Annotated in this window: 61 protein-coding genes and 3 pseudogenes (1 of these 64 cut by a window edge); 32 read left to right on the top strand and 32 right to left on the bottom strand. The window is 65.6% G+C overall.

The annotated features are described in order from the left end of the window. The 11 genes in view from flgL to flgB are tightly spaced (at most 58 nt apart) and all read right to left on the bottom strand, a layout consistent with a single transcriptional unit that may run on beyond the window. On the bottom strand, positions 1-163 hold the 5' end (the start) of the coding sequence (gene flgL, locus VF617_RS01685) for a flagellar hook-associated protein FlgL (RefSeq protein WP_331013122.1). 734 nt of this gene lie to the left of the window's left edge; only the first 163 of its 897 coding nucleotides appear in the window; the start codon lies at positions 161-163; the stop codon falls past the left edge of the window. 5 nt (positions 164-168) lie between these two features. Further along, positions 169-1500, bottom strand: coding sequence for a flagellar hook-associated protein FlgK (gene flgK / locus VF617_RS01690; protein ID WP_331013123.1), 1332 nt, complete (start codon positions 1498-1500; stop codon positions 169-171). Continuing rightward, on the bottom strand, positions 1497-1835 hold the full coding sequence (locus VF617_RS01695; RefSeq protein ID WP_331013124.1) for a rod-binding protein: 339 nt from the start codon (positions 1833-1835) through the stop codon (positions 1497-1499). Before VF617_RS01695 ends, flgK begins: the two co-directional genes overlap by 4 nt. After that, positions 1832-3022, bottom strand: a complete 1191-nt coding sequence (locus VF617_RS01700) for a flagellar basal body P-ring protein FlgI (protein ID WP_331013125.1) — start codon at positions 3020-3022, stop codon at positions 1832-1834. The genes VF617_RS01695 and VF617_RS01700 overlap by 4 nt, the downstream gene beginning before the upstream one ends. A gap of 11 nt (positions 3023-3033) precedes the next feature. Next, positions 3034-3684 carry a flagellar basal body L-ring protein FlgH gene (locus tag VF617_RS01705; RefSeq protein ID WP_331013183.1) on the bottom strand — a complete coding sequence of 217 codons (651 nt, stop codon included), beginning with the start codon at positions 3682-3684 and terminating at the stop codon, positions 3034-3036. Between the two features lie 58 nt (positions 3685-3742). Next, entirely contained in the window at positions 3743-4531 is a 789-nt protein-coding gene (flgG, locus tag VF617_RS01710) for a flagellar basal-body rod protein FlgG (RefSeq protein ID WP_331013126.1), read from the bottom strand. A 25-nt stretch (positions 4532-4556) separates the two neighbouring features. Next, a complete protein-coding gene (gene flgF / locus VF617_RS01715) occupies positions 4557-5303 on the bottom strand; it encodes a flagellar basal-body rod protein FlgF (protein ID WP_331013127.1) in 747 nt (248 codons plus the stop codon). A gap of 26 nt (positions 5304-5329) precedes the next feature. After that, positions 5330-6640: a flagellar hook protein FlgE gene (locus VF617_RS01720; protein ID WP_331013128.1), complete on the bottom strand. Its 1311-nt coding sequence runs from the start codon at positions 6638-6640 to the stop codon at positions 5330-5332. Positions 6641-6663: 23 nt separating this feature from the next. After that, positions 6664-7350, bottom strand: a complete 687-nt coding sequence (locus VF617_RS01725) for a flagellar hook assembly protein FlgD (protein WP_331013129.1) — start codon at positions 7348-7350, stop codon at positions 6664-6666. A gap of 2 nt (positions 7351-7352) precedes the next feature. Continuing rightward, positions 7353-7763, bottom strand: coding sequence for a flagellar basal body rod protein FlgC (flgC, locus tag VF617_RS01730; RefSeq protein WP_331013130.1), 411 nt, complete (start codon positions 7761-7763; stop codon positions 7353-7355). Positions 7764-7765: 2 nt separating this feature from the next. Continuing rightward, complete coding sequence (gene flgB, locus VF617_RS01735; RefSeq protein ID WP_331013131.1) at positions 7766-8113, bottom strand: flagellar basal body rod protein FlgB; 348 nt, start codon at positions 8111-8113, stop codon at positions 7766-7768. Positions 8114-8325: 212 nt separating this feature from the next. On the opposite strand from flgB, the gene VF617_RS01740 reads away from it, so the two are divergent. From VF617_RS01740 to VF617_RS01785, 10 genes are all read left to right on the top strand, one after another. Next, on the top strand, positions 8326-8997 hold the full coding sequence (locus VF617_RS01740) for a motility protein A (RefSeq protein ID WP_331013132.1): 672 nt from the start codon (positions 8326-8328) through the stop codon (positions 8995-8997). Then, a complete protein-coding gene (locus tag VF617_RS01745; RefSeq protein WP_331013133.1) occupies positions 8994-9491 on the top strand; it encodes a flagellar motor protein MotB in 498 nt (165 codons plus the stop codon). The genes VF617_RS01740 and VF617_RS01745 overlap by 4 nt, the downstream gene beginning before the upstream one ends. Next, positions 9488-10072: a flagella basal body P-ring formation protein FlgA gene (locus VF617_RS01750; protein WP_331013134.1), complete on the top strand. Its 585-nt coding sequence runs from the start codon at positions 9488-9490 to the stop codon at positions 10070-10072. Before VF617_RS01745 ends, VF617_RS01750 begins: the two co-directional genes overlap by 4 nt. Positions 10073-10142: 70 nt before the next feature. Beyond that, a complete protein-coding gene (gene flgM, locus VF617_RS01755; protein WP_331013135.1) occupies positions 10143-10430 on the top strand; it encodes a flagellar biosynthesis anti-sigma factor FlgM in 288 nt (95 codons plus the stop codon). After that, positions 10423-10734, top strand: a complete 312-nt coding sequence (locus VF617_RS01760; RefSeq protein WP_331013136.1) for a flagellar protein FlgN — start codon at positions 10423-10425, stop codon at positions 10732-10734. Before flgM ends, VF617_RS01760 begins: the two co-directional genes overlap by 8 nt. 231 nt (positions 10735-10965) lie before the next feature. Next, positions 10966-11847, top strand: a complete 882-nt coding sequence (locus VF617_RS01765) for a lytic transglycosylase domain-containing protein (protein WP_331013137.1) — start codon at positions 10966-10968, stop codon at positions 11845-11847. 45 nt (positions 11848-11892) lie between these two features. Next, the gene (gene flhA, locus VF617_RS01770; protein ID WP_331013184.1) at positions 11893-13932 is read left to right on the top strand and encodes a flagellar biosynthesis protein FlhA; all 2040 of its coding nucleotides are present in this window, start codon (positions 11893-11895) and stop codon (positions 13930-13932) included. A 289-nt stretch (positions 13933-14221) separates the two neighbouring features. After that, complete coding sequence (locus VF617_RS01775) at positions 14222-14959, top strand: sigma-70 family RNA polymerase sigma factor (protein ID WP_414713936.1); 738 nt, start codon at positions 14222-14224, stop codon at positions 14957-14959. A gap of 85 nt (positions 14960-15044) precedes the next feature. After that, positions 15045-16133, top strand: coding sequence for a sensor histidine kinase (locus VF617_RS01780; RefSeq protein WP_331013139.1), 1089 nt, complete (start codon positions 15045-15047; stop codon positions 16131-16133). Positions 16134-16195: 62 nt separating this feature from the next. Further along, a complete protein-coding gene (locus VF617_RS01785) occupies positions 16196-16546 on the top strand; it encodes a YbaN family protein (protein WP_331013140.1) in 351 nt (116 codons plus the stop codon). 143 nt (positions 16547-16689) lie between these two features. On the opposite strand, the gene VF617_RS01790 is transcribed toward VF617_RS01785, so the two are convergent. Beyond that, positions 16690-17520, bottom strand: coding sequence for a flagellin (locus tag VF617_RS01790; RefSeq protein ID WP_331013141.1), 831 nt, complete (start codon positions 17518-17520; stop codon positions 16690-16692). A 220-nt stretch (positions 17521-17740) separates the two neighbouring features. On the opposite strand from VF617_RS01790, the gene VF617_RS01795 reads away from it, so the two are divergent. The 19 genes from VF617_RS01795 to VF617_RS01885 all read left to right on the top strand — a co-directional run bounded on the left by VF617_RS01795 (position 17741) and on the right by VF617_RS01885 (position 34365). Continuing rightward, entirely contained in the window at positions 17741-19006 is a 1266-nt protein-coding gene (locus tag VF617_RS01795; RefSeq protein ID WP_331013142.1) for a sigma-54 interaction domain-containing protein, read from the top strand. Beyond that, complete coding sequence (fliE, locus tag VF617_RS01800; protein WP_331013143.1) at positions 19003-19374, top strand: flagellar hook-basal body complex protein FliE; 372 nt, start codon at positions 19003-19005, stop codon at positions 19372-19374. Before VF617_RS01795 ends, fliE begins: the two co-directional genes overlap by 4 nt. 3 nt (positions 19375-19377) lie before the next feature. Further along, positions 19378-21045, top strand: coding sequence for a flagellar basal-body MS-ring/collar protein FliF (fliF, locus tag VF617_RS01805; protein ID WP_331013144.1), 1668 nt, complete (start codon positions 19378-19380; stop codon positions 21043-21045). Further along, entirely contained in the window at positions 21042-22070 is a 1029-nt protein-coding gene (fliG, locus tag VF617_RS01810) for a flagellar motor switch protein FliG (protein WP_331013145.1), read from the top strand. The genes fliF and fliG overlap by 4 nt, the downstream gene beginning before the upstream one ends. After that, positions 22063-22776, top strand: a complete 714-nt coding sequence (locus VF617_RS01815) for a FliH/SctL family protein (protein WP_331013146.1) — start codon at positions 22063-22065, stop codon at positions 22774-22776. The genes fliG and VF617_RS01815 overlap by 8 nt, the downstream gene beginning before the upstream one ends. Beyond that, positions 22770-24098, top strand: coding sequence for a FliI/YscN family ATPase (locus VF617_RS01820; RefSeq protein ID WP_331013147.1), 1329 nt, complete (start codon positions 22770-22772; stop codon positions 24096-24098). The genes VF617_RS01815 and VF617_RS01820 overlap by 7 nt, the downstream gene beginning before the upstream one ends. Continuing rightward, positions 24091-24516 carry a hypothetical protein gene (locus VF617_RS01825; RefSeq protein WP_331013148.1) on the top strand — a complete coding sequence of 142 codons (426 nt, stop codon included), beginning with the start codon at positions 24091-24093 and terminating at the stop codon, positions 24514-24516. The genes VF617_RS01820 and VF617_RS01825 overlap by 8 nt, the downstream gene beginning before the upstream one ends. Before the next feature lie 35 nt (positions 24517-24551). After that, positions 24552-26561, top strand: coding sequence for a flagellar hook-length control protein FliK (locus tag VF617_RS01830; protein WP_331013149.1), 2010 nt, complete (start codon positions 24552-24554; stop codon positions 26559-26561). 17 nt (positions 26562-26578) lie between these two features. Beyond that, positions 26579-27193 carry a flagellar basal body-associated FliL family protein gene (locus VF617_RS01835; RefSeq protein WP_331013150.1) on the top strand — a complete coding sequence of 205 codons (615 nt, stop codon included), beginning with the start codon at positions 26579-26581 and terminating at the stop codon, positions 27191-27193. Positions 27194-27196: 3 nt separating this feature from the next. Then, positions 27197-28144 (top strand): flagellar motor switch protein FliM, encoded by a 948-nt coding sequence (locus tag VF617_RS01840; RefSeq protein ID WP_331013151.1) that lies wholly within the window; start codon positions 27197-27199, stop codon positions 28142-28144. Beyond that, a complete protein-coding gene (gene fliN, locus VF617_RS01845) occupies positions 28141-28437 on the top strand; it encodes a flagellar motor switch protein FliN (RefSeq protein ID WP_331013152.1) in 297 nt (98 codons plus the stop codon). The genes VF617_RS01840 and fliN overlap by 4 nt, the downstream gene beginning before the upstream one ends. 4 nt (positions 28438-28441) lie before the next feature. Beyond that, positions 28442-28720, top strand: coding sequence for a flagellar biosynthetic protein FliO (locus VF617_RS01850; RefSeq protein ID WP_331013153.1), 279 nt, complete (start codon positions 28442-28444; stop codon positions 28718-28720). Beyond that, positions 28720-29538, top strand: a complete 819-nt coding sequence (gene fliP, locus VF617_RS01855) for a flagellar type III secretion system pore protein FliP (protein WP_331013154.1) — start codon at positions 28720-28722, stop codon at positions 29536-29538. Before VF617_RS01850 ends, fliP begins: the two co-directional genes overlap by 1 nt. A 7-nt stretch (positions 29539-29545) precedes the next feature. Then, positions 29546-29815, top strand: a complete 270-nt coding sequence (gene fliQ, locus VF617_RS01860; RefSeq protein ID WP_331013155.1) for a flagellar biosynthesis protein FliQ — start codon at positions 29546-29548, stop codon at positions 29813-29815. 190 nt (positions 29816-30005) lie between these two features. Then, positions 30006-30773: a flagellar biosynthetic protein FliR gene (gene fliR / locus VF617_RS01865; protein ID WP_331013156.1), complete on the top strand. Its 768-nt coding sequence runs from the start codon at positions 30006-30008 to the stop codon at positions 30771-30773. After that, positions 30773-31909 (top strand): flagellar type III secretion system protein FlhB, encoded by a 1137-nt coding sequence (locus VF617_RS01870; protein ID WP_331013157.1) that lies wholly within the window; start codon positions 30773-30775, stop codon positions 31907-31909. The genes fliR and VF617_RS01870 overlap by 1 nt, the downstream gene beginning before the upstream one ends. 43 nt (positions 31910-31952) lie before the next feature. Further along, on the top strand, positions 31953-33359 hold the full coding sequence (fliD, locus tag VF617_RS01875) for a flagellar filament capping protein FliD (RefSeq protein WP_331013158.1): 1407 nt from the start codon (positions 31953-31955) through the stop codon (positions 33357-33359). Further along, positions 33341-33760 carry a flagellar protein FliS gene (locus VF617_RS01880; RefSeq protein WP_331013159.1) on the top strand — a complete coding sequence of 140 codons (420 nt, stop codon included), beginning with the start codon at positions 33341-33343 and terminating at the stop codon, positions 33758-33760. Before fliD ends, VF617_RS01880 begins: the two co-directional genes overlap by 19 nt. 89 nt (positions 33761-33849) lie before the next feature. Next, on the top strand, positions 33850-34365 hold the full coding sequence (locus VF617_RS01885; RefSeq protein WP_331013160.1) for a response regulator: 516 nt from the start codon (positions 33850-33852) through the stop codon (positions 34363-34365). Here the strand turns inward: VF617_RS01885 and VF617_RS01890 are convergent. Genes VF617_RS01890 through argH form a run of 5 tightly spaced genes read right to left on the bottom strand, consistent with a single transcriptional unit; the run spans position 34362 to position 38921 of the window. Continuing rightward, complete coding sequence (locus VF617_RS01890) at positions 34362-35312, bottom strand: CorA family divalent cation transporter (RefSeq protein WP_331013161.1); 951 nt, start codon at positions 35310-35312, stop codon at positions 34362-34364. The genes VF617_RS01885 and VF617_RS01890 overlap by 4 nt on opposite strands. Beyond that, positions 35309-36043, bottom strand: a complete 735-nt coding sequence (locus VF617_RS01895) for a precorrin-2 dehydrogenase/sirohydrochlorin ferrochelatase family protein (protein ID WP_331013162.1) — start codon at positions 36041-36043, stop codon at positions 35309-35311. The genes VF617_RS01890 and VF617_RS01895 overlap by 4 nt, the downstream gene beginning before the upstream one ends. Then, the gene (lysA, locus tag VF617_RS01900) at positions 36040-37302 is read right to left on the bottom strand and encodes a diaminopimelate decarboxylase (protein ID WP_331013163.1); all 1263 of its coding nucleotides are present in this window, start codon (positions 37300-37302) and stop codon (positions 36040-36042) included. Before lysA ends, VF617_RS01895 begins: the two co-directional genes overlap by 4 nt. A gap of 9 nt (positions 37303-37311) precedes the next feature. Continuing rightward, entirely contained in the window at positions 37312-37545 is a 234-nt protein-coding gene (locus VF617_RS01905) for a hypothetical protein (protein ID WP_331013164.1), read from the bottom strand. Continuing rightward, entirely contained in the window at positions 37545-38921 is a 1377-nt protein-coding gene (argH, locus tag VF617_RS01910) for an argininosuccinate lyase (RefSeq protein WP_331013165.1), read from the bottom strand. Before argH ends, VF617_RS01905 begins: the two co-directional genes overlap by 1 nt. A gap of 16 nt (positions 38922-38937) precedes the next feature. On the opposite strand from argH, the gene VF617_RS01915 reads away from it, so the two are divergent. From VF617_RS01915 to VF617_RS01925, 3 genes are all read left to right on the top strand, one after another. Further along, on the top strand, positions 38938-39513 hold the full coding sequence (locus VF617_RS01915) for a TlpA disulfide reductase family protein (RefSeq protein ID WP_331013166.1): 576 nt from the start codon (positions 38938-38940) through the stop codon (positions 39511-39513). Positions 39514-39518: 5 nt separating this feature from the next. Further along, positions 39519-40796, top strand: a complete 1278-nt coding sequence (locus tag VF617_RS01920) for a rhamnogalacturonan acetylesterase (RefSeq protein ID WP_331013185.1) — start codon at positions 39519-39521, stop codon at positions 40794-40796. 115 nt (positions 40797-40911) lie between these two features. Further along, positions 40912-41622: a hypothetical protein gene (locus VF617_RS01925; RefSeq protein WP_331013167.1), complete on the top strand. Its 711-nt coding sequence runs from the start codon at positions 40912-40914 to the stop codon at positions 41620-41622. A 209-nt stretch (positions 41623-41831) separates the two neighbouring features. On the opposite strand, the pseudogene VF617_RS01930 reads toward VF617_RS01925, so the two are convergent. From VF617_RS01930 to VF617_RS02000, 15 genes and pseudogenes are all read right to left on the bottom strand, one after another. Further along, positions 41832-42622 (bottom strand): annotated as a pseudogene (locus tag VF617_RS01930) (IS1595 family transposase); the annotation flags it as partial. After that, the gene (locus VF617_RS01935) at positions 42601-42798 is read right to left on the bottom strand and encodes a hypothetical protein (RefSeq protein ID WP_331013168.1); all 198 of its coding nucleotides are present in this window, start codon (positions 42796-42798) and stop codon (positions 42601-42603) included. The pseudogene VF617_RS01930 and the gene VF617_RS01935, both read right to left, overlap by 22 nt. A gap of 182 nt (positions 42799-42980) precedes the next feature. Continuing rightward, complete coding sequence (locus tag VF617_RS01940) at positions 42981-43241, bottom strand: helix-turn-helix transcriptional regulator (RefSeq protein ID WP_331013169.1); 261 nt, start codon at positions 43239-43241, stop codon at positions 42981-42983. 289 nt (positions 43242-43530) lie between these two features. Further along, positions 43531-44220 carry a DNA methyltransferase gene (locus tag VF617_RS01945; protein WP_331013170.1) on the bottom strand — a complete coding sequence of 230 codons (690 nt, stop codon included), beginning with the start codon at positions 44218-44220 and terminating at the stop codon, positions 43531-43533. Beyond that, on the bottom strand, positions 44217-45353 hold the full coding sequence (locus VF617_RS01950) for a phosphoadenosine phosphosulfate reductase family protein (RefSeq protein ID WP_331013171.1): 1137 nt from the start codon (positions 45351-45353) through the stop codon (positions 44217-44219). Before VF617_RS01950 ends, VF617_RS01945 begins: the two co-directional genes overlap by 4 nt. Next, on the bottom strand, positions 45350-47743 hold the full coding sequence (locus VF617_RS01955; protein WP_331013172.1) for a DNA cytosine methyltransferase: 2394 nt from the start codon (positions 47741-47743) through the stop codon (positions 45350-45352). The genes VF617_RS01950 and VF617_RS01955 overlap by 4 nt, the downstream gene beginning before the upstream one ends. Next, a complete protein-coding gene (locus VF617_RS01960; protein ID WP_331013173.1) occupies positions 47740-48381 on the bottom strand; it encodes a J domain-containing protein in 642 nt (213 codons plus the stop codon). Before VF617_RS01960 ends, VF617_RS01955 begins: the two co-directional genes overlap by 4 nt. Positions 48382-48529: 148 nt before the next feature. Further along, complete coding sequence (locus tag VF617_RS01965) at positions 48530-48730, bottom strand: hypothetical protein (RefSeq protein ID WP_331013174.1); 201 nt, start codon at positions 48728-48730, stop codon at positions 48530-48532. Further along, positions 48727-49050 carry a hypothetical protein gene (locus tag VF617_RS01970; protein ID WP_331013175.1) on the bottom strand — a complete coding sequence of 108 codons (324 nt, stop codon included), beginning with the start codon at positions 49048-49050 and terminating at the stop codon, positions 48727-48729. The genes VF617_RS01965 and VF617_RS01970 overlap by 4 nt, the downstream gene beginning before the upstream one ends. After that, a pseudogene (locus tag VF617_RS16490) lies at positions 49050-49235 on the bottom strand (DNA translocase FtsK); the annotation flags it as partial. The gene VF617_RS01970 and the pseudogene VF617_RS16490, both read right to left, overlap by 1 nt. Before the next feature lie 144 nt (positions 49236-49379). Continuing rightward, positions 49380-49613, bottom strand: a pseudogene (locus VF617_RS01980) (DUF2312 domain-containing protein); the annotation flags it as partial. Between the two features lie 270 nt (positions 49614-49883). Beyond that, on the bottom strand, positions 49884-50312 hold the full coding sequence (locus VF617_RS01985) for a hypothetical protein (protein WP_331013176.1): 429 nt from the start codon (positions 50310-50312) through the stop codon (positions 49884-49886). 108 nt (positions 50313-50420) lie between these two features. Next, on the bottom strand, positions 50421-50735 hold the full coding sequence (locus VF617_RS01990; RefSeq protein WP_331013177.1) for an ogr/Delta-like zinc finger family protein: 315 nt from the start codon (positions 50733-50735) through the stop codon (positions 50421-50423). Then, positions 50732-51226 (bottom strand): hypothetical protein, encoded by a 495-nt coding sequence (locus VF617_RS01995; RefSeq protein ID WP_331013178.1) that lies wholly within the window; start codon positions 51224-51226, stop codon positions 50732-50734. Before VF617_RS01995 ends, VF617_RS01990 begins: the two co-directional genes overlap by 4 nt. Beyond that, the coding region (locus VF617_RS02000; RefSeq protein WP_331013179.1) for a hypothetical protein at positions 51223-51525 on the bottom strand (303 nt) is incomplete at its 5' end. The genes VF617_RS02000 and VF617_RS01995, both read right to left, overlap by 4 nt.

Below are 51525 nucleotides of genomic sequence, written 5' to 3' on the forward strand. Positions count from 1 at the left end.
CGCGCTTGATTCCGGCAAGCTGGCGATAGGCGCCGGGATCGTCGGATGGCGCCATGACCTTCTTGCCCGAGGCGATCTGCGACTGCTGCAAATCGGCCTTTGCCGAGAGGTTCGACATCAGCGACAAGGAGCGCTGATAGGTTTGTGAAGTGGAGACGCGCATCTTTGCTACCTGATTTCGAAGATTGTCTGCAGCACGTCGCGCGCCACCTGGATGACACGGCCCGACGCCTGATAGGCTTGCTGGAAGCGGATCAGATCGACCGCTTCCTCGTCGATATTGACGCCCGTGACGGCGTCGCGCGCCGAGACGGCGTTGTCGCGGATCGCGCTCTGGGCATCGACCACCGAGTTGCGCGCATTGAGCGCGCCCCCGTTCGCCGTGATCAAGCTGGTCAGCGCCTGCTCCGCGCCATTGGCGCCGCGGATCGAATCGAGCGCGATCAGGTTTGCGTTGTCGCGCTGCCCTTTGCCCCGCGCCGCGGCCGCAACCCCACGCGGATCGGTGAGCGACAGAGTCAGTTCCGATGCCGGATCGCCGATGGCGAACATCGCCGCGCCCGCCGTGCCACCCAGATTGTCCCCGGCGGCCTGGACCGCGTTGACCCCTTCGGCGAAGCTGCGCGCGATGGTGTTCAGGTTGGTGCGCGCGCTCGCGATTGCCGCCGCCCCTTCGACGAGCCCCGCCATCACGCCGCCCGAAGGGGTCATCGCCTGCATGCCGCCGGCGATGAACGCGGCATAGGAAATCGCGCCTTCGCTGTTGCGGACTGAAGTGATCGTGGCCGAATCCACGCCCTGGACCAGCAATGCGCCCGAAGCGCTGCCCTGGCGGACGACGACGCGGCCGATATGATCGAGCGAGACATTGATGTCGGTCAGCGCGCTCATCTGTTCGAGCAACTGGTCGCGCTGGTCGAGCAGCGACGCGGCGTTGCTGGTGTTGGGCGAGACATTGCCGAGCGCGAAGTTCACGCGGGCAAGCGTGGCGTTCAGGCCGTTGAACTGGCCCACCGCCGCGTCCGCAGTGGCGTCGAGGTCGGCGGCTGCGGCGTCGAGCGAATTGCCGGTGGAAGTGAAGCCAGCAGCGACGCTGGACGCCGCTTCGAGCATTGCCTGGCGTGAGCCAAGCGCGGAGGGGTCCGCCGCGGCAGTGCGCGCGGCGCCGAAGAACGTAGTGAGCTGCTCGCTCAGCCGATTGCCGGTGAGCGCGCCCTGGATCCGGTCGAGCCAGGTCGATGCCGTTTCGCTCCGCGCCAGATCGGTGGTGGCGAGGCGCACTTCGCCGGCGCGGTAGACGTCGGTCTGGCGCGAGATTCCCGCCGCGACGACACCCATGCCGTTGATGTTGGTGGCGCCGGTCGAATTGACTTCGCGGACGTTGGACGTGCGGCGGACATAGCCCGCCGTGCCCGCATTCGCGATGTTCTCGGAGGTGGTGGTCAGCGCGGTCTGATAGGCGCGAAGCCCCGATGCCGCGATAGACAGCATGTCGCTCATGGCGTCATGCTCCCGGGCTTGGCTGCGCTGTCTTCGCTGGCGGCGGAGGCGCGCGCGAGGAACTCGGTCATTGCCTTGCCGATGCCGATCGGGGCGTGCGCGGCCATGGATTGGGCGAGTTTGTCGTCCTGCATGTCGCGGAACTGCTCCTGCGCCTTGCTGTCGAACAGCCCCTCGCCGAGTTTCGCAGCCCGCATCGATTTGAGCATCATGCCGACGAAGATCGCCTCGAAGCGCTTGCCTGCGGCTTCGAGGTTCTCCTTCGACGCCAGCCGCGACGTGTCGGTCGACACGCCGCCGCCGGGGCTTCCGATGGGGCCGGGAATGCCGGTCACAGGATGATCAGCTCCGCCTTGAGCGCGCCGGCTTCCTTGAGCGCCTCCAGGATCGCGACGAGATCGGCCGGCGACGCCCCTATGGCGTTCACCGCCTTGACGACATCGGCCAGCTTGGGGCCGGGCTGGAGCAGGAACATCGGGTGCTTCTCCTCTTCGACGCCGACGGTGCTGTGCTGCTCCGTCCTGGTCTCCCCCTTGCTGAATGCGTTGGGCTGCGAGACCTGCTGGGCTTCATCAATACGAACGGTTAGTTTACCATGTGTTACCGCCGCCGGGCTCACCCTAACGGCCGAGTTGATCACCACGGTGCCGGTGCGCGCGTTAACGATAACCTTGGCGGGGGCTTCGGCCGCCTCGACCGTGAGGTTTTCGATTTCACTCATCAGTTCTGCGCGCACGTCGCGGCCCTCCGGGGCTTGGATCGCGATCGAGACGCCGTCGATCGCGCGGGCACGGACACCCCCGAAGCGGCTGTTGATCGCGTCCTGCACGCGCTGCGCAGTCGTGAAGTCTGCCCGCTGGAGATTGAAGGTGAGGAACGGCGACCGGTCGAAGCCGGTGTCGACGGTCCGCTCGACCGTAGCACCTTCGGGAATGCGGCCGCTCGAAGGGATGTTGACCACCACCGACGAGCCGTCCCTGCCTTCGGCGCCCAGGCCAGAGACGGCGAGGTTGCCCTGCGCCATTGCATAGATCTGGCCGTCCGCGCCCTGGAGTGGCGTCATGATCAGCGTGCCGCCGCGAAGCGACTTGGCCTTGCCCATCGACGAGACGGTGATGTCGAGCTTTTGCCCCGGTTTGGCGAAAGGCGGCAGCTCGGCGGTGATCATCACCACCGCAGCGTTCTTGAGGCCAGGCGCGACACCGGCGGGCAGATTGAGCCCGAAGCGCGAGGTGACGCCCTTCATCGACTGGACGGTATATTCGAGATTGTCGTCCCCGGTGCCCGGAAGGCCAACCACCACGCCATAGCCGGTCAGCTGGTTGGTGCGGATGCCCTGGAAGCCGCCCAGATCCTTGACGCGCTGCGCCGCGGCCGGTTGAGCGGCAAAGACAAGGGCAAGAAAAGCGAGGATCAATCCCAACGCCGCTCGTGCTGAGCTTGTCGAAGCACCGCCGGTTATCCAGCGTGGCGAGGGGCCCTTCGACAGGCTCAGGGTGAGCGGGAGGGAAAAGCGGAACATGCTGCGCATCCTCAAAAGGGGCTGATCACGGAGAAGAAGCGGCTGAGCCAGCCCTGGCGGCTGGCACGGGCGACATCGCCCTTGCCGGTATAGGCGATGCGGGCATCGGCGACGCGCGTGCTCGCCACGCGATTGTCGGCGGTGATGTCGGCCACGCGAACGATGCCCTTGATCTGGACGAACTCGTCGCCGCGATTGAGCGTCACGCGCTTCTGTCCCTGCACCAGCATCGTGCCGTTGGGATAGACCGCGGCCACCGTTACGCTGACTTCGCCCGAAAGCGCATTGGCCTGGTCGGCGGTGCCGGCCCCGTTGAAATTGCGCCCGCCGCTGATCGAGGCATCCGTCGTCTTGAACAACGACAGCGCACCCGTGCTGGGCGGGGTGATCGAGAAGCCCCCGGCGGAATCGAGCTTCGAACTCGCCGACTTGGAGGCGCTCGTCCGCTCGACGAGCACGATCGTCAGCGGATCGCCGACACGGCGCGCGCGCTGCCCTTCGTAGAGCGCGGCATAGCCTTCGCCCGCTTGGAAGATGCCGCCGTTCGCCGGCGCGATCGCGACCGGCAGTTGCGACGGCAGAGTCACCGAATAGTCTTCCTTGGGCTTCTTCTTGCCGAGCCCCAGGAACTGCGCCTTTGCGGGCGTCGCGGTGAAGGCCATGGCGGCGGCGATCAGCGATCCCGCGGCAAGGCCGGTAAGAAACTTCACGAGCCGCCCCTTAAATGTTCTGGTTGACATATTTGAGCATCTCGTCGGTCGCCGAGATCATCTTGGAATTGACCTCATAAGCGCGCTGGGTCTCGATCATATCGACGAGCTCCTCGACGACATTGACGTTCGAGCCTTCCAGCATGCCCTGGCGCAGGCGGCCACGGCCTTCCTCGCCGGCTATTCCCATGCTGACCGCGCCGGAAGCACTGGTCTCGATCAGGTAATTATCGCCGGTGGCCTGAAGGCCCGCCGGATTGGCGAAGTTCGCGATCTGGATCTGGCCGAGCTGGCTTGCTTCGGACTGGCCCTGGAGCGAAGCAGAGACTGTGCCGTCCGTGCCGACGGTGATCGACGTGGCGCCCTCGGGGATCGTGATCCCCGGCATCACCTGATAGCCTTCCGAGGTGATCAGCATGCCTTCGGGCGAGCGGCTGAAATTGCCGGCGCGCGTATAGCCGAGCTGGCCGCCCGGCATCTGCACCTGAAAATAGCCATTGCCGTCCAGCGCCATGTCGAGCCCGTTGCCCGTGGTCTGGAGCGAGCCCTGGGTCTCGATCCGGCTGGTGCCCTGGATGCGGACGCCGGTGCCCATGTTGAGCCCGGTCGCATATTTGGTCTCGGCGGTCGAAGCCGCGCCGGGCGCGGTCACCACCTGATACGCCAGCGTCTGGAACGAGGCGCGGTCGCGCTTGAACCCCGTGGTGTTCACGTTGGCGAGATTGTTCGAGATGACCCGCATGCGCGTATCCTGAGCGTCGAGCCCGGTACGCGCGATGTGCATTGCCGATGAACCCATCTGTCTTGCTCCTTAAACGGAAATCTTAGGCGGGCATCCGCATCAGCGATGCGGCGCTCTCGTCCATGTTCTTGGCTTCCTTCAGAAGGTTCGCCTGCACTTCGTAGCTGCGCTGGTTCTCGATCATGTCGACCAGCGCCTGAGTGAGATTGACGTTCGACTGCTCGAGCGATCCCGACTGGCACTTGGCGTCGAGATCCTCCGGCAGCACGCCGCCACCCTTTACGTGGAGCAGATTGTCCAGCCCCTTGGCGGTCTGGCTGCCCGTCGCGTCTGCCAGCTTGATCCGGTCGATCACCTGCGGCTGGCTCGCATCGCCGCCGGGGGCGACGATAGAGATCGTGCCGTCCGCCGCGATGGCGATCGACTGATGGGGTGGCACGGTGATGGGGCCCCCCGACCCCATCACCGGGAAACCGTCGCCGGTTTCCAACACGCCCGAGGACGCGACCGACAGGTCCCCGCGCCTCGTATAGGCTTCGCTGCCGTCTGTGGCCTGGACCGCGATCCAGGAATCGGTAGTTACCGCCAGGTCCAGCGGCTTGCCGGTCTGGATGATCGTGCCCGCTCGGCGATCGAAATCGTTGACTTCCTCCGCCGCCATCGCGCGCGCATTCATTGCGCCTTGCTGCTGCAGCACCATCCGATCGAAGCTGACGCGGTCGGCGCGGTAGCCGATGGTCGATGCGTTCGCGATGTTGTTCGCGATCGTCGATTGCGCCGACATCTGGCTCTTGAGGCCGGAGAGTGCGGTGTAGACGAGACGGTCCATGACCTAAGCTTTCCTAAGCAGCTGCGTTAGCTGCGGATGTTGAAGATGGTCTGGGAAATCTGGCTGGCGGTATCGAGCGCCTTGGCGTTTGCCTGGAAATTGCGCTGTGCGGCGATCAGGCCCACCAGTTCCTCGGTGATATCGACGTTCGATCGCTCGACCGCGCCCGCCATCAGCGAGCCGAAGCCATTGGCGCCGGGTTCGCCCAGGCGCGCTTCGCCGGACAGGCCCGTGGACGCCCAGGTCGAATTGCCGAGCTGGCGCAGGCCCGAGGGGTTGGTGAAATTGGCGAGCACGACCTTGCCGAGCGGCTGCGTGTCGCCATTGGAGAAGCTCGCGCGGACGATCCCGTCGTCGCCCACGGTGACACCCTCGAACTGGCCGACTGCTGCGCCGTCCTGGCTGCGGGCATTGACGCTGAACGGTGATCCGACCTGCGTCGTCGCGTTCCCGAAGTCGAGATCCACGACCTGCTCCGACGTAGCGCCGGGGGCGAGGAAGCCGCTGAACGTGACCGGCGCGCTAGGCGCAGTAAGCTTCCCGGTCGAATCGAAGGTCAGCGTGATCGGCGTCGCGCTAGCTCCGGTCGTGCCGCCGCCGGCGCTCAACTGCTGGTCGCCGACGAACGAATAAACCTGCCAGCTGCTTTCGGTGGCGCCGCTCGTCGGCGCGGTGTCACGGACGAAATAGTTGGTCAGCGTCAGCGCGTTTCCGTTCGCGTCGTAGATCGTGGTCTGGGCGGATTGGTTATAGGTGCCCGGATCGAAGCGATTGAACGAATAAGGGTTGTCGGTGTCGAAGCGCGCGGCATCCTTGGGGATTGTCGAATTCGCCGAAAGGTTGAGCGACAGCCCGACATTCTCGGTCGCCTGCGGCGTTCCGCTCGTCTGCGGCATGCGCAGACCCACGGTCGAATCGATACCGGTCGCGACGACCGAACCCGATCCGTCGACCGGATAGACCTGGAGCTTGTTGCCCTGTGCGTCAGTAACATAGCGGTCGCTGTCGATCGAGAAGCTGCCGTTGCGCGTGAAGTTTACGCCCTTGCCAGCGTCACCCTTGACCGCGAAGAAGCCATCGCCGGAAATAGCGAGGTCGAGCGCCGAGCTTGACTGCGTATAGCCGCCCTGGCTGAACTGCTGGCGAACCGACTTCACCACCGTGCCCGATCCGACCATCTGAGTCGGGTTGGAATTGGCGGTCGAGGCGATCACGTCGGCGAACTGGGTCGTCGAACGCTTGAAGCCGTTGGTGCCGACATTCGCAAGGTTGTGCGAAATGGTCGACATGTCGGTCTGCGCGGCCTGAAGCCCGCTCAAGGAAGTGAAGAAAGACATTATATTGCTCCTTTTCGTGGGGTTCAGCCGACCTTGCGGACGGCGGAGACGGGGATTTGGCCGAGGCCGGGCAGCGTAAGGATGGGGGCGCCGTCGGCGCCGAGCGAAACCGAAGTTACCGGCGCCCAGACGAGCGGCGCGGCGGCAACCGCCTTGCCCTCGGCATTCTGCGCGCCGACGCGTATCGTGAAGGGGCCGTTGCCGGCCGGCTCGCCGGAATCGGTCGTGCCGTCCCATTCGAAGTCGATGGCGCCCTTTGCCTGCGCCCCGAGTTCCACGGTGCGCAGCATCGCGCCGTTGGGCCCTTCGATCGTCACGGTGACGTTGCTCGCGTCCGCGCCGAGCTCAATCGTGCCGCCCAGGCTTCCGTCGGTTCGCGGATAGGCGGTCGAGCCCTCGGTCAGCACGTTCCGGCCGATCCACGCCATCGCGTCGCCGGTCGAAGTGCCGTTCAGCCGCTCGGCGATCGCCTTGAGCGTCGTGTTCATTTCGCTGATGCCGGCGAGCGAGGAGAATTGCGCCATCTGGGCGACCATCTGGCTGTTATCCACCGGATCGAACGGGTCCTGGTTCTTGAGCTGCGCAGTCATCAGTGTCAGGAAATCGCCCTGGTCCATCGCCGGGTTGCCGAGATTGGCATTGGCCGTCGATGCCGTGGACGGGCCGGTGCGGCCGATGCCCAGGCTGGCGAGAGTGGAATCGAAGCTCATGATCAGCGGCCCAGCTTGAGAGTCTCGGAGATCAGCTGCTTGGCAGTCTGCATCACCTCGACATTGTTTTGGTAGGAGCGGGCGGTCTCGAGCATATCGACCAGCTCGCGCGTCTCATCGACTGCGGATTCCCAGACATTGCCGTCCTTGTCGGCCATCGGGTTGCCTGGGTCGTAGCGCTTGGTCGGCTCGGCGCCGGCAGTGACGATTTGCTCGACATCTACCGTGGACATGCCGCTCGCTTCGTCGAAGGCGGTGCGGAACACCGGCTTGATCGTGCGATAGGCGGCCTCCGCGCTCGAAGCGACGGTGCCGGCATTTGCCAGGTTAGATGCGGTGGCGTTCATCCGCACGAGCTGCGCGCTCATCGCGCGGCCGGAGACCTGGAAGATCGAGAGCGGCCTGTCGCCCATGCTTATTCTCCCCTCAGCGCGCGCGTGATGGTGCTGATGCGTCCATTCAGGAATGCGAGCGTGGTTTGATAGGCGAGGGCATTCTCGGCGAACGCGGTCTGTTCGGTGGCGAGCTCGACGGTGTTGCCGTCGGCCGAAGGCTGAAGCGGCACGCGGTAAAGCGTCGCGCCGTCGATGGCATTGTCGAGCGCTCCGCCCTGCGCCCCTGCCAAGGCGGCCTGGAAATCGATGTCCTTGGCCTTGTAGCCAGGCGTGGATGCGTTCGCGATGTTCGACGCCAGCACGCCCATGCGCTGCGAACGCACCGCAAGCGCTTGGCCATGTACGCCGAAAAGGCTGTCATTGGGCATCGACGGGTCTCCCGCACAAAAGTTCGCGGGTGTACCTGCAATGGGCGTGCCAGTTTTTTGGCGGCAGGGGGAAGGAGGGAAGAAGGTCGCCAGCGGCGGCAAGGGCGGCAAGGTTTTGCCGATCGCGGCGGCAATGCGGTGCCGTGGCCACCGGATTGCCATGCACGGCAAGAGAGGCCTGCATTTGGCCCGCCACTTGCAACCGCGAGCACATGGACCTGTCATCCTTCCCCGGCCTCGCGCCGTTTCTCGATCCCGTCGCGATCGCCATCGTCGGCGGCGGAACTGCGCTTGCCGTTGTGCTGCGAACCCCGCTCGGGGACCTGGCACGGAGCGTTTCCGCGCTCCGCGTGCTGGGGCGCAGGCGCTTCGACGCCGAGGCCCTGCTAGCCCAGATCACGGCACTGACGCGGATCGCGCGGCGGCACGGGCTGATCGCGCTCGATCGCTCGATCATCTCGGATACGGATGTCGCTGCCGCGGTCGAAGCCGCGGTAGACGGCGCCTCCGAAGCCAAAATCGTCGCCTTGCTCCAGCACCGCCGCGCGGCGCGCTTCGAGCGCCACCGCGCCGCTTCCGATGTCTGGACCGGCATGGCCGAAATCGCCCCGGCAATGGGAATGATCGGCACGCTGATCGGGCTCGTCGGCATGTTCGTCGCGATGAAGGACCCCGCGACGATCGGCGGCGCGATGGCGGTCGCCCTGCTCACTACGCTCTACGGCGCGATCCTGGCCAGCCTCGTCGCGCTGCCCGTCGCCGCGCGCCTCAAGCGGCAGGCGCGGCACGAGGCGCAGGAGCGAGCACGCCTTGAAATCCCGCTCGCCGCGCTCGCCGGGATCGAGCCAGCGGTTCGTGGCGGCCTGCGCGAGATTGCGGCATGATCGCCCCGTTCGAAGAGGAAGCGCCGGCCCGCCCGATATGGCTGATGACGCTCGCCGATCTGGCGCTGCTGCTTGTGGGCTTCTTCGTGTTTCTCCAGGCCAACCAGATGGACGGCAGGGCGCTTGCGGCCAGCCTGCGGGCCGGGTTCGGCGCCGATACCGCGCCCGCCATGCCGGTCGAGATGGCTGTGGTCGGCGGCTTTGCGCCCGGCTCGGCCGTGCCGCATGACCTGCGCGCCGCGCTTGGCTGGGCGCGCGAGGCCGCGCGCGATCCGCGCACTCGGCTGAAAGTCACTGGTGAATTCGACGGCTCGGCGCAGGACGTTGACCAGCTCAGCGGCAGCGGCGCGATCCTCGCCGCAGACCGCGCGCGCGCAGTCGCCGCCTTGCTCGGAGCTTCGGGCGCAGTGCCGCCCGACCGCATCCAGATCGCCACGGCCAGGGGCAAGCGCCGCACCTTGCTGACGCTCGGCTTTGAAGGGGACCGGAAATGATCGGCCGCCCGATACGAAATCCCAAGGAGAAGACCATGTTGTTCGCAGCCCTTGCCCCGATTCTGGCAATCGCAGCGCCCGTTGGCGCGAGCGAATTCCAGTCCACAGCGATGCTCGACGTGATCGTCGCTCAATTCACCGGCAAGGCGGTTGGCGAAGAAGGCGGCGCGCGCACCAAGGTCGATAACCGGCTTAAGCTTGCGGCATGCACCGCGCCGCAGCTCGAATGGCGCAATGCCGCGAAGGACGCCGTCGTGGTGCGCTGCATGGAGCCGGGCTGGCGGATCTTCGTTCCGGTCAATGCCGCGCCCCAGCCCAAGGCCGCACCCGCGGTGACGGTTGCCGCGCCCATCGCAGTGAAGCCCGCGCCGGCGGCCAGGGCCGAGCCGGTCATCCGCCGCGGTGATGCCGTGACGGTCGAGGCCGGCGCCGCCGGCTTCTCGATCGCACGCGAAGGCGTCGCGATGAGCGACGCTCCCGCGGGCGGGCGGCTCACGGTCAAGGTCGATGAAAAGAAGCCGCCGATTCAAGCCGTTGCGGTCGAGCCCGGGCGCGCCAAATTGCCGGGATGGGGCGACTGAATTTTTTTTGTTAAAGCTTCCCGGCAAACGGCCGTTCTACCCGTTGCAAGCATAGCTAGGGATAGCGAGCATGGTGGATCCAATCGGCATAAAGACTGGCGCGGTCGTCGCTCGGCCCGTGTCGTCTGTGAACGCCCTGAGCAAGGTCGCGGAAGCGCGCCCGGTCCAGCCCGCCGCGCCTGTGGTCCAGACTGCGGCCAGCGAGCTGACCGCCAGCCTTGCCGCCAAGCCGCCGGTGGACGTCGAGCGCGTCGCCAAGATCAAGAAGGCGATCGAGGACGGCAATTTCCCGCTCGTCCCTTCGACCATCGCGGATCGGCTGCTGGCGCTGAAGATGCAGTGGAAACCAAATGACTAGGCGTGATGCTTTGATTGGGGTGATCGAAGCGCTGCATGCCGAGATCGCGGCGCTCAAGGCGAACGACGCCGCCGCGCTCGACAAGGCGACTCGCGACAAGCTCGCCGGCATCGACACCGTCGCGCTCTATGACGGCGAGGCGCCTTCCGCCGAGGTCAAGCAACTCGCGGCCGAAGCGCACCGCCTCAACGAGACCTGCCGCATCTATGTGAATTTGATGGCGGCAAATGTTCGCCGCCGGCTGCAAGTTCTTTCCGGCCAGGCGGCGCCCGCCTACGGCCCGGTGGGGTATGCGCTGGCTTGAAACTCCCTCTCCCGCGGGGAGAGGGTTGCGCAGACTTAGTCTCGCTTCTTCGCGAGGCTTAGTCGAAGCTGGGTGAGGGGATCACCCTATCGATAGCTCCAATCCCCTCATCCAACCTCCGCTAGGCAGCAAGCTGCCAAGCTGCGGTATCCTTCTCCCTCTGGAGCAGGTTTGAGTTGGCACGCTCCTTGCTGATTATGCCCGCACCTAGGGCAATCGGATCAGCCATCCATGAGCGTAGCTTCGGTCAATAACAGGGCAGGCATCCAGACGGCGATTGCCGCCGCGAGCCGCAAGACCGGCGTGGACTTCAATTATCTGCTGGGTCAGGCGCAAGTCGAGAGCGGCATGCGCGCCGATGCGCGCGCCGGCACCTCCTCGGCTACGGGCCTTTATCAGTTCATCGAGCAGAGCTGGCTCGGCGTGGTCAAGGATCATGGCGGGAAACACGGCCTGGGCTGGGCCGCCGACAGCATCAAGCAGACGTCTAGTGGCCGCTATGTCGTCAGCGATCCAGGCGTGCGCCAGGCGATTCTCCATTTGCGGAGCGATCCGCAGGCCGCGGCGATCATGGCTGCCGAGCATGCATCGGACAATAAGGCCGCGCTCGAAGACCGGCTGGGCCGCCCAACTACCGGCACCGACCTGTATATGGCGCATTTCCTCGGCCTGGGCGGCGCGGGCAAGTTTCTCGACACCATGGCGGAGAGCCCCGGCCGAACCGGCGCGAGCATGTTTCCCGCCGCGGCGCGCGCCAATCGCAACATCTTCTACGCCTCGAACGGCCAGCCGCGCACGCTGAGCCAGATCTATTCGCGTTTCGCCGGCAAGCTCGATTCGGGCGCGGCGGCGGGTGGGGCCACCGGTTTAGCTTCGACGCAGCTCGATCCGCTGGGCGATTTCAACGAAGGCGAGGTCGTGCTCGGCAATGGCGCAGTCGATAGCGACCGCCACTGGGTCGAGACCACGCTGGCGCAATTGAACACCGGCAAGAGCGGCAACGACCGGTTCGCTTCGCAACGCGCGACACTGGAACGCAATCTGGATCCGCTGCGCCCGACCCCGGAGACTGCCCGGCTCGCCTATCTCATGCTCGCAAATCTCGGAGCGTAAATCCACGTGAATGGTCTGACGCTGCCCCAGGGCTTTGCACCGGCGATGAAAAGCTTCGCGCTCCCCGGCGCGATGCTGTTGCTCATCGCATTGATGGTCGTGCCGATCCCGGCCTTCCTGCTCGATGCCTTCTTCATAATGAACATCATGATCAGCCTCGCGGTGCTGATGGTCGCGCTCAATGCGCAAAAGCCGCTCGATTTCTCGGCTTTCCCGACCGTGTTGCTCTTCGCCACCCTGTTCCGCCTGGGCCTCAACGTCGCCTCCACCCGCGTCGTGCTGGTGCACGGGCATGAGGGAGAGGCCGCGGCCGGCCATGTCATCGAGGCATTCGGCAAATTTCTGATCGGCGGCGACTATGTCGTCGGTCTCGTCGTCTTCGCGGTCATCGTGATCATCAACATGATCGTGGTGACGAAAGGCGCGGGCCGCGTCTCCGAAGTATCGGCGCGCTTTACCCTCGATGCCTTGCCCGGCAAGCAGATGGCGATCGACGCGGACCTCAACGCCGGTCTGCTCACCCCGGACGAAGCCCGCGCACGCCGCGTCGAAGTGGGCACCGAAGCTGATTTCTATGGCTCGATGGACGGTTCGTCCAAGTTCGTGAAGGGCGATGCGATCGCCGGCCTGCTGATCCTCTTCATCAACATCGTCGGCGGGCTCATCCTAGGCGTCGTCAGTCACCAGATGGCCGTGGGCGACGCCGCGCAGCATTACATCATGCTCGCGATCGGCGACGCATTGGTCGCGCAGATCCCCGCGCTGATGCTCTCGATCGCCGCCGCCGCGATCGTCACGCGGGTTACCTCCTCGCAGGATCTGGCGGGTCAGATCGGCAGCCAGTTCGGCAGCTACAAGACCTGGATGCCGGTCGCGGTGATCCTCGGGCTGCTCGGGGTTATGCCCGGCATGCCGCATTTCGTAATTTTGCCGGCCGCCGCGGTCGCGGGCTTCGCCGCGTGGCGCCTGAAGAAAATCGCCAATCTGCCGCCCCCGCCCGAACCTTTGCCGGAGCCGGTCGACCAGTCGCGGATCGGCTGGGACGAAGTCACCGACAACATGCAGGTGATGCTCGATATCGGCTATGGCCTGGTGCCGCTGGTCGACGAGCGGCGTGGCGGGCCGCTAATGGGCCGCATCACCGGCGTGCGCCGCCAGCTTTCGAAGGAGCTTGGTTTCGTCGTGCCGCATGTTCGCGTGCGCGACGATATCAATCTGGCGCCCTTCACCTATCGCATCTCGATCGGCGGCGTCGTGATGGCCGAGGACAATGTCTCGCCCGACGAGATGCTCGCGCTCGATACCGGCCAGGCGGTCGGCACGCTTCAGGGCAAGCGCGTCAAGGATCCGACCTTCGGGCTGGATGCGGTGTGGATCGCGCAGGCCGAGGCGGACGCCGCGACCGGGGCGGGCTATCTAGTGGTCGATCCCGGCACCGTCGTCGCGACGCATCTCAATCAGGCGCTCGCATCGAGCGCCGCCGACCTGCTCGGCCCCGACGAAGTCCAGTCGCTGCTCGACGGGTTGAAGGAGCGCGCCGCATCGCTGGTCGCCTCGCTCTCGCCCAACCCTGTGCCGCTCACTACGCTCACCACGGTGCTGCGCGGGTTGCTCGCGGAGAATATTTCGCTGAAGGAATTCCGCCGCATCGCCGCCGCGATCGCCGTCGCTGCGCAGAAGACCCTCGATCCCGAGGAGATACTCGAGTTGATCCGTCCCGAACTGGGGCCGCTGATCATCCAGAAGCTGTGCGGCGTGCGCGAGCCGTTGCGCGTGATGACGCTCGAAGGGCAGCTCGAAGCGTTGCTGGGGCAGGCAGTCCGCTCGGATCCGTCACGCCGCCACACGATCGAGCCCGATCTCGGCCGCCGCATCGCCGATGCGCTGCAGCGCGCGGCGCAGCCGCTGGTCAACGAGGCCAAACCATTCGCTCTGGTCGTCCAGCCCGCCATCCGCATCGCGATCCGCAAGCTGGTCAAGACCGTGCTGCCCGATACGCCGGTGATGAGCTTCTTCGAAGTGCCCGAGGACAAGGCGGTCGAAGTCGTGGCCGTGATCGGCGCGCCCGAAGCGCTGCCCGCATGAACGCTCTAGGGTCTGCACCCAGCTACCGCAGCAGCCGTGATCGCCCAGAGACGGGCGCTGGCAAGGAAGCTCACGCAGCGCGGGCTGGTGGCCCGTGCAAGGGAGCTGACGCAGTCCAGCGTTCGTCTCCGGGCGACCGCGAAGCGGCGGGCGCCTTTTGGCGCTGGGCGGCGTCATTCGTCGGTCCTGATGGCACCGCATCACTCCCTCCTCATTTCTTGCCCAACGCCAAAATGCGCTCCGTCCCGGCTGCTGCGGTAGCTGGGTGCAGACCCTCCCCCCCAGGAAGATGATCGACATGGCCTCAGCCGCGCCGCTTACCTATTCCCCCGTGCCGCTGCCCAAGCGCAACGCCGAGGCGCTGGTGCGCAAGCATCTGCCGCTCGTGCGCCGCATCGCCTGGCACATCCACGGATCGATGAGCTCGATCGTCGAAGTCGAGGATTTGATCCAGATTGGCATGGTTGCGCTGATCGAGGCCGTGAGCGGCTTCGAGGACCGTGGGGCCGTCACTTTCGAGCAATATCTCTCGACGCGGCTGCGCGGCTCGATGATCGACGAATTGCGCCGCCAGGCGACGCTGACTCGGGGCGCGATGCGCCGCCGGCGGGCTTATCAGGATATGATCAAGGCGCTGTCGAGCGAACTTGGCCGCCCGCCTTCCGACGCCGAAGTCGCCGAGCGGATCGGTGTGACGCCCGAGAAGTTGCGCGCGGAATATGCCAGCGCCGAGGCGGTGCGCTTCGATTCGATCGACGACGCCTATTCGGACGAGAGCCCCTGGTTCATGTCCGACGAGCCGAGCCCGTTCGACCAGCTCGCGGATTCCGACCAGCGCCAGGCGCTGATCGAGGCAATCGCCGAACTGCCCGAAAAGGAGCAGATGGTCATCCAGCTTTATTATGTCGAGGAACTCAATCTCGAGGAGATCGGCGAAGTGATCGGCGTGGGCGCCGCGCGCATCTGCCAGATCAAGAAAAGCGCGCACGACCGGCTCAAGAAGGGCCTGCAGCGAAGGTTGGGGTGAACCGCAGGGCAATTTCCCAGTTCTCCCGATCGGATGGATCGCGTACCATCGGCCTCACCACCTTCTGAGGCATGGAGCGTTCAAGATGGCCGATGCGTCGATTATCCCGGCGACCGAGACCGAGCGCATGTCTGCGGTGCGGCGTTACGATATCCTGGATACGCCGCCCGACGGCGCTTTCGATCGCATTACTGCGCTTGCCGCGCGCCGCTTTGGCGTGCCGATCTCGATCATCAGCATCGTCGATGAAGACCGAATTTGGTTCAAGTCGCACCATGGCGTCCCCGTGAATCAGATTGGCCGCGATCCGGGGCTATGTGCGTCAGCGATCCTTTCGTCCGATCCATACATCCTTGCCGATGCCAGCGTCGATCCGCGATCACTTGCAAACCCCCTGGTCGCGGGCGATTTTGGCCTTCGCTTCTATGCCGGCGTGCCGCTCAGGACGGGCGATGGTCACAATCTCGGTACGCTGTGCATCATCGATAAGGAAGCACGCCCCATCGACCAAGGTCAGATCGACGACTTGAAGGACCTAGCATCGGTAGTGATGGACCAGATGGAAATGCAACTCGCGGCGCGACGTGCGGTTACGCGCGCGGAGCTGATGGCGAAAGAGATCGATCACCGCGTGATGAACAGCCTCCAGTTCGTCTCCGGGCTGCTTGCGATGCAAAGCCGCTCTCTTGAAGGCGATGCAGTGGGCCATTTGCAATTGGCGGCGAACCGCGTTGCGGCGGTTGCCCAGGTCCATCGTCATTTCCTCGCCGAAGGCGACGCGACATCGTGCATCACCTTTTTGCGCAGACTATGTGCCGATCTGGAGACTGTCGTCGGGCGCAGGATCGAAGTGGAGGGCGATGAAGGAGACGTGCCAACCAGATCGATCCAGCCTATCGGGCTGCTGGCCAACGAGCTTGTCACCAACGCGGCGAAGCACGGTACAGGCCTGATCAAAGTGTGCTACGAGATTTCGACCGATGGCCAAACGCTCAGCGTTTGCGACGAGGGGCGCGGCCTGCCCGAGAATTTCGATCCCGCCGCCGACAGCAAAAGCCTGGGCATGCGCGTGGTTCGATCGCTTGCTGCGCAGCTTAACGGCACCCTGTCCGCAAGTCGCCGCCCGGAGGGGGGCTCCTGCTTCGAGGTCTGGTTCCCTCTCGCGCCGAATTGAGGGCGCGGCCCCGCGGAGCTACGTGCTACCGGCGGCCGCTCGACCCATGCTACCTCACAGCGATGGTCCGAATACTCTATTTGGCTGCAGGCTTCGCCTCGCTCGGGCTCGCCGCGATCGGCGCGATCTTGCCGGTGCTGCCGACCACGGTGTTCGTGATCCTCGCGGCCTATTGCTTTGCGCGCAGCAGCCCGGCGTTCGAGGCGCGGCTGCTGAATCATTCGCTATTCGGCCCGCACATCCTCGCCTGGCGTGAGCGCGGAGCGATCAGCCGCAAGGGAAAGTTCGCAGCCAGCGTGGCGTTCGCCCTGAGCATATCGGTGGCGCTGGTCTTCGCGCCCTGGCCCTGGTCGGTGGCCCCAATCCTCGCGGCTTTGCTGATCGGCAGCTGGATCTGGGCGCGGCCGGAATAGGGCGTCCGCGCTTACCAATCACCAGAAAGCGCAGAAAAACCCCGATGATCCGTGGATCATCGGGGTCTCCCATGCGCCCCCTCTTTCGAGAGGTGACCGGCCGCGGTGCCTGTCAGGGGGGTGACACCCCGACCGGCACGCGCTTAACGGAGCAGCGTAAGAACCGTCTGCTGGCTCTGATTGGCCTGTGCGAGCATCGCGGTCGAAGCCTGCGAAAGGATCTGCGCCTTGGCCAGCGCCGCCGTTTCAGCCGAGAAATCGGCGTCTTCGATGCGGCTGCGGGCATCGGTCAGGTTGGTGACGTTGGTCGTCAGGTTGTTGACCACAGATTCGAGCCGGCTCTGCGACGCGCCGAGTGTGGCGCGGGCGGTGTTGACCGAAACCAGCGCCGCGTCGGCATTGGTCAGCGTCGTGCCGGCATTGGCGGCCGTATCGACCTTGAAGTCGGCGGCGGCATAATCGTCGCTGTCGAAGAAGGACTTCACCAGCGCAACCGTGTCGGTGCTGTTGATGCCGGTCTGGATCGTCACGTCGTCCGAAGCCGTGTCCGTCGTCGCATAATCGAACACCGTCACGCCGTTGAACTTCGTGTTGGTGAAGACCGAAGTGATCTGCGTGGTCAGCGCAGCGGCTTCCTTGTCGAGGTTTGCGCGATCGGTCGTGCTGTAGGTGCCCGAAGCCGACTGGACAGCCAGCTCGCGGATACGCTGCAGCATGTTGCTGACTTCTTCCAGAGCGCCATCGGCAGTCTGGGCGAACGAGATGCCGTCATTGGCATTGCGGATCGCCTGACTCATGCCGCGGATCGAAGAGGTCATCGAGGAAGCGATGGCGAGGCCGGCGGCGTCGTCCTTCGCGGTGTTGATGCGCTTGCCGGTCGACAGGCGCTCCATTGCGGTGCCGAGTGCCTTGTTTGCTGCGTTCGAGGCGTTGCCCGCCCGGACCGCTGCGACATTGGTTCCAATAACAGTCATGTTGGTCTCCATGCTAGCCGGCTTTCCCGCGTCCCCCCTGAACGGGAGCCCGGAGCCGCCAAGCAAAGGAACGGCCGCTCGCGAACCGGCTTAAGCGAAAAAATTCGGCCCTCGCGCGCGCGCCTCGCGTGCGCCCGGAGCCAGGAAGCGGGCCGAACACGATGATTTACCGGTCATTAACCAGGAATCGGCCATCAGGGGCTTCTCAGGGGGTAAGTCCATGCAAACGATCGTTCCGTCAGCCGCAATTCTCAGGCAGAAATACGCGCTCGTGTCCGCGCTTCGGGCGCAGGGCCTGGTGATCGCATCGTGCGAAGACGGCAAGCCCGCCCCGGGCGATGTGTACCTTGTGGCGGACGGCGAAACGCCGCCCGCGCCGGCGCGCACGCTGATCCTCGACGAAGGCGAACCCGAAGCCATCCCCTTTCGTGACGGGAACCCGGCGCGCCTCTCGTTCGGGGCTGAAGATTCGGCGATCGGCAACGGCTTCGCGAGCGCGCTGCTCCGCGGCCCGCAAGAGCCCGTCGCCGCCGATCCCGAAAGTCTGGCGCTGCTCGCGCTTGCCGAGCGCGTGGCCGCATCCGATATCACCGTGCTGATCAACGGCCCGACGGGCACGGGCAAGGAAGTTCTGGCCCGCGCGATCCACATGGGATCGAGCCGCCGGGATGGACCCTTCATCGCGATCAATTGCGCCGCTCTGCCCGAGACGATGCTCGAGGCGATGCTGTTCGGCCATCACAAGGGCGCCTTCACCGGCGCATCCTCGGGCGGCCAGGGATTCTTCCGCGCCGCCAACGGAGGCACGCTGCTGCTCGACGAAGTCGCCGAAATGCCGGTCAATCTTCAGGCCAAGCTGCTCCGCGCATTGCAGGAGCGCGAAGTCGTCCCGATCGGCGGCACGCATCCCGAAAAGATCGACGTCCGCGTCATCGCCTGTGCCAATCGCGACCTGCAGGGCGAAGTCATGGCCGGTCGGTTCCGGGCCGATTTATACTATCGCCTCTCGGTATTCCCGCTCGCTACGCGCCCGCTGGCCGAGCGTCCCGGGGATCTGGCAGCGCTCGCCGCCGCCATGGTGGTTCGCCATGCCGGCGATCGGACGCCGCTTTCCTGGATCGCGCCTGACTCACTAGAAATGCTCGCGGATCATGATTGGCCCGGCAATGTCCGAGAGCTCGAGAACGTGATCCAGCGCGCGCTGCTCCTGTGCGGTGGCGGCACGATCCGCCCTGAGCACCTGATCTTCGATCGGCGCGCCGAGACGCGCGTCGAGACCTCTAGCCAAGCGTCGGGCACGCTGAGCAATATCGTCCAGATTCACGAATTCGCGGCAATCCGCGACACGCTGGCCGAATGCAAGGGAAGCCGCACCGAGACCGCGAGGAAGCTCGGCATCTCCGAGCGCACACTCCGCTACCGGCTGGCCAAGGCGCGCGAACAGGGCGAGGACATCACCGTCCGTAACGCGGCGGCTTCGGCATGAGCGGCGTCGGGGGAGTCGGCGCCGTGGGCGGTGGAGCCATGGGCATCGATCGCGTGATGCAGCTCCGCTCGCAGATCCTGGAGCGCAACGCGGCGCTCACCCGGGCCAATCAGGTTCCGGCGGGCGTTCCAGCGGCCGAAAGCAAGCCGGCCAGTTTCGCCGCTACGCTCGAAGACGCTCTCAAATCGGTCAACCAGAGCCAGCAGCAGGCGGGCGACCTGTCGGCCGCGTACGAGCGCGGCGAAACGGTGGACATCGCCAAGGTGATGCTGGCCCGCCAACAGGCCTCGGTCGGCTTCGAAGCGACCCTGCAAGTCCGCAACAAACTCCTGTCCGCATATAAGGACATCATGAGCATGCCGGTGTAATCGATGAGCAACGCACTCACCACCGCAGACGGCGCGGCTACCCCCGCCGGTCTCAATCCGCTAAAGCAGATGAGCGGGCTGCTAGCGCAGCCGGCCGTCCGGCGCGCCATGCCGCTGCTTTTCCTCCTGGGCCTGATAGCCGCGGGCTTCCTCGCCTGGTCGATGGTCGCCAGCTCGCCGCAGCGCATCCTGTTCGCCAATGTGAGTGATTCGGACAAGCAGGCGATCAGCGCCGCGCTGCAGACCGCAAGCATCGAATCGAGCATCGACAATGGCGGCTCGATCACCGTGGCGGAAGACGATTACCACAAGGCGCGGATGCTGCTCGCAAGCCAGGACCTGCCCAAGGCGGCGCCCGGCGGCTATGCGATCCTCGATCAGCTTCCGATGGGTGTCAGCCGCGCGGTCGAGGGCGAACGCCTTCGCCAGGCGCGCGAGACCGAGCTGGCGCGCTCGATCCAGGAGATTGATGCAGTCGCCGAAGCGCGCGTCCACCTCGCGACACCCGAGGCCAGCGCCTTTGTGCGCGACAAGGCCGCGCCTTCGGCATCCGTGATCCTGAAGCTCCAGCCGGGCCGCGCGCTCGCCGAGCCGCAGATTCGCGCGATCGTCAATCTGGTCGCCTCCTCGGTGCCGGGCATGACTCCGCAATCGGTCACGATCGTCGACCAGATGGGCGCCCTGCTCTCCAAATCGGGGGGCAATAATGACGGCAGCTCGGCTGCGGGGGACACGCGCATCGAATTCCAGCGCCGCGTGGAGGACAAATATCGCGAGCAGCTCAACCAGCTGCTGACGCCGATGGTGGGGGCCGGCAATTTCACTGCCGAGGTCCAGGCCGAAGTCGATCTAGACGAGAGCCAGGCGACGCGTGAAAGCTATGACAAGCAGGGCCAGGTGGTCCGCGCCGAGCAGGGCAATTGGACCGGCACATCAAAGGACGGCGCATCGGCTACGCCCGGCGGGATCCCCGGCGCGCTTTCGAACACGCCGCCCCCCGCCAGCACGCTGACCGCTCCCAATGCACAGGCGGGCCAGGCCAATTCGGCGGCAACGGCCCCTGCCGGTGCTGCCCCCGCGCAGGCGCAGCAGAAGCTCAGCGACAGCTTCACGCGCACCTACGAGACCGGCAAGGAAATCTCGGTGACCCGCGCGGCGCCCGGCGGCGTAAAGCGCCTTTCAGTGGCGGTGCTGATCCGCGAAGAGACGGGAAAGCCGCGCGGGCAGATGGAAATCCAGCAGATAACGCAGCTCGTCCAGGCCGCGGTCGGCTATAATCCCACGCGCCAGGATCAGGTCACGGTGGTCAGCCGCAAGTTCAGCGCCGCCGCCGGCGCCGCGACTGCGGGCCCCTCCTGGTATGATGCCGGCTGGGTTCCGCTGGTGGCGCGCAACGTGACCGCGCTCATTATCGCCTTGCTCGTGCTGTTCCTTGGCGTGCGTCCGCTCGCCAAAGCGCTGCTCAAGAAGCGCGACGATGCCGGCGTGCGCCAGGCGCTGGCGATCGGCGCCCCCGGCGGCGCTCCCGGTCCGGCCGTCTCTATCGACATGCTCGAGCGCAACGGCAACAGCTATGACGACCGGGTCGGCCTCGTCCGCGGCTTCACGCGCGACAATCCCGCGCGTGCCGCGCTGGCGGTTCGCGACATGATCAAGGCGGACGGCCAGTGAACGCCCCCCAATATTCGCTCCGGACCTTCAATGGCACCGAGCGCGCCGCCGTGCTGATGATGCTGGTGGGCGAAGAGGAAGCCGCGGCGATCCTCCAGAAGCTGGACCCCGATGAAGTCCGCTCGCTCGGGCGGGCGATGTTCACCGTCGCCGATGTAAGCGAAGCCGAGGTCGAACAGGTTCTGGATGATTTTACGTACAAGGCGCGCGGCCGCTCCAGCGTCCAGTTCGATCCGGGCCCGCGCATTCATGGCATCATGAATCGCGCGCTGGGTCCCGAGCGGGCCGAAGGCGTGCTTGCACGCATCGCCCCGCCGGAATCGGCGGGCGGCCTGGAAATGCTCGCCTGGTTCGAGCCCGACGAGATCGCGCGGATGGTAGAGACCGAGCACCCGCAGATCGCCGCCGTATTGCTGGTCAATCTCGATCCCGATGTGGCCGCGCAGGTCTTCGAGCATCTGCCCGAAGCCATGCAGCCGCAGATCCTGCGCCGCGTCGCAAAGCTAGGCCCGGTGCCGCCCGAGGCAATCGAAACGTTGAAGGCGATGCTGACGACCCGCGCGGCAGGGGGTGGCGCCAAGAAGTCACCCGGCCTCCAGCTGGGCGGCACGCGCGAGGCGGCGAAGATCCTGCAGGGCGCGCGCAAGATCACCGAGCGGCGCGTGATGCCCAAGCTCGCCAAGATCGACAAGGAAGTCGCCAGGGCGATCGAGGAAGCGATGTTCGTCTTCGACAACCTGCTCGAGCTCGACGACAAGAATCTCTCCACGCTTATCCGCAGCATGGACAGCGACATATTGGTCAAGTCGCTCAAGGGCGTCGAGGAAGTGGTTCGCAACCGTTTCCTGGGCTGCATGTCCAGCCGTGCCGCCGATGGCATCCGCGACGAGATGGAAGCGCGCGGACCCATGAAGATGGCCGACGTGCTCGAAGCGCAAAAGGTGATGATCGCCATCGCGCGCGGGCTGGTGAAGGACGGCACGATCCAGATGCCGAGCAAGGGTGGGGACGACGATTATGTCTGATGCCGCGCCCAGCTTTACGCCGGGCTTTGCCGGGCGCATCCACGCCGCCGAAAGCGTGCTCCAGCGCGCCTTTTCCGCGCCGATCGGCTTTGCTCCTGCCCAGGTCGAGCGGATCGGGCGCCGCGACGCGCTCCAGCCCCGTCACTTCGCGCCAGCCGATCCCGATGCCAACCCTACGCAGGGGTGGGATCCGTTCGCTTCGGCCAGCACTGGCTTCGCCGATCCGATCGCCGCCGCGCGCGAGGCCGGGTTCGCCGAGGGCCGTGCCGCCGTGCTGGCGGAACTCGACGCCGCGCAGGGCCGCGAGGCCGCATTGCTCGATCAGGTTTCCATCGCGCTGGCCAAGGCCGCGCATTTCGATCGCGAGCGCATGGCCGGGCATCTGCGCCAGACAGTGCTGCATCTCGTTTCCCGGATGATCGGGGAAGTCGGAGTCGCCCCCGATGTGCTTGGCGCGCGGATCACCGTGGCGGTCGATCTGCTTGCCGACAGCGCCGAATCGGCGCTGCTCCGCGTTCACCCCGATGATGTGCCGCTGCTCGAAGGCAAGCTGCCTGCCAGCGTGTTCCCGGTCGGTGATCCGCATATCCAGCGCGGGGCCTTCGTCATCGAAAGCGCATCGACGATCGTGGAGGATGGCCCCGATCTGTGGCTCGAGCAGCTCGCCGCGGCGATCGATCGCGTGCCGATCCCCCCCCTATGCTGAATCGCTTTACCGAAGATTATATCGAGGGTCTGGGCTGCCGCGATTTCGCCGCCAGGCCCAAGGTCTCGGGCCGGCTCGCCTCCTATGACGGGCTGCTTATGGAGGCCGTTGGCCTGTCGCTGCCGGTCGGCACTGTCTGCGCGATCGGCGACGGCGCGAGCCGGATCGAGGCGGAGGTGATCGGCTTTCGCTCGGGCCGCACGCTGATGATGAATCTGGGCGGCCCCGCCGCCTTGCTCCCAAATGCGCCCGTGCGCCCGATCGGTCCTCCCGGAGAAGCCGAAATAGGCGCGGCGATGCTGGGCCGCGTGGTGGATGGATCGGGCAAGCCGATCGACGGGCTTGGACCCATTCGGGGCGCGGGCAAATGGCCGCTCGCCGGCAAGCTCCAATCGCCGCTGGACCGCGGCCGCGTGCTGAAGCCGATGGATGTCGGCGTACGCGCGATCAACGGGCTGCTCACGATCGGCCAGGGACAGCGCGTAGGCATCATGGCCGGCTCGGGCGTCGGCAAATCGGTTCTGCTGGGGATGATGGTGCGCGCGGCCGAGGCCGATGTGATCGTCATCGGGCTGATCGGCGAGCGCAGCCGCGAAGTGGCCGACTTTCTTGAGACCAAGGTGGCGGGCGCGGCGCGCGCGCGATCGGTGGTCGTGGCGGTGCCCGCCAATCATTCGCCCGTGCTTCGCATCCGCGGTGCGCTTCGCGCCACCGCGATTGCGGAGGCGTTCCGTGCCGAAGGCAAGAAGGTGCTGCTGATCATGGATTCGCTCACGCGCGTGGCGCATGCGGGGCGCGAGATCGGGCTTGCGCTGGGCGAGTCTGCAAGCGCCCGCGGCTATCCGCCATCGGCGATCGCGATGCTCCCCAGCCTGATCGAGCGTGCGGGCACCTGCGTCTCCTCGGGCGGTTCGATCACTGCGATCTACACGGTGCTGGCCGACGGCGACGACGGCAACGATCCCGTGGTCGACTCGGCGCGCTCGATTCTGGACGGCCATATCGTGCTCAGTCGCGCGCTGGCGGAGCGCGGGGTCTATCCCGCCATCGATCTCGGCCCTTCGGTAAGCCGCGTAATGACCGATATCGCCGACAAGGAGCACCTCCACGCCGCGCGCGTGCTGCGCCGGCATCTCGCTACCTATGAGGAGAATCGCGACCTTGTGCTGATGGGCGCATATCGCCCCGGCGCGGATGCGGAGATCGACGCGGCGATCGCCTGTCACCCCGCGGTGATGGAATATATCCGGCAGGGAGCCGATGAGATCGTCACGCTGCCCGACGCCGTAGCGGAACTGACAGGCGTGTTCGGGGATGCCTAGAAGCGCGAAGAAGCTGGCGCGGCTCCACCGTGTCCGCACGCTCCAGCTCGATCAGGTCCGCGCCGAGGAAGTCCGCGCGCATGGCCGCGTCACGCAGGAGGCGCAGCTTCGCGAACGCATCGCCAGCCTTGCCGCAAATGTCGCGCCAGCACCTGCAGGCGAAGGCTTCGCAGCCACGCTCATCGCGGCCGCGCATTATCGGGATCGGCTCCACCAATCGGCGCAGGCTGCCGCACGCCGCGTCGAAATAGCCGAGCAGGGCCTTCAATCGGCGCGCGCCGCCACGCGCGAAGCGCGCCGCGATCAAAGTGCCATCGAGAAACTGATTGCCCGCCAGGAAGCGGATGCGGCACTCGAAGCGTTGCGCGCGCTGGAGGCGCTGCCGCCCTCGGGCCGAAACCGGCACGATCTTTGCTAATTCACGCGTGAAGCAAATTCACCGGGGACTTTCAGTTGATCCAGCTTGCCGCATCGCCCCTTGTCGCTCCCGCAGGCCCGGCGCGTCCGATATTGCTCGCCGCCCAGAGCGGCGCCAGCAATTTCGCGCTAGCGCTGAGCAATTTGCTCATGCCCGCGCCTGCGCTCGAATCTGGCGCCGGCGACGCCAAGCTTGCCGACGCATCGGCGGCGGCGGGGCAATTCACTGCCGAATCCGGCAAGGATTTGCCGCAAATCGATCTGGATTCCACCGCTGAAGAGAATCCGGCCGCGCAGTATGGCGAGGAAAACGCGCCTGAGCGAGACGAACTCGTCTTCGCCTGGCTCGCGCTGCCCGGCACGCCCGCGCCCGATATGGAACCCGCCGAACCGGTCGCGACCATCATCGATCGAACACGGATGGAGCCGCAGCTTGGCTTCGCGGCAGCCAATGCGCCGGTGGGACGAGAAGCCATCGCGACGTCCTCACCTGTTCCCGTGCCCGTTCAACCCGTGGCTGCCGGGGCCGGCCCAGCGGTTTCCGCTAAGATGGACATGCAGCTCCGCTCCACCACAGGCGATGCGCCGCTGGAGCGGGAAGCGGCCCCTGCGCCAGCATCCGTTGGATCGGTCACTGCCCTCACCGTGCAGATAGTCGCACCCACAGGGGACACTCAGCTCCGCTCTACTGCCGCCCCCGCACCGCATCCAGGGCCCGCTGGGCTGGGCGCTGCCACCCTCGGCCGAGCAGTTACCTCCAAGGCGGAAACCCAGCGCTTCAAGGCGGCCGATGTGCCGGTGAGGCAAGAAACCATCGCCGCCGTCGAACATCCACAGATCGGTATCCCAGCGCCTCTCGCCGAAGCCAGCGCCCCTAATCGTCCGGACGCCATCGACCCGCCAGTACCGCAGGCTGCGTTCATCAGGCCGGCCACTGCTGCATTGAAGCCGGCGGCCTTCAAGGCCGCGGCCGCAGCGCCCTTGCCCGAAAGCGGAACGCAATGGGAAATTGAACGGCAGCCAAAGCGCGAAGCCGATATCGGGCGTCCGATGCCGAGCACTGTCGAGCCTCCGCAACCGCTCACGCTTGCCAGGAGCGACGCTCCGCCGCTTTCGCGCACGCCCTTGCGGGCCGCGGCTCCAGAAGCGTCTGTCAGGCCTGCGTCCACATCCGCACCAAGCGCGCCTGGGTCAGCAGCCGTGTCCACAGCTCCCGCATTTATCAGGGCGTCCGCGCCGCCTCACCCAGCACCCGCCGGCTCGCCGGCGCAGCCGGTTGTCGTCGCGGCGTACGCAACCGCCGTGACGCAGCCTTTGCCGGACGCAGTGATTCCCGAGCCCAAGCTGGCGCCTAGCATCGAGGCTCCGGTAGAGTGGAGCGCCCGTCAGCCGGCACGCGAAACCGTAATGCCGCCGAAGGTCGGGTCGAGCCCGATAGCCGAGCGCGCCCGGCAGCCGGCCGCCTCGGCCGCGGTGCCACTGTTCACACCTCCGCCGATCGCGCAGCCGCTGCTCCCGTCCCTGGCGCCGACGGCCTTCTCGCCGCTGCGCCGCGAACTGCGTGAGCCGAACCAGCTGCTGGTGAATGCCGCCGCTGCCGCGAGCCCCACGCCGCTCCAGCAGGTCGCGGCCACGCCTGATGCGCAGCAAGGCGCGCTCGACATGCGCCGCCAGGAATGGATGGGCCAGATGGTCGAGCGCATCGAAGCGCTGCGCGATGCCGCACCGATCCGGGAAACGCGGATCAGCCTGATGCCCGATGCGCTGGGCAAGGTCGAAGTATCGGTGCGCCACGATGGTGATCGCATCCATGTCCATTTCGCCACCGAAACCCAAGCCGCGCGGCAGATCCTGATGGACGCCCAGCCCCGGTTGAACGAGCTCGCCGAAGCCCGCGGGATCCGGCTCGGCCATACCAACGTGGATTCGCAAGGGACCCAGTCCGGCCAGCGCCAGAACGACGCGCCGCGGCAGCAGGCACCCGCCGCGCCCGCCCGCGCCCGCACCGAAGAAGATCGATCCACAACCGATGAGCGCGTCGCCTGAGACGCATGGAGGCCATGATGGAAGACTTGAACGACGATTCGGCGCCTGCCCCCAAGAAGAAAAAGGGCAAGCTGCTCTTGTTCATCGGCGCGCCGCTGCTTTTGGGCGGAGGCGGCGCCGCAGCCTATGGGATGCAGGCCGGCTGGTTCAACGCAGCCGCCGCCGACGGGCATGACGCCAAGGCGGGCGAGCCCAGGCTCCTGCCCAAGAGCGAGCAGAAGCGCGCGGGTTCGGGCGAAGGCGGCGATCACGGCGGCGAGGGCGAAGCATCAGGTGGTGGCCAGGCCACGCCAAAGGGCCAGGGGGGCGATAAATACGCCTCGAGCTATTACCCGCTGGAGAAGGAATTCACTTCCAACCTGCGCGAGAGCGTTCACTTCATCCAGGTCGGGATCGCGGTTTCCACGCCCTATGACGAGACCGTTCTCAACAACATCAAAACGCATGAAATCGCGATTCGCTCGGCCGTGCTGATGGCGCTGGGCGAGACCAGCGAGGACGAGGTGTTCACGGCACAGGGGAAAAAGGGAATCCAGGATCGCCTGGCCAAGGCAATCAACGCGGTTCTGAAGGAAAAGGAAGGTTTTGGCGGGGTTGGTAACGTCTACTTTACCAATTTCATTGTTCAGTGAGACATGGTTAACGCCTCTTCAGAGATTGCAGCCGCCGATCGGCGGGAGCGCCCCAGGGCCAGCGCGGAACACGCGCCGGCATTGGGGACGAGCAATCTCAATCCTTTTGGCGATCTCGTCACGCTGCAGCATCTCAGTGCGCGGCTCGCAAAGGGGCTGAAGCCCGTGTTCGAGGGCATGCTCCGCCAGGATCTGAGGACCTGGGCGGAGCCGCTCGTGGTCCAGCGCTATGCGGATTATAAGGCGGAGCGTGGTGGCGCCCTGGCGGCATGGTCTCCGCTGGCGATGGGAACCGCCCGCCAGCGCGCGCAGATCGTGATCGATGCCAGGTTCGCGCTTCAGATGCTCGATGCGTTCTTCGGGGGTGACGGCGATGCGCCCCACCCGCTCCCCAGTGAATTCACGCCGGCTGCCGAGGCGCTGATCGCGCGTATCGGCGAGACGATCGTGGCTCCCCTAGGCGCCGCGTGGGAACCGCTGGCGCGCATTGCATTCCGCGCCGAGGGCAGCGCCAATTACGCGCAGCCCGCGGATATGGGCGGTGACGACCCCGTGGTGGTCACGCGCTTCGGTATCGCGCTGGGCGATAACAAGCCCGATTTCGTCGATATTCTCTATCCCGTCGCGGCGCTCAAACCACACACCGCTTCGTTGATGGTCAAGGTCCATGACGCGCCGGCGGAAGTCGAGCCGCTATGGCGCTCGGGCCTCACGCGCGCGGTGATGGGCGTGACCCTGCCGGTACGCTCGGTGCTGTGCGAGCCGCACATATCGCTGGCGCGACTGATGGAGCTCAAGCCGGGCGATGTCATACCCGTCGATTTCGGCCCCGAAGTTCCCGTGATGGTGGCTTCGCGGCGCCTGGGCACCGGGCTGGTCGGCACGTCGAACGGTCGCGCCGCCGTCCGCCTTTCTTCGCTTGAACCGATCAATCCAGAGGATTTCCGATGAACGACATGACCGGGGCCTTCCCCATGGATGCGGCGGTGACCACCAATTTCCATTTGCTGCAGGATGTCGATGTCAAGCTGACCGTCGAGATCGGATCGACTCAGCTCACGCTGCGCGAATTGCTGGCGCTGGGCGAGACCAGCGTGATCGAGCTCGATCGCGAAGCCAACGAACTGCTCGACGTGTTCGTCAACGGAACGCTGATCGGCCGGGGCGAAGTCGTCACGGTGGGCGAGAAGTTCGGCGTGCGGATGACCGAGCTCGTCAGCCCCGAGAAGCGCGCGGCCAAATAACATGATGTGGTCGTACATCCTCAAGCTGGTGATCCTGCTCCCGCTCGTGTGCGGGCTGCTGATCGGCTGCCTCTATGCCTGGCGCAAGCTTGAGGCGCGGCTGCCCAAGAACCAGGGCGCGCGGATGGTGCAGGTCACCGAAACGATGATGCTCGCGCCGGGACTTCGCCTCGCAGTGATCGAGTTCGAGGGACAGAAATTGCTCTGCTCGGTCAGCCGCACCGGCGTGACGCTGGTGGACAAGAAGGTCCCGTCAATGGTCGTGGACAAGAAAGCCTCGTGATGCGCGCGGTAATTTCTGTTCCCCGCACCGTGGGTGGACGCGCCGCCCTCTTCATCGGCGTGCTCGCCTTCTTCGTGCTGTTCGCGTTCCCCGCGTTTGCGCAGGGGGCCGCGTCGGTGCCCGCCGCGCCCCCAGGCGTGGGCGGCGCAATGGACCGCGCGCTTGGCGATCTGGGCGGCGGCGATGCCCCGCTGAGCCTGTCGCTGCAGGTGCTGATCATCATGGGGCTCCTCACGGTGCTCCCCGGCATCCTCTTGATGATGACCAGCTTCACGCGGATCATCATCGTGCTGTCGCTGCTCCGCCAGGCGCTTGGCCTCCAGCAGACTCCGCCCAATCAGGTGCTGATCGGCCTGTCGCTGTTCCTCAGCTTCTTCGTGATGGCCCCGACGATCAGTCAGATGAACACGACCGCAATCCAGCCCTATGCCGCGGGTCAGATCGGCGCGAGCCAGATGATCTCGACGGCGGGCGATGCGCTCCACGGATTCATGATCAAGCAGACGCGCAACAAGGACGTGAAGATGTTCGCGGACATGGCCAAGGCCCCGCCCTTCGCCAGCCCCCAGGACGTTCCTTTCTCTGTGCTGCTGCCTGCATTCATCACGAGCGAGCTCAAGACCGCGTTTCAGATCGGCTTCCTGATCTTTTTGCCCTTCATCGTCATCGATCTCGTGGTCGCCACCGTGCTCATGTCGCTCGGCATGATGATGATGTCGCCAACGATCATCTCGCTGCCCTTCAAGCTGCTGCTGTTCGTCCTCGTCGACGGCTGGGCGCTGACCATGGGGTCGCTTGCCACCAGTTTTGCGAGTTAGCTTAGCGATGGACGCAGATTATTTCATGACCGTCGCGCGCGAGGCGATCTGGGTGCTGGCGCTTGCCTCGGCCCCGATTCTCATCCCGGCCCTGCTCTCGGGGTTGATCCTCGGCATGGTCCAGGCGGCCACCTCGATCCAGGAACAGACACTCACCTTCGTGCCCAAGCTGATGGTGGTGGCGGTGAGCATGGTGATCTTCGGCGGCATGATCCTTGGGCTGCTCGGCGACTTCACGACCAGCATTTTCGAGCGCATTCCGGATCTGGTGAAGTGAACTCCCTCTCCCTTTGGGAGAGGAGTTTCGGGTCGTCCATGCCCCCGGCATGGACTGAACAGCGCGGGGCGCTGTTCACCCGAAACTGGGCCCGCCGCGAAGCGGTGGGAAGGGTGAGAGCAGGTCCCCCTACCCTCACCCTTCCGCAGCTCCGCTGCTCCCTCCCTCTCCCGAAGGGAGAGGGAATTTGATGGGCTTCGGCCTCTCGATCGAGCCGCAGCTCTGGGCGCTCTTGTTTGCGATGGTGCGCGTCGGCGCTGCATTCGTGGCCGCGCCGGTATTCAGCGCGGTCGCCGTTCCGCTGCCCGCGCGCATCGCGCTCACCGGCGCGATCGGGGTGCTCGTACTCGGCACGACCAACATCACGCCCCCGGAACAGATATTCGCGCTGTCCACCTTCGTGGCGATCGGTGCGGAGGCGCTGATCGGCCTCGCCATCGGCTTCGTCCTCCAGATCGCATTTTCCGCGCCCCTGATCGCCAGCGAAGTGATCGGCATGTCGATGGGGCTGGGCTTCGCCAATGCAGTCGATCCGTCCAGCGGCACTTCGACGCCCGCGCTCGGCCAGTTCATGTCGCTCCTGCTGACCTTGCTGTTTCTCGCGGTGGACGGGCATCTCGTCCTCGTCGATCTGATCGTGCGCAGCTATGAGGCGATGCCGCCCGGTGCGTGGATCGCACCGGACAAGCTGCTCGGCATCGCGTTATTCGGGGGATACGCCTTCCTCGCCGGGCTGCTGCTCGCATTGCCTGTCGGCTTCCTGCTGCTCTGCCTCAATATCGTCGTCGGCATGCTGAGCCGCGCCGCGCCCGCGCTGAACCTGTTCGCAGTCGGCTTGCCCGCCAGCCTGGCGATGGGAGTGGTCGCCATCCTGCTCGCGCTTCCCGCGATGGGTGAATATCTGCTGGTCATCATCCGTACCGCGCTCGATTCCGCGCCCGGCCTGGTGTTCGGCTGATGGCGGAGAGCTTTGGCGAAAAAACGGAAGCCCCAACACCCAAGCGCAAGCGCAAGGCGGTAGAGGAAGGCCAGCTTCTGAAATCCAAGGATTTCGGCACTGCGCTGGTCGTGTTGCTCGGCTGCGCCTGGATGGCGTTTTTCGGCGAGGGGATGATCGCCGCGTGCAAGGGTGTGATGACCGCCAGCTTTTCCTTCGGACGCGGCGATGTCGAGCATTTCGAGCCTTGGCGCCCGCTTGCCGCCGCGGGCTGGCAGCTCCTCCTCCCGCTCGGCAGCCTGTTCGTCATCACCATGGCGGGCGCGATACTCAGCCAGGCGAGCCTCGGCTCATTCGGCTGGAACAACAAATTGCTGATGCCCAAGGCTTCGCGCGTCAATCCGGGCGCGGGGCTCAAGCGCATGTTCGGGGCGAGCGGCTGGATAGAACTCGGCAAATCGCTGCTCAAGGTGCTGCTGCTGGGCAGCATGGGCGGGTGGATGCTGTGGTCGCTGACCAGCAGCTCGCTCGGCTTGGTGGCGATGGATTTGAACGGCGCGGTGGGTGCGCTCGGCAGCCAGTTCGTCACCCTGATGTTCGTCATGGCGGCGGGGCTGCTGATCATCGCGGGCGTCGATCTGCCGATCCAGATGATCCGCCATTTCCGGGCGCTTCGCATGAGCAAGCAGGAAGTGAAGGAAGAGCATAAGGAAAGCGAAGGCTCACCCGAACTCAAGGGCGCGCAGCGCCAGCGCCAGCGCGAGATATTGAAGGGCGGCTTCCGCAAGACCGTCGCCACCGCGCACGTCGTGCTTACCAACCCGACGCACTTCGCGGTGGCGCTACGTTACGATTCGGGCAAGGATCAGGTCCCGGTGGTCGTCGCAAAGGGCCGGGGCCAGACCGCGCTGGCGATCCGGGAGCTCGCCACCGAGATGCAAGTGCCGATGCTCGAATATCCGAGCCTGGCGCGCGCGGTCTATTTCACCAGCCGCGAGGGCCAGGAGGTCCGCGACGACCTCTATCAGGCGATCGCGATCGTCCTCGCCTTCGTGTTCGGGGTCAACAAGGCCGCTGGCGGAGGCCAGCCGCCGATCGACGTGCCCACCACGGCACTTTTCGACGAGCACGGTCAGAAAATGGCGCTTTCACGCTAAAATCCCGGCGGTTTCCGCCGTTTATCGGGACAAGGGGATTTCCATGGCCATCGAGTCGATTGCAAAGACGCTGGGAACAGGCTCCGGTATCGACATCGGCGCGCTCGTCTCGTCGCTGGTCGATGCGCAGTTCGCAATGAAGAACGAAGCGCTGACCAAGAAGAGCGAGACGCTCACCAGCCAGATCTCGGCCACCGCGGAACTCAAGAGCGGGATCGCCGATTTCGCGACCGCGCTGACGACGCTCACCAACGGCACGACGCTGAGCACGCAGCCGACCAGCTCGAATGCCAATATCCTCAACGTGTCCGCCCTCGCCGGCGCCAAACTGCATGGCCTCAGCGCTTCGGTGGAGGTTCGCCAGCTGGCCCAGGCCCAGGTCGCGAGCACCAACGCGTTCGCCGCGGGTTCGTCCTATGTCGCAGGGACCGGCACGCTGACGCTGACCTTCGGCACCGCCACGGTTTCCAACGGCTCGATGACTGCGTTCACTGCCGGTGCGGCGGCTTCGATCGACATCACGATCGACGCGGCGCATTCCACCCTTGCCGGCGTCGTGGATGCAATCAACGCGGCCAACGCAGGCGTCACGGCCTCCATCATGAGCGACAGCTCGGGCGCGCGCCTCGTGGTCAAGAGCACCACCGGCGCTTCGCAGGCGTTCGAGCTCAAGGGCTCCACCCAGCTTCGCGAACTCGATATCGGCCGCAACGAGACCGGCTCGTCGATCAACGCCGCTGCCCAGGATGCGATCGTCGCATTGGACGGAGTACAGACGACGCGCACCACCAATTCGATCTACGGGCTGGTCGATGGCGTGAAGATCGACCTGGTCTCCGCCGCGGTCGGCACAAAGGTCATGATCGGAATCAAGGCGCCGACCGAGGCAGTCAAGCAGACCGTCACCAACTTCGTGGACACCTACAACGAAGTCTACAAGATGCTGAAGGCCGCAGTCGACCCCTCGACAGGTCCCCTGCGCGGCGATGCCGCGGCCAAGGACCTGCTTCGCTCGCTCAAGTCCATCACGATGACCAATCTCGTCACCGGCGCAGCGGCCGGCGCACCCGTTTCGCTTTCGGGCATCGGCGTCGCCACCCAGCGCGACGGCACGCTGACGGTGGATGGCGCGCGGCTCTCGACCGCGCTCACCTCGTTCCCCGCTGAAGTCGAGGCCATGTTTGCGGCCGGCGTGGGGCTGACCAAGACGATGAACGACATCGCGGCGCGTGCGGTCAACAAGGTGACCGGGCTGGGCGCCAGCGAGGCGACCTACACCAAGAAGCAATCCGACCTGGCCGACGACAAGCAGGAGGCGGCCGCCGACGCCGAAAAACTGCGCACCCGCATGACGCGCCAGTTCGCCGCGATGGATTCGCGGGTGGCCGCGTACAAATCGACGCAGAGCTTCCTGACCAATCAGATCGCCGCATGGAACAGGGATTCGTGATGCGCTACGCGACTGCCCTCGCGCGCGATCCCGCATCCACGTATCGCCAGATCGATGTGGCGGGGCGCACCAGCGGCCAGGATTCGCATGCGCTCGTCGATCTGCTCTACCATGAGGGCGTCGGAGCGCTCCGCGCCGCCGCCTGGGCGCTCGATAAGGGACAAACCACGGTCAAGAGCGAGCGAATCGCCCGTGCCACAGCCGTGCTGTTCGCGCTCGAAGCCGGCCTCGATTTCGATCGCGGCGGCGAAGTTTCGCGCACGCTGGCGGCTTTCTATCACGGGCTGCGCCAGCAAGTGGTTCAAGCGAGCCTCGGCGGCGACCCCGCACCCTTTCGCGCCGCGGCGGATTCGCTCGAGGAAATCGCCACTGCCTGGTCGAGCGTGCGCGCGGCTTCCTGAACGCGATTCCGCCCGCATTTACCTTTTCGTGACGGCAGCGTTCTAATCTCCATTGCATGGACCAGGCATCGGCTAAGACAGGCATCGCCATGCGCCGCCGCGCGACGCGGACGATCCTTGTCGTGGATGACAGCCGCATTAATCTCGGTCTGCTTTCGCGCCAGTTCGGCAGTCTAGGCTATCTGGTCGTGCTTGCCGACAGCGGCAGCCAGGCGCTCGAACTGATTTCAGCGCGCGGGTTCGATCTCGTGCTGCTCGACAGGGGCGTCTCCGAACATTCGGGGCTGCACGTTCTCCAGGAGATCCGGAGCGCGCGCGACACCGCCGACCTGCCCCTGATCGTCCTGGCGGGGCAGAGCGACCCGCTGGGACCTGTCGCGGCCTTCTCCGCGGGGGCCGACGATTATCTTTCGCGTCCGTTCGATTTCGAAGTGCTGGCGGCGCGGGTCGAGCGCGTGCTTGCGCGTGCGGACCGGATCGACGAGCTCAAGCGATCGAACCTGGCGCTCGACGCACGCATCGCCGCGCGCGCCATCGAGCTCGGCGAAGCCCGCGCCGAGCTGGCGGCCGCCAAAGCAGAGCGTGTACGGCTCGCCGCGGCCTAACGCTCAAACCAGTGACGGCCGAGGAAATAGGCGGTCACGCCTATGGCAATTACCATGCAGACCCCGAATACCGCCCAGAACACCCAGGGCGCATCGGGAAAGGGCAGGGGCACGTTCATGCCCAGCAGCCCGGTGAAAAACGTCAGCGGCAGGAAGACCAGAGCGGCGACGGCGATGATCAGTGATCGCTCGTCGATCTGTTCGGCGCGCAGATCGGTGAGCGTCTCGTGGATCAGCGCGGCGCGCTCGCGGATGCTTTCCAGTTCCTCGGCCATGCGCGCGGCTCGGTCGGCGGCGGCAGTCAAGTGGAGCCGGTCGTCGTCGCCGAGCCAATCGGCGGGCAGATTGGCCAGTTTTTCGAGCGCGCTGCGCTGGGGGACGAGGAAGCGGCGATAGCCGATCGCCTGGACGCGCGCCTGGTTGACTCGCTGCCGGAGCGCGAAGGCGCTCTGGGCCGCGATGCGCTCCTCGCAATCGTCGATCGAATCGCCGAGTTCGGCGACTACGGGGTCGAGTTCCTCGGTGATCGCCTGGGCGAGCGCCGCAATCAGGTCGCCCGGATCGAGAATCGCGCCAGCTCCGACTTGCGCGCGCGCGCGATCGAGTGCGTTGAGCGGCTTGCGCGTGACCGAAAAGACGCGGCCGCCAAGCGCATAGAGCCGGATCGACGCCAGTGGGTCCGATGCGGCCAGTTCTTCCGACGAAAGCCCGCGCAGGTTGATCACCGCGCCGGGGTTCGCCGCGTCGCAGCGTGGGCGCGTTTCGGCTGCCGTCAGCGCTTCGGTAACATAAGGCGGAAGGCCGGCCTGTTCGGCAAGCCAGGTCTTGGCTTGCTCGCCATTGGTGATCAGGTGAATCCAGTTGAGCTCGCCGTCCTCACCCAGCGCTTGCTCGATGGAGATTTCCCCGGCCTTTCCGCCGCGAACCACATAAGCGAAACCCTTCATTTCGCCATCTCCAGATAAAGGGACAGGCCAGGCTCCTGACTATCGGGGGCGCAATCGCAGCGAATGCGCGCGGCATCGGCCCGCGCCCGATCGAGGATCGCGGCAGGGACATCGGCACGGTGATAGACGCGGTCGGCGCCGCCGAGCGCACGCGCCTGGCGCAGCGTCAAATCGTCGGGATCGGATGAGGCGAGCGTGAAGCGAAGCAACGATGTCTCCGCCGCCGCCCCGTCCAGCACGCGCGCGACGACATCGCCGTCCAGCATATCGAGCGCCGCGCCGATCGCCCGGCGACGGCTGGCCATATCGGGCCAGCGCGCGCGGATCGCGGGTCGCGCGGCGTAGAGCTCGCGCGCGGTCCTGCCCAGCGTCGCGGGCAACATCGTTTCAAGCTTCTGTCGGACCGCCGCCGCCAGGCCGGCGGAGGCACCCCCGGTGCCGATCGCCACCAGCACCGGATCGCGATCCACGATCGCGGGAAGCATGAAGTCGCAAAGGTCGGGGCGATCGACGGTGTTGACCAGAATGCCGCGTCCGCGAAGCTCGGTCGCCATGGCCTCGGGGTCGTCGAGCGCAACGATCGCCAGCGCAGCTTGTTGCGACGGATCGACGATGACCGCGCCTGCGCGCTCGAGCAGCCTGCGCTTGGCGTCCGCCGCTTCGCCTTCGCCCGCAAGGATCACTGCCCGCCCGTCCAGCCGCACATAGATCGGCAGGGCGGCCAGGCTCATTCCAGCCAATCCGGAACTTGCTCTTCGCCCATGATCGCCTCGGCCGAAACCCGCCGGGCGACGATCTCGAACCGGTCGCCCGAGACGAGGACTTCAGGCACCAGCGCGCGGCTGTTGTACATGCTCGCCATCGTCGCGCAGTAGGCCCCGGCCGAGTGCAGCACCGCAAGGTCGCCCGCTTCGATCAGGTCGATCTCGCGATTCTTGGCGAATACGTCACTGCTTTCGCAGACCGGCCCGGCGACATTCGCGGTGAAGGTCTTGCCGCTTGGGCGCACCGCGGAGAATTCATGGTGCGCATCGTATAGCGCGACGCGGGGGAGATCGTTCATCGCCGCGTCCACGATCACCCAGGGATTGGTGACGCCCGGCTTTACCCACAGCACTTCGGTCACCAGCATGCCCGCATTCGCCACGATTGCGCGGCCGGGCTCGAATTGCAGCTCGACGTCCCAGTCGCGGGTAACGCGCGCCACCATGGCGCCCAGTTCTTCGGGGTTTGGGATGGTCTCTCCGGCCCGATAGGGCACGCCCAGTCCACCACCGAGATCGACATGCGTGATAAGGTGGCCCGCCGCACGCAGGTCCGCGACCAGCTTGCCGAGCCGCGTATACGCTGCCTCCAGCGGCGCCAGGCTGCTGAGCTGGCTGCCGATGTGCACTGCGATGCCGCGCAGGTTGATGCCCTCCAGCGGTGCCAGCCGGTCGAATATCGCCGGGGCCTGGTCGATCGGCAGCCCGAACTTGTTTTCGGCCTTGCCGGTGGAAATCTTGTCGTGGGTGCCGGCGTCGACATCCGGATTGACGCGCAGCACTGCCGGCGCGCGCAGCCCGCGGGCCGCGGCCATCTGCGCCAGCACTACGCCTTCTTCCTCGAGCTCCAGGTTGAACTGGCCAATTCCGGCATCCAGCCCCTGCGCCAGTTCGGCGCGCGTCTTGCCGACACCCGAGAAGACGATGTCCCGGGCAGCGATGCCAGCCGCCATCGCGCGCGCCATCTCGCCGCCCGAGACCACGTCGGCGCCGAAGCCTTCGTTAGCCAGGACGCGCAGCACGGCAAGATTGGGATTGGCCTTTACCGCGAAAGCGACATGCGTGCGCGGGCCCGCCAATGCGACCGCCGCCTTATAGACCCGAGCATGCCGCTGGAGCGTCGCGGTGGAATAGACATAGACCGGCGTGCCCACTGCTCGAGCGACGGACGTAAGCGGCACCTGCTCGGCGTGCATCTCGCCGCCGATCAACTCGAAATGGTTCATGGTGTCGCGTCAGGAAGGCGGGAGATCATATTCGTCGCTGCGGCGCTTGTCCGAGCTTTCGATCAGATCGTCGCTGCGCGCCGGACGGGTCTGGACCGGGGGCTTGAGCAAGTCACCGGGCGTAGGCGTCGCCTCGGCGCCATAGGGCGCGACAGGCAGCGGCGCGTTTTGCGCGGGCTTGAGCTCTTCGCGCGCGCCGCATCCAGCCACAAGGAGGCCCGCCGCCACCACCAATCGCTTCATCACGCTTCCTCCTCGCGCGCCCTTCGCGCCGCCTTCACGCTTTCGCGCACGCGCGCCGGGGCGGTGCCGCCAAAGCTGGTCCGGCTCGATACCGACGCATCGACACTGAGAACGCCATAGACGCCGCCATCGATCCTGTCGTCAATTTCCTGCAAAGCAGCCAGATCGAGTTGATCGAGCCGCAGCCCCGCTGCGTCGGCCCTGGCCACCGCCCGTCCCGTGATGTGATGCGCCTCGCGAAACGGCACGCCCGCCTCGCGCACCAGCCAGTCCGCCAGATCGGTCGCGGTCGAGAAGCCGGTCTCGGCGGCGGCGCGCATCCTTGTCCGCCGGAAGGTCGCGCTCTCGACCATCCCGGTCATGGCGGCGATGCTCAGGCCCAGCAGGTCGTGCGCTTCGAACACCGGCGGCTTGTCGTCCTGCATGTCCTTCGAATAGGCCAGCGGGAGCCCCTTCATCGTGATCATCAGGCTCACGAGCGCGCCCGTGATCCGGCCCGAATGCCCGCGCACTAGCTCGGCGGCGTCGGGATTGCGCTTTTGCGGCATGATCGACGAGCCGGTGGACCATTGATCCGATAGGCTCACAAAGCCGAAGGGCTGGCTCGCCCAGATCACGAATTCCTCCGCCAGTCTGCTGAGGTGCAAAGCGGTCTGCGCGGCGCAAGTGAGATATTCGATCGCAAAGTCGCGGTCGGAGACGCTGTCCAGCGAGTTGCGCGTCGGTCCGTCGAAGCCGAGCGCCGCCGCGGTGGCATCGCGGTCGATCGCGAAGCCAGTGCCCGCCAGCGCCGCCGATCCGAGCGGGCACAGGTTCATCCGCGCCCGCGCATCGCGCAGCCGCGAGCGATCGCGCGCGAACATCTCGAAATAGGCCATCAGGTGATGCCCGAGCGTGACCGGCTGCGCGACCTGGAGGTGCGTGAACCCCGGCATCACGCTCTCTGCATGCTCCTCGGCCCGGGCCAGCAGCGCGTCCTGCAGCGCGCCGAGCGCCGCCTCCGCCTGATCCACCGCGTCGCGCACCCACAAGCGGAAGTCGGTCGCGACCTGATCGTTGCGTGAGCGCGCTGTGTGCAGCCGCCCCGCCGCCGGCCCGATCATCTCGGCCAGCCGATGCTCCGCCGCCATGTGGATGTCCTCGAGCGCGAGGTTTTCGGGGACTCCCTGCTCGTCATATTCCGAAGCCAGCGCGTCCAGCCCGAACCCGATCGCCTTCGCATCGTCGGCGGTGATTATGCCCTGCGCGCCCAGCATTTCGGCATGCGCCCGCGAGCCCGCCAGGTCCTGCCGCCACATCCGCTTGTCGAAGGGGATCGACGCGTTTATCTCGCGCATGACTGCAGAGGGCCCTTCGGCGAAGCGCCCACCCCACATCGTATTGGAGCTGTCCTTGCGCTCGACTATCGCGCTTCTCCTATTGGCCGCACTCGCAACCGGCGGCTGCGATAGGCAATCCTCGGCCCCGCGACAAGCGGAGGAAAAAGCCCCCGCCGCCAACGCCGCCGCAAGCGCGGATAGCGCCCAGATCGACCGAAGCCACAAAAGCGAAGCCGCTCCGGCGATTCCCTTCGCCGATCCCGCCGGCAAGCGCGTGATCCTTGCCGATTTCGCGGGCAGGCCGGTGCTGGTCAATCTCTGGGCGACCTGGTGCGCGCCGTGCGTGAAGGAAATGCCGACGCTCGATGCGCTGGCCCTGGCGAAGGGCGATGCGCTCCAGGTGCTGACGATCAGCCAGGACCTCAAGGGCAAGGAAGTCGTCGCGCCCTTTTTCGAAAAGGCCAAGTTCAAGAAGCTCCAGCCCTGGCTCGATACCGACATCGCGTGGAGCATGACGCTCGGCGCCAATCTGCCGATGACGATCCTCTACGATGCAGCGGGAAGGGAGGTCTGGCGCGTGTCGGGCGAGATGGACTGGATGGGCGCGAAGGCGGCGGCGCTGGTCGCCGAAGCCGGAGGAGGGAAGTGAGCGCCATGATGGTTCGCATCGCCGGCCTGGCCGTGGCCCTGATGCTGGCGTGCGCCCCGGCACAGGCGCAGCGCGTACTGTTCGGTGGCAAAGCGAATTCCGGCGAGATCGCGCGTGCCGCCCAGGGGAGCGAGGCGGCGCGCTTCGGCTTCGACGGTCCCACGCCATTGCCCCATGCGCGCGGCGTTCAGGGCAAGGAGCCGTTTTATTTCTGGCTCGATCTGGCCCCTGGCAATTACCGGGTGACGGTCACGCTGGGCGGCCCCGCCGCTTCCCGCACCACCGTGAAGGCCGAATTGCGCCGGCTGATGCTCTCCGCGGTGGCAGTGCCGGCCGGGGGCACGCGCCGACTGAGTTTCATCGTCAATGTCCGCACGCCGACGATCGCGGGCGGCGGAACGGTGCGGCTCAAGGCTCCGCGCGAAACGACGCAGGAAGCCGCGGCCTGGGATCCCCGCCTGACGCTGGAGTTCAACGGGCTGCGGCCCGCGGTGCGCAGCGTCCAGGTAGAGCCGCTCCGCGTGCCCACCATCTATCTGCTGGGCGATTCGACGGTCACCGATCAGTCGGGCGAGCCCTATGCGAGCTGGGGGCAGATGCTCACCGCGATGTTCCGCCCGACGATCGCCATCGCCAATCACGGCGAATCGGGAGAATCGGTGGCGGCGTCGAACGATCGCGGCCGCTTCGCCAAGATCATTGGCGAAATCCAGCCTGGCGATCTGTTCGTCGTCCAGTTCGGGCATAACGACATGAAGGACAAGCAGCGCGACCCGCAGGCTCCGGCGAAGTATCGCGATGGGCTGATCGCATGGGCGCGCGCCGTCCAGGACAAGGGCGCCACTGCCGTGATCGTCACGCCGATGAACCGGCATCGTTTCGTGGAGGGGCGCGTTATCAACACGCTCGAGGAATATCCGCAGATGGCGCGCGACGCGGCGCAAGCGAGCGGAGCCCGGCTGATCGACCTCAATGCGCTGTCCAAGACGCTGTACGAAGCCTTTGGCGAGCAGGCTTCGCTCGAGCTGTTCAAGCACGAAGCCGGTGGCACGAACCGCGACGCCACGCACCACAGCCCCTTCGGCGCCTGGGAACTGGCCCGCGTGATAGCGGCCGAGCTGGCGCGGGTGGACGTGATCGCGGCCAGAGCGGTCAAGCCGGAATTCCGGCGCTTCGATCCATCCAAGCCCGATCGGTTCGCCGATTTCCACGTGCCGCCCAGCCCGACTCTGCTGACCATGCGGCCATTGGGCGACGATGCGTATAAGCCGGTTAAGAATTAGAAGCGCTGCGGTATTCGGTAGCAAACGCACCAACGCTGTGCGGCGGCTATAGGGCGCGACGCAAAGCCTTCCTTCGAGGACCGACAAGGTTCATAGTCGCTCAATGCGAGCTACGATGAATCTGGACCCGCAGGATGGCGACTTGGACTTCCTCCAAGACATTGAGCGGACGTTCGAGCTTCGGCTGGCGCAAGAGCATGTCGGCCACTGGAAGACGCTTGGTGACATTCACCAGACCATCACGGGCCTCTTGCAAACGTCGGCTGCTGTAGGGGCGTGTCCGACATCGATGACGTTTTATCGTCTGCGGCGGGCATTTCTGGAACGTGGGGCTTCGCGGGGGACCGTCGTCCCATCGACGCGCCTTGATGTCTTCCAGGCAGACAGGCCCGCTAGGCTCCTGCGGATTTTGAGCAAAGCCACGGGGCTCACGATGCCGAGCGCACGCTTAGGATTGCTGGGCACCATTGGAGCATATTTGTTCGCCATCGCGCTCGTTGGCGCAATCGTCGCTCTGCTTACGGGGCATTGGCTGGCGGCGATCGGCATCGCGGTTATCTTGCCGCTCAGCTTTGGCCTAATCCACCTCGACGCCGGCCACTTCCCGGCCGGCATTGAAACCATTGCAGACTTGGCCCGACGTAGCGCCGCTCTGAGCCGCCAAAAACTTGTAGCGGACGGTGCGCGAGACATGCCGGGTCAAACGTGGGACGTGATAGCGGCGCTTGCCGCCGAGCATTCTGGCCTCGATGCCAACGAGCTAAGCCAAAAGACTTACTTGTTCCGACATGTCTTGGAAGCCGACATGAAGGCAGCGGCAGCTTGACCGACACTATCCAGCTTCGATGACACACTGGATGCGGGCGGTCGCGATCAACACGCCCGCAAGGACGCCATCATCGTCAGGCTCCGTCATCCTGCCCTCAACGAAACGCTGTCGGGAGACGATTTCGTTAAGTTCGCCGATCGTCCCGGCTGCGATCTCCAGCACCACTGGCTGCGCGGCTCCGATTAGGTGGAAGCGAAATAAGCCCATCACGCGGCAACCCGCCGCCGCTGCCAGTAGCCCTTCCACTGACGCGACACGGGGCTGTGGAGTCCAGCCGCCGTGAGTTCAGAAACTGCTCACCGTTGGACCGACGGCGATTGTCCTCGCGCCACGACATCTCATTGGCATAGCCTTCGAGGTGAACCGCGATTCGATGATAGACACCCCGCTCAGCGCGACGCAGGCGCGAGAAAAATGACTCGGCCTGATTGGTGTTTATATCGCCCTCGGCGTAGCTCTTCGAGTGATCGATACGCTTGAGATCGACGAGCGCTTCGAGAGAATCATAGGATTTCGCTTCATCGGCGAACATCTGGCTGTTCGCGATGTCCACCACATAGGGCACCATGCCAGCGCCCTCGACCTCGCTACAAATGAAGGGACGCGAACGCCCCTTCCGCTCGCGCATGATCGTCACGCATTTGCGCTTGCCTGTCTGGTTGGCGAGCTTGCGCCGATCGCGCCGATTCTCCTTCCGCGTCGATGGCTTCACGTATCCACCAAAGTACGCGCCATCGATCTCGACCTTGCCCGATAGCTGATCGGCATGTTGAACCTTGCCCATCACTTCCCGCAGCTTTTGCAGCAGGACGAAGGCGGTCTTGGCCTCCACTTTCAGGTCGCGGCTGAGGTGGAGCGCACTGAGTCCCTTCGCACCATTGATGAAAAGCGCGATGGCGAACAGAATGTCGCGATGCTCCAGCTTGCGTCCGGCAAAGATGGTGCCGGACGTGGCTGAGAACTGCTTGAGGCAGTCTACGCATTTGAAGAGGCGGCGCTTCCGCTCGACTCCAGTCTTGCGGTCTTGACCGCCCGAGTGATACGATAGGCTACCGCACAGCCGCAGTGATGACAGAACGGCTCGCGCTCGATCGACAGATGGATGTCTTCAAGCTCCCCGGTGAGAGCGGAATAGCGCTTTTGAAGCGAGTGACGCAGATTGGTGATACCCATGCCCATAAGGCTGCGGTCACGGCGTCGAAAACGCCACCCGGTACTTGGTGCGTTTGCTACCCAATACCGAAGCGCTGGATGCCCCGTGAGGATTCGGAATACATTTCTAAGTCCCTGATATAAATAAAATTTTGAGAGGTTCGCTAGGTCGAGGCCCCCAGCGAGGCCCCCAAGTGAATGGTTCAACCGCGCGGCAGGCGGCGCTGGCGATCGGCTTTCCAGGCGAGGATTTCGCTCTCCCACCAACCGACACAGCCTTCGCTGAGCTGGACTTTCGGCGGGAACTTGCCCTCGCGGTGCAGCCGATTGATCGTGGCCTGACTGAGCCCGACGATCCCCTGCGTTGGCGGCTCCCCGCGCCGCGCGACGCCGATCGCCAGATCCTTCATGCGAAGGAAGCGGCCCGAAGGTGCTGCCTGGGGGGGATTGCTCATGTCGCTCATTGGTTTTCTCGGTTGGGGCTGAGGCTGGGATTGGATTGATTCGCAGTGACGCCCCGGCTCGCGCGCCAGGCGGTCCAGGCGTCGGCGTGGGTCGGGCACAAATCCTTGTTGGGCGCGGGGAAGGTGGCGCAGGTGGTGCAGATCGGCGCGCTGCAGGTGCCGCCGTCCACCTTCCAGTCACAAAGCAAGGGCGCCGGTCGACCGCACGCGCAGCACGGTTTAGGCTTGCGGCGGGAAGAGCAGACGATCGCCCTAATTCCGCCGGGGAGGGAGACGTTGTCGCAGGGCATCACGCGGCCTCGCGCGCCGCTTCGACCGCGGCGGTGATGCGATCGACCGCGGTGGCGAAGTGTTGCGGGTTATGCTCGATGCCGGTGAAGCGCTTCCCGGCACGGATCGCGGCGACGCCGGTGGAGCCAGTGCCCATGAAAGGGTCACACACGGTTTCGCCAGCGACGTTGCGCAGGATCTTCGCCATAACTTTGTCGGGTTTGACGGTGGGGTGGCCGAACTTCTGCTTGCCGCGCGGCGAGTAGGCTTCGACTTGGCGGTCCAGGTCTTCCAGTGTCCCGCGCGGATGGAACCCACGGTTCCACGCGTGAACGTAAAATTCCATGACCGGCCGATAGTGCTTGTTCGCGACAGGCTGTGGGTTGCTCTTTCGCCAGGTACACACCGCCTGCCGCTCGAAGCTTCCGTCGATATACGGCAGAAGCTTGGGTAGCTGATCGTTGTGGCAAAATACGATCGCCCCGCCGCATAGCAGTGGATTGAGGACCGAGTGGTCGAAGCCGTCGCTCAACTTCTCTGCGACGATCTGGGCCATGCCCTTGCGGCTCTGGCGATAATGGCCTCCACCCTCCGCCCGGAACTCATAGGGTGGGTCCATGACGTCCGCGTCGAACCACCCGAGAGTAGGGCGGATTTTGTAGGCGTCGCCGAGGTGGAGTGTGGCCGCGCCCATCACGACAGTCGTCATGCCGCTTCCTTCAATCGCTGCTCGGCGAAGAGCTGGGCGATCCGGTCGCGCACTGCCTGCGCGGTAGGATAGGGGGTGGTCAGGTTGTGGGTGGCGAGAATCAAGGCGCGCACCGCGGCGATCTTTGCCGCCTCGTTGATGTCGGGAACGCGCTGCGGCCAGCCTTTCACGTAGCGAAGATTGGCGGGCAGCGATGCCTCCAAGCGGCGCCTCTCGGCGCCGAGGGCTTTGCCCTTTGCGAAGTCGCTGGCCAGTGATGCAGGCAGCAAATCGGGCGCAACGTCGCCGAGCCACCGATCGGGTTGAAAGCTAAAGGTGGTTTTGGCTTCTTGATCTACGAGATGGTGCAGAACGCCGCGATTCCCAGGCGCGCGAGCGGCGACGGTAATGTCATTGATCGATCCCAGTACGCAGAAGGCGCAGCCGTGGCGGGTGCTGCCGAGACTATAGCTTTCCGGCAACGGCAACTCATGCTGGCCGATGAAGGTGTAGACCTCCTCCTCGAGAAGGTTGACGCCGGGGTGCCAAGTCAGGATGTGCCCGCCGGCCGCCCGCCGATAGCGGTCGCCCTCCGCCTTCGAGATTGGCGTCAATGCGCGTTTGAGGCTCTCCTGCCTGCGAATGCCGACGACCGAAACGATCTGCTGATCCGGCCACCGGCGCAACAGTTCCGGGAGGATTACCTGCGTCTTCATCTCGGCGGTGCAAAAGCGGTTACTAGCCGAGGACCATGGCCCGGTGAGGTGATAGGTCAGCAGATCTTGGTAGCGCTGGCATCCCAGCTCGAACCGCCGTTCCCACCGGGACAGCATATCGTGGCTTTTATTGCGCACGATAATGAGCGGAACGCCCAACCGCTCGGCGGCGGCCTCAACCGTGCCCGGGGTCGATTGCCATTCTATGCGACCGAGATTTGCGTGAATTGCTACGCGGCGGTCTGCAGGGTGGCCTAGCTGGTCGAGAAGCCGGTTTGCTGCAAAGCTGATCGAGACGCTATCCTTGCCACCCGACAGGCTGAAGGCGACCGGCGATCCGCACTGCACAGCAGCGCGCACGGAGTCGTCAACGGCCAGCTCCTCAAAGCCATCAGTGAACAGGCCGAGCTGGCCGCGGTGCTCGAAGCGCAGCGTCACTGCATGTCCCAATCGAGCGCGGGCTGGCGCAGGTCGGTGGCGATCGCCATGCGGAAGGGGCTGACCCAGATTTCCTTGCTGGAGAGGGTGAAGGTTTCGCCGAGCGCGGCCAGGAGCAGGGTCTCCCCAATCTCGTGGGCCATGGCGCGCGATGCGGCAGAGGGTACGGCGTTGCCGATCCATTCGCGCCGGGTGGCGTCCGACGTCGCTTCGAGCGCGAAATCATCGACCATGCGCCAGGCGTTCAGTTCGGTGTCGAAGTGGAAGACGTCTTCGGGGTCGAACAGCGATTGCAGCGAGGCCAGCTCCAGCGTCGTGAACGGCCGATGCCAGGTGCCGTCGGTGCTGATGATGCGGCAAACAAGCCGATCGCTTGGCGCGGGCAGCACAATCGGGTCGCAGTCGAGATCTACCGGCCGGGGATCGGCAACGGCGCCGCGGCCATTGTCGTGCGAAGCGGTGGCGCTGACGGTGCCGGCGCTCCCCTTCCAGGCAACGACGCCATAATGTCCCGACGTCTGATAGGCGGCGCGCTGTACGCCTAGCCCGGCGCGGGGATCCGCGACGGCATAGGCGCCTCCACCGGGCGTGGCCTGGGCGGTGACCGCATTGACGTTGCCGGCCCACGGACGGACGCCGTATTGCTGGAAAGATTGGTTGCTCTGCTCCGGCCGAGGGTCGGCCACCGCGAAGGCGCCGTCGCCCGTCGTCGAAGCGCCGATCACAGCCCTGCTCGAGTCACAAAACGGCGTGACCTTGTACTTGCGGCTGTCATAGCCCGAGGGACCAGGACGGCAGTCAGCGACCGCGAGACCGCCTGCAGGACCGCCAGGACCAGCGACGGCCGGCGACGTGCCGCCCATCGGCACGATGCGGAACGTGTTGTTGAAGCGTGCCTTGCCGTGGAGCCGCGGATCCTGAACCGCATAGGGGCCGGTGCCGACCGAGACGTCGCCCTTCACGCATGCGGCGGTTGCCGTCCAGGCGCGAACGCCGAGCATAACCGAGCGCGGGTGTCCGTTAGGAACGCGCACGTCGGCCACGCTCAAGGCGCCTCCCGCGACGTGGACCGCGCCACTGACCGTTTTCGTCGATCCGCAATAGCTCGCGACCGAAAGAATATTCTGGTGCGTGGAAGGGCGATACCCCGGCCGCGGGTCAGCAACGCTTAGCGCGCCACTGCCCACGCGATCGCTGCCTGTAATTACAGGGGTCGCTGAGCTTGTGGAGACGACGCGCATCTTGTTCTGGTGGGCGTTCGGCCCGTGCGTCGGTCGCGGATCGGCGACGCTATAGGCGCCGTTGAGCGGGAAGCCGCGGCCGCCAATCACGCCACTCTCGCTATCCCAATCTGTGACGCCGAGGCTGGTGCGGTACATGTCCTGGTGCGGTCGCGGATCCGCGACGGCGTGGCGCCCGTGGAGCGGCGAGCGCTGATTGCCTATAACGACGCCGGTACTGTCACCCCAGCGATGCACGCCGAGTGCGCCATCCCGGAGCGGGATTTCTGGCACGATCCCGAAATCGGTAAGGACCCCATTCTCGACGTTGAGATCGTTAAGCGCGCGCCAGTCGCGCCCGGCCGGCACGAATGCCAAGCGCACCCAAGTCTTCCACTGCAGGCGCGGCACGCCGTGCATGACGCCGGCGACAGGATCGCCGGGCAAAGGCAGCTTGCCGATGACTTCGCCTACGCCGCGCAGCTTGTGCTTGACCGGCTGATAGACGAACGGCGGCACGCGCTCGGCGTGGCGGGCGATCAGCAGGTAGCGCTTCCGGCTCTGCGCCAGCCAGCCCAGCTCACCGCAATCGTGCTCGGTCTCGGCTACGTGATAGCCATAGGCGCGGAGGAGCTGCACGATCTTGTCGAGGAGCGCGCGCCCACGCTTGCGAATCCTCGGCACATTTTCGAAAAGAATGATCGGGATGGGCTCGTTCTTGTACGCTTCGAGCAGCAACCACACCGAGCGAAGGGTCAGGCCATTGAGCGCCTGATATTTGTCAGTCTTGCTCTGCTTCTCGCTGAGCAGCCCGGAAAACCCCTTGCACGGCATTGATGTGAAGGCGACGTCGATAGCCGGGCCAAATGCTGCATAGACGTCCTCGGGCGATGCTTCCTTCCACCCTGCCGGGGGAAGGGCGGCGTGGAACTCGATGTATTGCTCGCGCGAGAACAGGTCCATGACCGTGCCCTTGCCGCCCGTCAGCTTCTCAAAATTGCGGATCGCGCCCGCGTCGACGTCGATGCCGCCGGCACATTCAAATTTCGCCTGGATATTGCCGACGCGGGGGTTTGCCTGGTTGAAGCCGCGCGCTCCCGCGCCGATACCGCATGCCATGTGGGCGTGGCGGAACACGCGATGGGAGACGATCGAGCCGAGCGCGTTCATGCGCCGCGCTCCTGCTTGGCGGCTTCGAATGCTGCGCTCAGGCGGTCCCAGGCTCCGCGTTCGCCGCCGGCGTTGGGGTGGGCGGTCTTTGACTTGGCGCGATAGGCGGCGTTGATCACCTCGATCGATGCGTCGCGCGCGACTTCGAGCACTTCCCACCAAGGATCCGGCGCGGGAAGCGCGACATGGCCTGCGAAGGCCTGGCGCAGATCGGCGACGCCCCACCGCTCCTGGCCGCGCAGCGCATCAATGTGCGCGGCGATGGCAGCGATGTTGTCGGCGACGGTGTCCCAGCGATCACATGCGAGGACGTGGGGCTTGCCGTCGAGATCGAAGTAGAAGGCCACGCCGGGATCTTCGGGATCGCGGCGGCTGACGTTCTGGTCACGGGCGCCGGATGCCGTGAATCGGATGTTCATCGACAGGACGAGATTGAGGGCCCGCCAATTCTTGCCCGTGGGCGTCAGCGCATGAACCTGCTCTCGAAGGCGGCGCCTCGCGGTCGTCATCGTCAAGCGGCTGCCGCCGTCGCGGAAGAGCGCGGGCTTGCGTTCGCGTGAGCGGGGTCGATCGGCTGGCCACTTCAGCGGATAGCCGAGCTGAAACTCAGGCGCGCTCATGACTTTGGCGACCCGCATGCGCAGGTTTCGGGACCGTAAATCGCGTCGAAAATCGGGCGGTTGCGGATGCGCCAGTCGCGCGCGAACGCCAGACCGCGTGCACGTTCCTGCCTCGGGCTCTTTGCACGACGATCGGGCTTACGTGCGAGGCTCAGAACCTTTGTCATTACGAAATCACCTCATATTCTGCGATGTCGAAGGGGCTGCCGGTGCGGGACCAGCGGGCACCAAAGCGACCGTCTGCCGGCCAGCCCGGCGGGCTCATGGGATTAGGGTCGCTCTTGCCGAAGCCACCGTGCGCGAGGCGCACGCGAACGCGCTTGCCGATCGCCTCGGGAGGCAACTGACCGGGATTGCGCTTCATCATCGGGTGTGACTGCGGATCGAGGCCTCAACGACCTCTTGCTCGCAGCTGAACTCGAAGAGACGTGGGACGAGGCAGAGCGCGGTGGCCGTGTCGCCTCCCACCATCGCGCCGGCGAAATCGCCCAGATCGCGAAGGTCGAACTCAGACCGTGGAATATCGACGAACTGCGACAGCCTTTCCCAAGCGTCGCTCTCGTCAATCTCGACCTTGAGATTTAGCGTCTGAGGCCTGTTTACGCTGTCGGGCCAGGCAAGGTCGCCACCGAGGGCGCGGACAGCATCTTCCAGCGCCTCGCGCGCTATGCTCGCCATGACGCGCATCACGCCGCCTCCGCGCTGGGCAGGACTTCGCGCCGGCCGACGTGATCTGGCTTGGTAACGATGCCTTCGCGCTCCATGCGCTCGATCAGGCGTGCGGCTGCATTGTAGCCGATGCGCAAGTGGCGCTGGAGCCAGGACGTCGAGGCCTTGTTGTTGTCGCGGACGAGCGCCACGGCTTCGGCATAGCCGTCACCTTCGGCCGCCAGCTCGCGGGCCTTTTGATTTATGAGGACAGGCTGAGCGCAGCCAACGCGCATCGACACGGATGTATCGGCGGTGACCGCCTCCAGGCGCTCGATGACTGCGCCGAGAGGTGTGGTGCCGAAGCCCATGCCGAGGGCATTGCGATACGTCTCGAGCAGCGCATCCGCCTCGTCGCGGTGATGTTTCTCCATCTTCCGCAGGCGGACGATGTGGCGCATCGTCTTGGCGTCGAAGCCGGTTGATTTGGCTTCGGCGTAAACGTCCTTGATGTCGTCGGCCATGCCGCGCTTTTCTTCATCGAGGCGCTCGATCCGCTCGATGAAGAGCCGGAGCTGTTCGGCAGATATATTGTCCGTCATTTGCGGCGCGCCCCCAGGATTGAGCCGAGCATGATGAGCACCAGGAAAGGTGCGGCGATGAGAGCGATTACGGCGTAGGCCGCGGTGCGAAGCGGGCTGCGCTTGCGGGGTGTGGTGGCGGCACTCACGATAGTATTCCGGCGATGACGTGCGCGAGGGCGCGACCGGGGATGGCGACAAACACGACCAGTGCGCAGAGCAGGGTCAGGGCACCGAACGCCGGCTCCCGATTGCAGCAATGTGGGCAGGTGCAAGGCTGGATCTGCGCCATCAGAAGCGCTCCCCATTGGTGCATCCCGTGCAGATGCCGGGGCCAGCCCAGGCGCAGTTGCCGAGTTCGACGCAAACGCACGCATCGTTCTGGCTGCAGCCGCAACCGCGGCATATCTGGGGGTGCCGATCGGCATGCTCGGTAGCGAGCTGATGATAGACGGCGGGGTCGATGGAGAACGCCGCTTGAAGCAGTGCGATCGAATCGAGCGAGCGCGCAACCGTGCCCGGCGTCTCGAGGAGCCGGATCAGCGCGCGAACCTCGGCCTGGTTGCTGGCTGTTGTCGCGATCAGTGCTGCGATCTGCTCGATGCTTTTACCCGAAGCCGCGCGACGCAGGCCCACATATCTTGCCGGTGTGATCGGCGGACGATCGTCGTGCAGCGTCGATGACGGCACCGAGCGGGCGAGGATGGGCGCGTGGAGCATGGACGTTCTCCTGTGGGGTTCAGCGGACAAGCGAATGGCGTTTCCGAAAGCAGGACTTTCGGACGGGGAGGGACGGACTGGGGCGCCGCTAGCGGCGCAGGTTAGGGATCAGCCGCTCATGTCATCGACCACAGCGGCCGGCGGATCTTGATCGTTGGCAGGGGTGGGCGTGTTCTCGTTGGCGGCCGGAAGCTTCCACTCGCCGCTCGGCAAATGGATCTTCGGATTTGGCCTTGCGCTCGGCCGAACCGTGCGGATCACAGAAAGCTGAGCGACGAAGCTGTGCCCGCATTCGTGATTGTCGCAGGTCAGGCGCAGCTCGCGCACGATCGGCGTGATCTGCTCGCTCGACCGGACGATCGAACGATCGCCGCAATGCGGACAGTGAATTCCAGGCAGTCTCGGTTTCTTGGCGGTCGTCATTGGGGTCCCCCCAGGGTTTCCCGGCATGGCCCCGCGCCACGCCTAAGGAAGGCGAAGAGGCGCCGCGTCACGACCGCCATCGCGGAGCAAGCTTCCTCAGTAGAACCAATCGCGCGCTGCACGTCCCGCTCGGTAGCGGTGGGCAGCGACGCCCGGATTGCGTGATCGATGGCCTCACCATGTTCGCGTGCGGCGACAGCGACGGCGCTGGCGAGCGAGAGGTGGGAGGCCATCGTGGTTCCGGCTTCGAGATCGAAGAGCCGGGCATAGGTTTCGAGCAAGGGAGCACCGTCTCCCCCGGCGCCCATGAAGGCAGTGTCCAGCCAGAGGGACTGAGACAGCGTAGGATACGCGCGCGAAGCAGGATGGGCCCATTTCCGGATCAGTCGCTCGCTCTTGCCGACGGCGCGTGCTGCAGCGGCATAGCCGAGATGCTCGGCGATGCGGGTGACGGCCTCGGGAAAGGTGAGAGGATCGCGCGCGAGGGTCATCCGCCGAACCCGTCGATATGTAGAAAAAGCTTGCCGTCGGTGCCTTCGCAGAGCGCTGCATCGACCCCAGCCGGCGAGGCGTTCCAGAACATGATTGTTCTCTGTCCGCGCTCTTCCGCCTGACGCTGCAGATCCTGAAGCGCGAGGATCAATGTGCCGAGGCCGCGGGCACGCGCAACGCGGCCATCCTGCAGGGTAAGTCCCTTTGGGCTGAGCCGGAGAATTGTGGGAGCATCATCAGCCACGTGCGGCGTCCGAGTGCAAAATGCCGCTCCGATCGCACGCGACGATCGGAGCGG

This window comes from Sphingomonas sp. (assembly GCF_036388215.1).
In the GTDB taxonomy this organism is placed as follows: domain Bacteria; phylum Pseudomonadota; class Alphaproteobacteria; order Sphingomonadales; family Sphingomonadaceae; genus Sphingomonas.

What these genes read in the sequence shown, in the direction of transcription:
- flgK (WP_331013123.1), bottom strand. Translation starts at nt 1,500, where the DNA reads ATGAGCGACATGCTGTCTATCGCGGCATCGGGGCTTCGCGCCTATCAG.
- VF617_RS01700 (WP_331013125.1), bottom strand. Translation starts at nt 3,022, where the DNA reads ATGTTCCGCTTTTCCCTCCCGCTCACCCTGAGCCTGTCGAAGGGCCCC.
- VF617_RS01705 (WP_331013183.1), bottom strand. Translation starts at nt 3,684, where the DNA reads ATGGCCTTCACCGCGACGCCCGCAAAGGCGCAGTTCCTGGGGCTCGGC.
- flgG (WP_331013126.1), bottom strand. Translation starts at nt 4,531, where the DNA reads ATGGGTTCATCGGCAATGCACATCGCGCGTACCGGGCTCGACGCTCAG.
- flgF (WP_331013127.1), bottom strand. Translation starts at nt 5,303, where the DNA reads ATGGACCGTCTCGTCTACACCGCACTCTCCGGCCTCAAGAGCCAGATG.
- VF617_RS01720 (WP_331013128.1), bottom strand. Translation starts at nt 6,640, where the DNA reads ATGTCTTTCTTCACTTCCTTGAGCGGGCTTCAGGCCGCGCAGACCGAC.
- VF617_RS01725 (WP_331013129.1), bottom strand. Translation starts at nt 7,350, where the DNA reads ATGAGCTTCGATTCCACTCTCGCCAGCCTGGGCATCGGCCGCACCGGC.
- flgC (WP_331013130.1), bottom strand. Translation starts at nt 7,763, where the DNA reads ATGGGCGACAGGCCGCTCTCGATCTTCCAGGTCTCCGGCCGCGCGATG.
- flgB (WP_331013131.1), bottom strand. Translation starts at nt 8,113, where the DNA reads ATGCCCAATGACAGCCTTTTCGGCGTACATGGCCAAGCGCTTGCGGTG.
- VF617_RS01740 (WP_331013132.1), top strand. Translation starts at nt 8,326, where the DNA reads ATGGACCTGTCATCCTTCCCCGGCCTCGCGCCGTTTCTCGATCCCGTC.
- VF617_RS01745 (WP_331013133.1), top strand. Translation starts at nt 8,994, where the DNA reads ATGATCGCCCCGTTCGAAGAGGAAGCGCCGGCCCGCCCGATATGGCTG.
- VF617_RS01750 (WP_331013134.1), top strand. Translation starts at nt 9,488, where the DNA reads ATGATCGGCCGCCCGATACGAAATCCCAAGGAGAAGACCATGTTGTTC.
- flgM (WP_331013135.1), top strand. Translation starts at nt 10,143, where the DNA reads ATGGTGGATCCAATCGGCATAAAGACTGGCGCGGTCGTCGCTCGGCCC.
- VF617_RS01760 (WP_331013136.1), top strand. Translation starts at nt 10,423, where the DNA reads ATGACTAGGCGTGATGCTTTGATTGGGGTGATCGAAGCGCTGCATGCC.
- VF617_RS01765 (WP_331013137.1), top strand. Translation starts at nt 10,966, where the DNA reads ATGAGCGTAGCTTCGGTCAATAACAGGGCAGGCATCCAGACGGCGATT.
- flhA (WP_331013184.1), top strand. Translation starts at nt 11,893, where the DNA reads ATGAAAAGCTTCGCGCTCCCCGGCGCGATGCTGTTGCTCATCGCATTG.
- VF617_RS01775 (WP_414713936.1), top strand. Translation starts at nt 14,222, where the DNA reads ATGATCGACATGGCCTCAGCCGCGCCGCTTACCTATTCCCCCGTGCCG.
- VF617_RS01780 (WP_331013139.1), top strand. Translation starts at nt 15,045, where the DNA reads ATGGCCGATGCGTCGATTATCCCGGCGACCGAGACCGAGCGCATGTCT.
- VF617_RS01785 (WP_331013140.1), top strand. Translation starts at nt 16,196, where the DNA reads ATGGTCCGAATACTCTATTTGGCTGCAGGCTTCGCCTCGCTCGGGCTC.
- VF617_RS01790 (WP_331013141.1), bottom strand. Translation starts at nt 17,520, where the DNA reads ATGACTGTTATTGGAACCAATGTCGCAGCGGTCCGGGCGGGCAACGCC.
- VF617_RS01795 (WP_331013142.1), top strand. Translation starts at nt 17,741, where the DNA reads ATGCAAACGATCGTTCCGTCAGCCGCAATTCTCAGGCAGAAATACGCG.
- fliE (WP_331013143.1), top strand. Translation starts at nt 19,003, where the DNA reads ATGAGCGGCGTCGGGGGAGTCGGCGCCGTGGGCGGTGGAGCCATGGGC.
- fliF (WP_331013144.1), top strand. Translation starts at nt 19,378, where the DNA reads ATGAGCAACGCACTCACCACCGCAGACGGCGCGGCTACCCCCGCCGGT.
- VF617_RS01815 (WP_331013146.1), top strand. Translation starts at nt 22,063, where the DNA reads ATGTCTGATGCCGCGCCCAGCTTTACGCCGGGCTTTGCCGGGCGCATC.
- VF617_RS01820 (WP_331013147.1), top strand. Translation starts at nt 22,770, where the DNA reads ATGCTGAATCGCTTTACCGAAGATTATATCGAGGGTCTGGGCTGCCGC.
- VF617_RS01825 (WP_331013148.1), top strand. Translation starts at nt 24,091, where the DNA reads ATGCCTAGAAGCGCGAAGAAGCTGGCGCGGCTCCACCGTGTCCGCACG.
- VF617_RS01835 (WP_331013150.1), top strand. Translation starts at nt 26,579, where the DNA reads ATGGAAGACTTGAACGACGATTCGGCGCCTGCCCCCAAGAAGAAAAAG.
- VF617_RS01840 (WP_331013151.1), top strand. Translation starts at nt 27,197, where the DNA reads ATGGTTAACGCCTCTTCAGAGATTGCAGCCGCCGATCGGCGGGAGCGC.
- fliN (WP_331013152.1), top strand. Translation starts at nt 28,141, where the DNA reads ATGAACGACATGACCGGGGCCTTCCCCATGGATGCGGCGGTGACCACC.
- VF617_RS01850 (WP_331013153.1), top strand. Translation starts at nt 28,442, where the DNA reads ATGTGGTCGTACATCCTCAAGCTGGTGATCCTGCTCCCGCTCGTGTGC.
- fliP (WP_331013154.1), top strand. Translation starts at nt 28,720, where the DNA reads ATGCGCGCGGTAATTTCTGTTCCCCGCACCGTGGGTGGACGCGCCGCC.
- fliQ (WP_331013155.1), top strand. Translation starts at nt 29,546, where the DNA reads ATGGACGCAGATTATTTCATGACCGTCGCGCGCGAGGCGATCTGGGTG.
- fliR (WP_331013156.1), top strand. Translation starts at nt 30,006, where the DNA reads ATGGGCTTCGGCCTCTCGATCGAGCCGCAGCTCTGGGCGCTCTTGTTT.
- VF617_RS01870 (WP_331013157.1), top strand. Translation starts at nt 30,773, where the DNA reads ATGGCGGAGAGCTTTGGCGAAAAAACGGAAGCCCCAACACCCAAGCGC.
- fliD (WP_331013158.1), top strand. Translation starts at nt 31,953, where the DNA reads ATGGCCATCGAGTCGATTGCAAAGACGCTGGGAACAGGCTCCGGTATC.
- VF617_RS01880 (WP_331013159.1), top strand. Translation starts at nt 33,341, where the DNA reads ATGGAACAGGGATTCGTGATGCGCTACGCGACTGCCCTCGCGCGCGAT.
- VF617_RS01885 (WP_331013160.1), top strand. Translation starts at nt 33,850, where the DNA reads ATGCGCCGCCGCGCGACGCGGACGATCCTTGTCGTGGATGACAGCCGC.
- VF617_RS01890 (WP_331013161.1), bottom strand. Translation starts at nt 35,312, where the DNA reads ATGAAGGGTTTCGCTTATGTGGTTCGCGGCGGAAAGGCCGGGGAAATC.
- VF617_RS01895 (WP_331013162.1), bottom strand. Translation starts at nt 36,043, where the DNA reads ATGAGCCTGGCCGCCCTGCCGATCTATGTGCGGCTGGACGGGCGGGCA.
- lysA (WP_331013163.1), bottom strand. Translation starts at nt 37,302, where the DNA reads ATGAACCATTTCGAGTTGATCGGCGGCGAGATGCACGCCGAGCAGGTG.
- VF617_RS01905 (WP_331013164.1), bottom strand. Translation starts at nt 37,545, where the DNA reads ATGAAGCGATTGGTGGTGGCGGCGGGCCTCCTTGTGGCTGGATGCGGC.
- argH (WP_331013165.1), bottom strand. Translation starts at nt 38,921, where the DNA reads ATGTGGGGTGGGCGCTTCGCCGAAGGGCCCTCTGCAGTCATGCGCGAG.
- VF617_RS01920 (WP_331013185.1), top strand. Translation starts at nt 39,519, where the DNA reads ATGATGGTTCGCATCGCCGGCCTGGCCGTGGCCCTGATGCTGGCGTGC.
- VF617_RS01925 (WP_331013167.1), top strand. Translation starts at nt 40,912, where the DNA reads ATGAATCTGGACCCGCAGGATGGCGACTTGGACTTCCTCCAAGACATT.
- VF617_RS01935 (WP_331013168.1), bottom strand. Translation starts at nt 42,798, where the DNA reads ATGGGTATCACCAATCTGCGTCACTCGCTTCAAAAGCGCTATTCCGCT.
- VF617_RS01940 (WP_331013169.1), bottom strand. Translation starts at nt 43,241, where the DNA reads ATGAGCGACATGAGCAATCCCCCCCAGGCAGCACCTTCGGGCCGCTTC.
- VF617_RS01945 (WP_331013170.1), bottom strand. Translation starts at nt 44,220, where the DNA reads ATGACGACTGTCGTGATGGGCGCGGCCACACTCCACCTCGGCGACGCC.
- VF617_RS01955 (WP_331013172.1), bottom strand. Translation starts at nt 47,743, where the DNA reads ATGAACGCGCTCGGCTCGATCGTCTCCCATCGCGTGTTCCGCCACGCC.
- VF617_RS01960 (WP_331013173.1), bottom strand. Translation starts at nt 48,381, where the DNA reads ATGCGGGTCGCCAAAGTCATGAGCGCGCCTGAGTTTCAGCTCGGCTAT.
- VF617_RS01965 (WP_331013174.1), bottom strand. Translation starts at nt 48,730, where the DNA reads ATGATGAAGCGCAATCCCGGTCAGTTGCCTCCCGAGGCGATCGGCAAG.
- VF617_RS01970 (WP_331013175.1), bottom strand. Translation starts at nt 49,050, where the DNA reads ATGCGCGTCATGGCGAGCATAGCGCGCGAGGCGCTGGAAGATGCTGTC.
- VF617_RS01985 (WP_331013176.1), bottom strand. Translation starts at nt 50,312, where the DNA reads ATGCTCCACGCGCCCATCCTCGCCCGCTCGGTGCCGTCATCGACGCTG.
- VF617_RS01990 (WP_331013177.1), bottom strand. Translation starts at nt 50,735, where the DNA reads ATGACGACCGCCAAGAAACCGAGACTGCCTGGAATTCACTGTCCGCAT.
- VF617_RS01995 (WP_331013178.1), bottom strand. Translation starts at nt 51,226, where the DNA reads ATGACCCTCGCGCGCGATCCTCTCACCTTTCCCGAGGCCGTCACCCGC.